This window comes from Dyella sp. PARNA 12/25, from assembly GCF_055702865.1.
In genome coordinates, this window is the sequence record NZ_JBVQCI010000002.1 from 169,690 (window position 1) to 221,451 (window position 51,762).

76 protein-coding genes and 1 tRNA gene (1 of these 77 only partly in view) are annotated in these 51,762 nt (G+C 61.3%); 26 read left to right on the forward strand and 51 right to left on the reverse strand.

The window, feature by feature from the left end; genetic code table 11:
• The 3 genes from metX to AC0GUR_RS05360 form a co-directional block, all read left to right on the forward strand.
• Positions 1–667: the 3' portion of a homoserine O-acetyltransferase MetX gene (metX, locus tag AC0GUR_RS05350; protein ID WP_472876860.1), read on the forward strand. The gene continues 389 nt to the left of window position 1, outside the view; 667 of the gene's 1,056 nt are visible here — the last part of the coding sequence; the start codon falls outside the window, past its left edge; the stop codon is at positions 665–667.
• A gap of 65 nt (positions 668–732) precedes the next feature.
• Positions 733–1,311, forward strand: a complete 579-nt coding sequence (locus AC0GUR_RS05355) for a cysteine dioxygenase family protein (RefSeq protein WP_472876439.1) — start codon at positions 733–735, stop codon at positions 1,309–1,311.
• Between the two features lie 25 nt (positions 1,312–1,336).
• A tRNA-Leu gene (locus AC0GUR_RS05360) sits at positions 1,337–1,422 on the forward strand.
• 68 nt (positions 1,423–1,490) lie between these two features.
• Here the strand turns inward: AC0GUR_RS05360 and AC0GUR_RS05365 are convergent.
• The 47 genes from AC0GUR_RS05365 to AC0GUR_RS05595 form a co-directional block, all read right to left on the reverse strand.
• Positions 1,491–1,778 (reverse strand): hypothetical protein, encoded by a 288-nt coding sequence (locus AC0GUR_RS05365; RefSeq protein WP_472876440.1) that lies wholly within the window; start codon positions 1,776–1,778, stop codon positions 1,491–1,493.
• Between the two features lie 25 nt (positions 1,779–1,803).
• The gene (locus AC0GUR_RS05370) at positions 1,804–2,277 is read right to left on the reverse strand and encodes a hypothetical protein (RefSeq protein ID WP_472876441.1); all 474 of its coding nucleotides are present in this window, start codon (positions 2,275–2,277) and stop codon (positions 1,804–1,806) included.
• Positions 2,274–3,281, reverse strand: coding sequence for a hypothetical protein (locus AC0GUR_RS05375; protein WP_472876442.1), 1,008 nt, complete (start codon positions 3,279–3,281; stop codon positions 2,274–2,276). The genes AC0GUR_RS05370 and AC0GUR_RS05375 overlap by 4 nt, the downstream gene beginning before the upstream one ends.
• 7 nt (positions 3,282–3,288) lie before the next feature.
• The gene (locus tag AC0GUR_RS05380) at positions 3,289–3,972 is read right to left on the reverse strand and encodes a hypothetical protein (protein WP_472876443.1); all 684 of its coding nucleotides are present in this window, start codon (positions 3,970–3,972) and stop codon (positions 3,289–3,291) included.
• Positions 3,972–4,265, reverse strand: a complete 294-nt coding sequence (locus AC0GUR_RS05385) for a hypothetical protein (RefSeq protein ID WP_472876444.1) — start codon at positions 4,263–4,265, stop codon at positions 3,972–3,974. The genes AC0GUR_RS05380 and AC0GUR_RS05385 overlap by 1 nt, the downstream gene beginning before the upstream one ends.
• Entirely contained in the window at positions 4,265–7,537 is a 3,273-nt protein-coding gene (locus AC0GUR_RS05390; RefSeq protein WP_472876445.1) for a TipJ family phage tail tip protein, read from the reverse strand. Before AC0GUR_RS05390 ends, AC0GUR_RS05385 begins: the two co-directional genes overlap by 1 nt.
• On the reverse strand, positions 7,537–8,310 hold the full coding sequence (locus tag AC0GUR_RS05395) for a tail assembly protein (protein ID WP_472876446.1): 774 nt from the start codon (positions 8,308–8,310) through the stop codon (positions 7,537–7,539). The genes AC0GUR_RS05390 and AC0GUR_RS05395 overlap by 1 nt, the downstream gene beginning before the upstream one ends.
• Positions 8,274–8,510, reverse strand: a complete 237-nt coding sequence (locus AC0GUR_RS05400) for a hypothetical protein (protein WP_472876447.1) — start codon at positions 8,508–8,510, stop codon at positions 8,274–8,276. The genes AC0GUR_RS05395 and AC0GUR_RS05400 overlap by 37 nt, the downstream gene beginning before the upstream one ends.
• Before the next feature lie 53 nt (positions 8,511–8,563).
• Positions 8,564–9,286, reverse strand: coding sequence for a C40 family peptidase (locus AC0GUR_RS05405; protein ID WP_472876448.1), 723 nt, complete (start codon positions 9,284–9,286; stop codon positions 8,564–8,566).
• Positions 9,283–9,975 (reverse strand): phage minor tail protein L, encoded by a 693-nt coding sequence (locus AC0GUR_RS05410; protein WP_472876449.1) that lies wholly within the window; start codon positions 9,973–9,975, stop codon positions 9,283–9,285. The genes AC0GUR_RS05405 and AC0GUR_RS05410 overlap by 4 nt, the downstream gene beginning before the upstream one ends.
• Complete coding sequence (locus tag AC0GUR_RS05415; protein WP_472876450.1) at positions 9,972–10,304, reverse strand: phage tail protein; 333 nt, start codon at positions 10,302–10,304, stop codon at positions 9,972–9,974. The genes AC0GUR_RS05410 and AC0GUR_RS05415 overlap by 4 nt, the downstream gene beginning before the upstream one ends.
• Positions 10,297–12,960 carry a phage tail tape measure protein gene (locus tag AC0GUR_RS05420; protein WP_472876451.1) on the reverse strand — a complete coding sequence of 888 codons (2,664 nt, stop codon included), beginning with the start codon at positions 12,958–12,960 and terminating at the stop codon, positions 10,297–10,299. The genes AC0GUR_RS05415 and AC0GUR_RS05420 overlap by 8 nt, the downstream gene beginning before the upstream one ends.
• Complete coding sequence (locus AC0GUR_RS05425; protein WP_472876452.1) at positions 12,957–13,349, reverse strand: DUF1799 domain-containing protein; 393 nt, start codon at positions 13,347–13,349, stop codon at positions 12,957–12,959. The genes AC0GUR_RS05420 and AC0GUR_RS05425 overlap by 4 nt, the downstream gene beginning before the upstream one ends.
• A complete protein-coding gene (locus AC0GUR_RS05430) occupies positions 13,268–13,579 on the reverse strand; it encodes a phage tail assembly chaperone (RefSeq protein ID WP_472876453.1) in 312 nt (103 codons plus the stop codon). Before AC0GUR_RS05430 ends, AC0GUR_RS05425 begins: the two co-directional genes overlap by 82 nt.
• Before the next feature lie 69 nt (positions 13,580–13,648).
• The gene (locus tag AC0GUR_RS05435) at positions 13,649–14,293 is read right to left on the reverse strand and encodes a phage tail protein (protein WP_472876454.1); all 645 of its coding nucleotides are present in this window, start codon (positions 14,291–14,293) and stop codon (positions 13,649–13,651) included.
• A gap of 33 nt (positions 14,294–14,326) precedes the next feature.
• Entirely contained in the window at positions 14,327–14,743 is a 417-nt protein-coding gene (locus AC0GUR_RS05440) for a phage tail terminator-like protein (RefSeq protein WP_472876455.1), read from the reverse strand.
• Positions 14,740–15,189: a hypothetical protein gene (locus tag AC0GUR_RS05445; RefSeq protein WP_472876456.1), complete on the reverse strand. Its 450-nt coding sequence runs from the start codon at positions 15,187–15,189 to the stop codon at positions 14,740–14,742. Before AC0GUR_RS05445 ends, AC0GUR_RS05440 begins: the two co-directional genes overlap by 4 nt.
• Positions 15,182–15,538: a hypothetical protein gene (locus AC0GUR_RS05450; RefSeq protein WP_472876457.1), complete on the reverse strand. Its 357-nt coding sequence runs from the start codon at positions 15,536–15,538 to the stop codon at positions 15,182–15,184. The genes AC0GUR_RS05445 and AC0GUR_RS05450 overlap by 8 nt, the downstream gene beginning before the upstream one ends.
• On the reverse strand, positions 15,535–15,714 hold the full coding sequence (locus tag AC0GUR_RS05455) for a hypothetical protein (RefSeq protein WP_472876458.1): 180 nt from the start codon (positions 15,712–15,714) through the stop codon (positions 15,535–15,537). Before AC0GUR_RS05455 ends, AC0GUR_RS05450 begins: the two co-directional genes overlap by 4 nt.
• Positions 15,711–16,298: a DnaT-like ssDNA-binding protein gene (locus tag AC0GUR_RS05460; RefSeq protein WP_472876459.1), complete on the reverse strand. Its 588-nt coding sequence runs from the start codon at positions 16,296–16,298 to the stop codon at positions 15,711–15,713. Before AC0GUR_RS05460 ends, AC0GUR_RS05455 begins: the two co-directional genes overlap by 4 nt.
• Positions 16,295–16,492, reverse strand: coding sequence for a hypothetical protein (locus tag AC0GUR_RS05465; protein WP_472876460.1), 198 nt, complete (start codon positions 16,490–16,492; stop codon positions 16,295–16,297). Before AC0GUR_RS05465 ends, AC0GUR_RS05460 begins: the two co-directional genes overlap by 4 nt.
• Before the next feature lie 50 nt (positions 16,493–16,542).
• Positions 16,543–17,511: a major capsid protein gene (locus AC0GUR_RS05470; protein ID WP_472876461.1), complete on the reverse strand. Its 969-nt coding sequence runs from the start codon at positions 17,509–17,511 to the stop codon at positions 16,543–16,545.
• 16 nt (positions 17,512–17,527) lie between these two features.
• Positions 17,528–18,124 (reverse strand): hypothetical protein, encoded by a 597-nt coding sequence (locus tag AC0GUR_RS05475; RefSeq protein WP_472876462.1) that lies wholly within the window; start codon positions 18,122–18,124, stop codon positions 17,528–17,530.
• Between the two features lie 327 nt (positions 18,125–18,451).
• A complete protein-coding gene (locus AC0GUR_RS05480) occupies positions 18,452–18,661 on the reverse strand; it encodes a hypothetical protein (protein ID WP_472876463.1) in 210 nt (69 codons plus the stop codon).
• Between the two features lie 32 nt (positions 18,662–18,693).
• Positions 18,694–19,788 carry a phage minor head protein gene (locus tag AC0GUR_RS05485; RefSeq protein ID WP_472876464.1) on the reverse strand — a complete coding sequence of 365 codons (1,095 nt, stop codon included), beginning with the start codon at positions 19,786–19,788 and terminating at the stop codon, positions 18,694–18,696.
• Positions 19,775–21,178 (reverse strand): DUF4055 domain-containing protein, encoded by a 1,404-nt coding sequence (locus AC0GUR_RS05490; RefSeq protein WP_472876465.1) that lies wholly within the window; start codon positions 21,176–21,178, stop codon positions 19,775–19,777. Before AC0GUR_RS05490 ends, AC0GUR_RS05485 begins: the two co-directional genes overlap by 14 nt.
• A 2-nt stretch (positions 21,179–21,180) precedes the next feature.
• Positions 21,181–22,506, reverse strand: coding sequence for a terminase large subunit domain-containing protein (locus tag AC0GUR_RS05495; protein ID WP_472876466.1), 1,326 nt, complete (start codon positions 22,504–22,506; stop codon positions 21,181–21,183).
• Positions 22,503–22,802 (reverse strand): hypothetical protein, encoded by a 300-nt coding sequence (locus tag AC0GUR_RS05500; RefSeq protein WP_472876467.1) that lies wholly within the window; start codon positions 22,800–22,802, stop codon positions 22,503–22,505. The genes AC0GUR_RS05495 and AC0GUR_RS05500 overlap by 4 nt, the downstream gene beginning before the upstream one ends.
• Before the next feature lie 3 nt (positions 22,803–22,805).
• Complete coding sequence (locus tag AC0GUR_RS05505) at positions 22,806–23,270, reverse strand: hypothetical protein (protein WP_472876468.1); 465 nt, start codon at positions 23,268–23,270, stop codon at positions 22,806–22,808.
• Positions 23,267–23,500, reverse strand: coding sequence for a hypothetical protein (locus AC0GUR_RS05510; RefSeq protein ID WP_472876469.1), 234 nt, complete (start codon positions 23,498–23,500; stop codon positions 23,267–23,269). The genes AC0GUR_RS05505 and AC0GUR_RS05510 overlap by 4 nt, the downstream gene beginning before the upstream one ends.
• A gap of 15 nt (positions 23,501–23,515) precedes the next feature.
• Positions 23,516–23,965 carry a lysozyme gene (locus AC0GUR_RS05515; RefSeq protein WP_472876470.1) on the reverse strand — a complete coding sequence of 150 codons (450 nt, stop codon included), beginning with the start codon at positions 23,963–23,965 and terminating at the stop codon, positions 23,516–23,518.
• Complete coding sequence (locus AC0GUR_RS05520; protein ID WP_472876471.1) at positions 23,962–24,141, reverse strand: hypothetical protein; 180 nt, start codon at positions 24,139–24,141, stop codon at positions 23,962–23,964. Before AC0GUR_RS05520 ends, AC0GUR_RS05515 begins: the two co-directional genes overlap by 4 nt.
• Positions 24,141–24,395 carry a hypothetical protein gene (locus AC0GUR_RS05525; RefSeq protein WP_472876472.1) on the reverse strand — a complete coding sequence of 85 codons (255 nt, stop codon included), beginning with the start codon at positions 24,393–24,395 and terminating at the stop codon, positions 24,141–24,143. The genes AC0GUR_RS05520 and AC0GUR_RS05525 overlap by 1 nt, the downstream gene beginning before the upstream one ends.
• Positions 24,392–25,234, reverse strand: coding sequence for a hypothetical protein (locus tag AC0GUR_RS05530; RefSeq protein WP_472876473.1), 843 nt, complete (start codon positions 25,232–25,234; stop codon positions 24,392–24,394). The genes AC0GUR_RS05525 and AC0GUR_RS05530 overlap by 4 nt, the downstream gene beginning before the upstream one ends.
• Positions 25,231–25,452, reverse strand: a complete 222-nt coding sequence (locus AC0GUR_RS05535; RefSeq protein WP_472876474.1) for a hypothetical protein — start codon at positions 25,450–25,452, stop codon at positions 25,231–25,233. The genes AC0GUR_RS05530 and AC0GUR_RS05535 overlap by 4 nt, the downstream gene beginning before the upstream one ends.
• A gap of 10 nt (positions 25,453–25,462) precedes the next feature.
• Complete coding sequence (locus AC0GUR_RS05540; RefSeq protein WP_472876475.1) at positions 25,463–25,624, reverse strand: hypothetical protein; 162 nt, start codon at positions 25,622–25,624, stop codon at positions 25,463–25,465.
• A gap of 253 nt (positions 25,625–25,877) precedes the next feature.
• Positions 25,878–26,060, reverse strand: a complete 183-nt coding sequence (locus tag AC0GUR_RS05545; RefSeq protein ID WP_472876476.1) for a hypothetical protein — start codon at positions 26,058–26,060, stop codon at positions 25,878–25,880.
• A 103-nt stretch (positions 26,061–26,163) separates the two neighbouring features.
• On the reverse strand, positions 26,164–26,643 hold the full coding sequence (locus AC0GUR_RS05550; protein WP_472876477.1) for a hypothetical protein: 480 nt from the start codon (positions 26,641–26,643) through the stop codon (positions 26,164–26,166).
• A complete protein-coding gene (locus AC0GUR_RS05555) occupies positions 26,640–26,810 on the reverse strand; it encodes a hypothetical protein (RefSeq protein ID WP_472876478.1) in 171 nt (56 codons plus the stop codon). The genes AC0GUR_RS05550 and AC0GUR_RS05555 overlap by 4 nt, the downstream gene beginning before the upstream one ends.
• Complete coding sequence (locus AC0GUR_RS05560; RefSeq protein WP_472876479.1) at positions 26,810–27,214, reverse strand: VRR-NUC domain-containing protein; 405 nt, start codon at positions 27,212–27,214, stop codon at positions 26,810–26,812. Before AC0GUR_RS05560 ends, AC0GUR_RS05555 begins: the two co-directional genes overlap by 1 nt.
• Positions 27,215–27,426: 212 nt before the next feature.
• Positions 27,427–29,652, reverse strand: a complete 2,226-nt coding sequence (locus tag AC0GUR_RS05565) for an AAA family ATPase (protein ID WP_472876480.1) — start codon at positions 29,650–29,652, stop codon at positions 27,427–27,429.
• Positions 29,649–30,896, reverse strand: a complete 1,248-nt coding sequence (locus tag AC0GUR_RS05570; RefSeq protein ID WP_472876481.1) for a DNA cytosine methyltransferase — start codon at positions 30,894–30,896, stop codon at positions 29,649–29,651. The genes AC0GUR_RS05565 and AC0GUR_RS05570 overlap by 4 nt, the downstream gene beginning before the upstream one ends.
• On the reverse strand, positions 30,896–31,096 hold the full coding sequence (locus AC0GUR_RS05575; RefSeq protein WP_472876482.1) for a hypothetical protein: 201 nt from the start codon (positions 31,094–31,096) through the stop codon (positions 30,896–30,898). The genes AC0GUR_RS05570 and AC0GUR_RS05575 overlap by 1 nt, the downstream gene beginning before the upstream one ends.
• A gap of 2 nt (positions 31,097–31,098) precedes the next feature.
• Entirely contained in the window at positions 31,099–31,371 is a 273-nt protein-coding gene (locus AC0GUR_RS05580) for a hypothetical protein (RefSeq protein ID WP_472876483.1), read from the reverse strand.
• On the reverse strand, positions 31,368–31,511 hold the full coding sequence (locus tag AC0GUR_RS05585) for a hypothetical protein (protein WP_472876484.1): 144 nt from the start codon (positions 31,509–31,511) through the stop codon (positions 31,368–31,370). The genes AC0GUR_RS05580 and AC0GUR_RS05585 overlap by 4 nt, the downstream gene beginning before the upstream one ends.
• On the reverse strand, positions 31,508–31,738 hold the full coding sequence (locus AC0GUR_RS05590) for a hypothetical protein (RefSeq protein ID WP_472876485.1): 231 nt from the start codon (positions 31,736–31,738) through the stop codon (positions 31,508–31,510). Before AC0GUR_RS05590 ends, AC0GUR_RS05585 begins: the two co-directional genes overlap by 4 nt.
• Positions 31,738–32,193, reverse strand: coding sequence for a phage regulatory CII family protein (locus AC0GUR_RS05595; protein ID WP_472876486.1), 456 nt, complete (start codon positions 32,191–32,193; stop codon positions 31,738–31,740). The genes AC0GUR_RS05590 and AC0GUR_RS05595 overlap by 1 nt, the downstream gene beginning before the upstream one ends.
• A 125-nt stretch (positions 32,194–32,318) precedes the next feature.
• Between AC0GUR_RS05595 and AC0GUR_RS05600 the strand changes: the two genes are divergently transcribed.
• The 20 genes from AC0GUR_RS05600 to AC0GUR_RS05695 all read left to right on the forward strand — a co-directional run bounded on the left by AC0GUR_RS05600 (position 32,319) and on the right by AC0GUR_RS05695 (position 43,710).
• Positions 32,319–32,867 (forward strand): hypothetical protein, encoded by a 549-nt coding sequence (locus AC0GUR_RS05600; RefSeq protein WP_472876487.1) that lies wholly within the window; start codon positions 32,319–32,321, stop codon positions 32,865–32,867.
• Positions 32,854–33,420 (forward strand): hypothetical protein, encoded by a 567-nt coding sequence (locus AC0GUR_RS05605; protein WP_472876488.1) that lies wholly within the window; start codon positions 32,854–32,856, stop codon positions 33,418–33,420. Before AC0GUR_RS05600 ends, AC0GUR_RS05605 begins: the two co-directional genes overlap by 14 nt.
• A gap of 162 nt (positions 33,421–33,582) precedes the next feature.
• Positions 33,583–34,059: a hypothetical protein gene (locus AC0GUR_RS05610; protein ID WP_472876489.1), complete on the forward strand. Its 477-nt coding sequence runs from the start codon at positions 33,583–33,585 to the stop codon at positions 34,057–34,059.
• Positions 34,060–34,202: 143 nt separating this feature from the next.
• On the forward strand, positions 34,203–34,511 hold the full coding sequence (locus tag AC0GUR_RS05615; RefSeq protein WP_472876490.1) for a hypothetical protein: 309 nt from the start codon (positions 34,203–34,205) through the stop codon (positions 34,509–34,511).
• Entirely contained in the window at positions 34,508–34,753 is a 246-nt protein-coding gene (locus AC0GUR_RS05620) for a hypothetical protein (protein WP_472876491.1), read from the forward strand. Before AC0GUR_RS05615 ends, AC0GUR_RS05620 begins: the two co-directional genes overlap by 4 nt.
• The gene (locus AC0GUR_RS05625) at positions 34,750–34,992 is read left to right on the forward strand and encodes a hypothetical protein (protein WP_472876492.1); all 243 of its coding nucleotides are present in this window, start codon (positions 34,750–34,752) and stop codon (positions 34,990–34,992) included. Before AC0GUR_RS05620 ends, AC0GUR_RS05625 begins: the two co-directional genes overlap by 4 nt.
• Positions 34,989–35,198 (forward strand): hypothetical protein, encoded by a 210-nt coding sequence (locus AC0GUR_RS05630; protein ID WP_472876493.1) that lies wholly within the window; start codon positions 34,989–34,991, stop codon positions 35,196–35,198. The genes AC0GUR_RS05625 and AC0GUR_RS05630 overlap by 4 nt, the downstream gene beginning before the upstream one ends.
• Complete coding sequence (locus tag AC0GUR_RS05635; protein ID WP_472876494.1) at positions 35,198–35,341, forward strand: hypothetical protein; 144 nt, start codon at positions 35,198–35,200, stop codon at positions 35,339–35,341. Before AC0GUR_RS05630 ends, AC0GUR_RS05635 begins: the two co-directional genes overlap by 1 nt.
• Before the next feature lie 111 nt (positions 35,342–35,452).
• Positions 35,453–35,629, forward strand: coding sequence for a hypothetical protein (locus AC0GUR_RS05640; RefSeq protein ID WP_472876495.1), 177 nt, complete (start codon positions 35,453–35,455; stop codon positions 35,627–35,629).
• Positions 35,626–36,033 (forward strand): DUF7173 family protein, encoded by a 408-nt coding sequence (locus tag AC0GUR_RS05645; RefSeq protein WP_472876496.1) that lies wholly within the window; start codon positions 35,626–35,628, stop codon positions 36,031–36,033. Before AC0GUR_RS05640 ends, AC0GUR_RS05645 begins: the two co-directional genes overlap by 4 nt.
• Positions 36,033–36,506: a hypothetical protein gene (locus AC0GUR_RS05650; protein WP_472876497.1), complete on the forward strand. Its 474-nt coding sequence runs from the start codon at positions 36,033–36,035 to the stop codon at positions 36,504–36,506. The genes AC0GUR_RS05645 and AC0GUR_RS05650 overlap by 1 nt, the downstream gene beginning before the upstream one ends.
• Positions 36,507–36,522: 16 nt before the next feature.
• Positions 36,523–37,299 (forward strand): ATP-binding protein, encoded by a 777-nt coding sequence (locus AC0GUR_RS05655; protein WP_472876498.1) that lies wholly within the window; start codon positions 36,523–36,525, stop codon positions 37,297–37,299.
• A gap of 139 nt (positions 37,300–37,438) precedes the next feature.
• Positions 37,439–37,948 (forward strand): DUF669 domain-containing protein, encoded by a 510-nt coding sequence (locus AC0GUR_RS05660; protein ID WP_472876499.1) that lies wholly within the window; start codon positions 37,439–37,441, stop codon positions 37,946–37,948.
• Positions 37,949–38,319: 371 nt separating this feature from the next.
• Positions 38,320–39,270, forward strand: coding sequence for a hypothetical protein (locus AC0GUR_RS05665; RefSeq protein ID WP_472876500.1), 951 nt, complete (start codon positions 38,320–38,322; stop codon positions 39,268–39,270).
• Complete coding sequence (locus AC0GUR_RS05670) at positions 39,267–39,539, forward strand: hypothetical protein (RefSeq protein ID WP_472876501.1); 273 nt, start codon at positions 39,267–39,269, stop codon at positions 39,537–39,539. The genes AC0GUR_RS05665 and AC0GUR_RS05670 overlap by 4 nt, the downstream gene beginning before the upstream one ends.
• The gene (locus AC0GUR_RS05675) at positions 39,536–39,844 is read left to right on the forward strand and encodes a hypothetical protein (protein ID WP_472876502.1); all 309 of its coding nucleotides are present in this window, start codon (positions 39,536–39,538) and stop codon (positions 39,842–39,844) included. Before AC0GUR_RS05670 ends, AC0GUR_RS05675 begins: the two co-directional genes overlap by 4 nt.
• Positions 39,844–41,604, forward strand: coding sequence for a DEAD/DEAH box helicase (locus tag AC0GUR_RS05680; RefSeq protein WP_472876861.1), 1,761 nt, complete (start codon positions 39,844–39,846; stop codon positions 41,602–41,604). The genes AC0GUR_RS05675 and AC0GUR_RS05680 overlap by 1 nt, the downstream gene beginning before the upstream one ends.
• A 229-nt stretch (positions 41,605–41,833) precedes the next feature.
• Positions 41,834–42,484, forward strand: coding sequence for a Lar family restriction alleviation protein (locus tag AC0GUR_RS05685; RefSeq protein ID WP_472876503.1), 651 nt, complete (start codon positions 41,834–41,836; stop codon positions 42,482–42,484).
• Positions 42,477–42,686, forward strand: a complete 210-nt coding sequence (locus AC0GUR_RS05690) for a DUF4224 domain-containing protein (RefSeq protein WP_472876504.1) — start codon at positions 42,477–42,479, stop codon at positions 42,684–42,686. The genes AC0GUR_RS05685 and AC0GUR_RS05690 overlap by 8 nt, the downstream gene beginning before the upstream one ends.
• Before the next feature lies 1 nt (position 42,687).
• Complete coding sequence (locus AC0GUR_RS05695) at positions 42,688–43,710, forward strand: tyrosine-type recombinase/integrase (RefSeq protein WP_472876505.1); 1,023 nt, start codon at positions 42,688–42,690, stop codon at positions 43,708–43,710.
• A gap of 400 nt (positions 43,711–44,110) precedes the next feature.
• Here AC0GUR_RS05695 and AC0GUR_RS05700 read toward each other — a convergent pair whose 3' ends face one another.
• Together AC0GUR_RS05700 and AC0GUR_RS05705 are read right to left on the reverse strand one after the other, a co-directional pair.
• Positions 44,111–44,680 carry a dihydrofolate reductase family protein gene (locus AC0GUR_RS05700; protein WP_472876506.1) on the reverse strand — a complete coding sequence of 190 codons (570 nt, stop codon included), beginning with the start codon at positions 44,678–44,680 and terminating at the stop codon, positions 44,111–44,113.
• Between the two features lie 489 nt (positions 44,681–45,169).
• Positions 45,170–45,529 carry a Rap1a/Tai family immunity protein gene (locus AC0GUR_RS05705; protein ID WP_472876507.1) on the reverse strand — a complete coding sequence of 120 codons (360 nt, stop codon included), beginning with the start codon at positions 45,527–45,529 and terminating at the stop codon, positions 45,170–45,172.
• A gap of 716 nt (positions 45,530–46,245) precedes the next feature.
• Between AC0GUR_RS05705 and AC0GUR_RS05710 the strand changes: the two genes are divergently transcribed.
• Both AC0GUR_RS05710 and AC0GUR_RS05715 read left to right on the forward strand, forming a co-directional pair.
• Positions 46,246–46,377, forward strand: a complete 132-nt coding sequence (locus AC0GUR_RS05710; RefSeq protein ID WP_472876508.1) for a DDE-type integrase/transposase/recombinase — start codon at positions 46,246–46,248, stop codon at positions 46,375–46,377.
• A 72-nt stretch (positions 46,378–46,449) separates the two neighbouring features.
• Positions 46,450–48,375 (forward strand): eCIS core domain-containing protein, encoded by a 1,926-nt coding sequence (locus AC0GUR_RS05715; RefSeq protein ID WP_472876509.1) that lies wholly within the window; start codon positions 46,450–46,452, stop codon positions 48,373–48,375.
• 206 nt (positions 48,376–48,581) lie between these two features.
• Here the strand turns inward: AC0GUR_RS05715 and AC0GUR_RS05720 are convergent, their stop codons facing one another.
• Together AC0GUR_RS05720 and AC0GUR_RS05725 are read right to left on the reverse strand one after the other, a co-directional pair.
• Entirely contained in the window at positions 48,582–49,430 is an 849-nt protein-coding gene (locus AC0GUR_RS05720; protein WP_472876510.1) for a hypothetical protein, read from the reverse strand.
• Positions 49,431–49,696: 266 nt separating this feature from the next.
• A complete protein-coding gene (locus AC0GUR_RS05725; RefSeq protein ID WP_472876511.1) occupies positions 49,697–50,035 on the reverse strand; it encodes a hypothetical protein in 339 nt (112 codons plus the stop codon).
• A 1,153-nt stretch (positions 50,036–51,188) separates the two neighbouring features.
• Between AC0GUR_RS05725 and AC0GUR_RS05730 the strand changes: the two genes are divergently transcribed.
• A complete protein-coding gene (locus AC0GUR_RS05730) occupies positions 51,189–51,542 on the forward strand; it encodes an SLOG family protein (RefSeq protein WP_472876512.1) in 354 nt (117 codons plus the stop codon).
• Positions 51,543–51,762 lie beyond the last annotated feature (220 nt).

A 51,762-nucleotide genomic window follows, 5' to 3' on the forward strand; every position in this document is an offset into this window, starting at 1 on the left:
GATGGGCGGCATGAGTGCGCTGGCCTACATGCTGTTGCACCCGGGCAGCGTGCGCGCGCACATCAGCGTGGATACGGCACCACAGGCGCAGCCCTTCGCCATTGCCATCCGCTCGCTGCAGCGCGAGGCCATCCGCCTTGATCCACGCTGGAACCAAGGCCATTACGACGAGACCAGCTATCCCGAAGACGGCATGAGCATCGCGCGCAAGCTCGGCGTGATCACTTACCGCTCGGCGATGGAATGGAACGGCCGCTTCGCACGCATCCGCCTGGACGCCGAGAATCGCGACGACAATCCGTTCGGCTTCGAATTCGAAGTGGAGTCCTACCTTCAGGGCCACGCGCAACGTTTCGTGCGCACCTTCGACCCCAACAGCTACCTGTACCTCTCGCGTGCCAGCGACTGGTTCGATATCGCCGAATATGGCGACGGCAGCATCGCGGAAGGCCTCAAGCGCATCCGCATCGAAGAGGCCATGGTGATCGGTGTCAGCACCGACATCCTGTTCCCGCTGGAACAGCAGGAACAGATCGCCGAAGGGCTGCGCGCCGCGGGCGCCGAGGTGGAATTTGTGGCGCTGAACTCGCCGCAGGGCCACGACGCCTTTTTGGTCGACATCCCCAACTACAGCCGTGCCATTGGCGGCTTCCTCTCCCGACTCTGAACGACCGTCTGCGAGCCCCGGCCAGCGCTGTTAAGATGGCCCGGCTGCCGCAATCCGAGAACGCCATGCTCACCCTCGACTTCCCCGGTTCCCGCACGCTGATCGATGCCATCGACGCTGCCGTCTCCCAGGACTGCACCCGCGCGGTCACCGACAGCCTCCGCAACAGCCTCTGCAGCCTCATCCGCAACAAAGAAGTGAAGCTGCCGGACTGCGTATTCGAAACCGCTGAAGGCCGCTACGCGCGCCGCGAGCTGTACCACAGCGAAGAACACGGCTACTGCGTGGTCGCCATGACCTGGGGCCCCGGCCAGGGCACCCCCATCCACGACCACTGCGGCATGTGGTGCGTAGAAGGTGTATGGAGCGGCGCGTTGGAAGTCGTGCAATACGAGCGCCTGGCGGACGAAGACGGCCACTACCGCTTCCAGCCCGTGGGCTCCATCCAGGCCGGCCCCGGTTCCGCCGGCAGCCTGATCCCGCCCCACGAGTACCACACCATCCGCAACCCCAGCGACGACGCCGTCGCGGTGAGCCTGCACATCTACTCCGGCCAGATGACGCACTGCGCCGTCTTCCAACCCGTGGGCCACAACCAGTACCAGCGCGCCGACCGTCAATTGGGGCTCGACCCGGTGCACTGAACCCGGCATAATGGCCCGCTGCAGTGCCGGTGTGGCGGAATGGTAGACGCGGTGGACTCAAAATCCACTGGCAGCGATGTCGTGTAGGTTCGAGTCCTATCACCGGTACCAGTGACTTAGGCCCCTTTAAGGGGCCTTTTTCTTTTCCGCAATTATGCGATTTTTCCGCAATTGATGACTCACGCCATCCGCTTCACCGCCTCAGCAGCCGGCACCGTTCGCCAGTGAAAGTGCGCCCACCGCTCCACCTGCTGCATCGCCCTTTCACGGGTCTTGTAGGGGGTCGAGTAAATCGGGATGACCTTTATGTCGCGCCCTTTTGGCGTCAGATTCACTTTCCAGGTGCCGTCGAGGCGCATGTTCACCGAGGCGAAGCATACGGACCCGGGGAGCGTGGCAAGCCAATGATCGAGCGGCTGCCCGCTCATCGTCGCCTGCTCCCATTTGACTTGCGGCACGTCGGACATGCCGCAAGCCTACGCTGGCGGCGTCTCAGGTCGTCGGATCGACAATCTGCCCTTTTGGGTGAACGACCCACCCGAAGTCCATAGGCTGTGGGGCCATGGCCTTCACTTCCTCCCATGACGGGATCGGATTAGGGACCGCGCCGTTGAATCCAGCCTGCCATCCTGCCGCCCACACCCATAGCGCGTCACGCCAGGCCACTAAGGCGTCGGCATCACCCTTGAACTGTGCTACGCCTGAGGTGGCATAGCTTGCGCACGAGATGGACGAGTCGTAGTCATTGGATCGCGCCACGTCCTCGATCCACTGGGTGAAGTTTCCCATGAACACGGATCGGTAGTCATTGAATGTAGGCGGAGGAACCGGAAGAGGTCTATTACCGTTTGCTACCCAGTCGAGATACTCGCGCCAATCCGCATTGGCCATGTCCTCAGGAATCAGCAGGTCATCGCTGCTACGAATCACACCAGCGCCAAAGCTCGTCAATCGGTACTTCGTCATAGTTCGGCGCTCAGGGTGAGGTTGAACGTGCAGTCAGTGTTACCTACTGCGAGGGCAGAAAGGAAAGTGAAGCCGTTGGACGGGCTTGTGACGTTGAACGACGACCCTGCGTTCACGTTCGTGCTAGACGTAATGGCAAATGTCGAGCTTGGAGCCGATCGCATTGCTGGCCACGTAACAGGAACAGCGAACCCGCCTGAAGCGCCCATGTACACAATCTGGCGCATGCCGGTGAACGACTGGTAGTAGCGCAGGCAGAGCTGGCTCTCGAGTGCCATTAGGCGCTGCTCGAAAGGCGTAGCCACCGGTCCGATTTCAAGCTTGATACCGCCACGCGCGCCATATCCGTCGAACGTCGTCGACGCAGTCGTGCTTAGCAGCACGTACAGGTCTCCGGTGAGCGTTGCCGGAACGTCCAGCGTTACCGACTGAATGCCTACGCCGGCCGGGATCATGCTCACGGCGGCCGTCGCGGTCGTGGCATTCGGCTGTAGCTTCACCGTGATCGGCCCTGACGGATTACGAACCGACACGGTAACCTTAGCGTTAGCGAGGTTTGGTGCCTCGATGACCTGGTAGATGGTCCCATTTAGAGAAATCGAGCCCGAAGGCATCAGGATTGATGCGGATGCTGCACCCGTACGCCAGCGGTCGTAGCCGTAGGTATTCGCCGCGAGCGCGCCGCCAGCAAAGGCGCGGTTGTTTACACGCCCGTCGCCGTTGATGAGTAAGTTAGCGCCTACCAGGCGCGACAGCGCGCTATTCGCACTCACTTGCGCAGCATCGGCAGTGACCTTTGCCAAGTCCGCCGTTGACTGAGCTGTTGTAGCGTTGGCTTTGGCTGTGTTCGCAGTGGTCTGTGCGCCTTCTGCGGCCGTGGCGTTTGCACTTGTGGAAGCATATAGCTCAGTGTCGTTCGCTTCGAGCTTTTCAAGAGCTGCGCGCCGATTATCGCCACCCGAACCATCTGGCGCTGTTCCGTAGTTGATCGTTTGTCTTGCCATAAGACCCTCAGAAGTTTGTAACGTCGACGATGAAGCCGGCGCCGTAAAGGCTGTAATAAGGCGGCATAGTTGTCCCATAACGCGTCATTTGGAACTCGTCGGTGACGCGTGTGATAACGTTTCCGTTCACAGCAAAACAAGCGCGAAATGAATAGGTCCACCAGTCCTGTGTGCCAGGGATACCCGATTGCTGGACGTTCTTTGAGTACGCCATGGGTGCCGTTTGCATGACGGCATAGGATCGACCAGCGGGGAGTGTGATGCTGGCATTTTGGACCGTCGGGTCAGCATTGGCACCGATGGCGCCGGCTATCTTCATGTAGCGATGGCCGGCAGAGAACACCAGCTGCCCAGCCTCGTCGAACACCTGGAAACCACCAGAGTCCACCAGCGTGCTAGGAAGGGCGAAAATGAAGTAATTGAACGACGTACCGACGCCGCCGTGCACCATGACATCTACAACCGCTGCACCGCTTGAGTAAGATCGTACCGTCGCCCATGCGCCGTTTGACGATTGCACGGCCACCACTGGATAGCCATTCAGACCGTTTAGGTTGATGCTCTTGTAAGAGAACGTGTCTATCGCTGTTTCGGTGTTCGCCGTGCCCTTTCCAGCTAACACCAGGTTTTTGTACTTGCCATCAATAACGAGGCTTCCATTACCGTTCCGCACCTCAATGCCGGCAGCCATCAGTACACCCCAACAACAAGCATGCAATCTACCTGGCCGAACCCGAAGATGGTGTTTGGCGCGTAGGTGAGCAGGTTGTTCCCATCGACAGAGATTGCAGGCACGTAAGCCGATCCGATCGATGCAGCCTGACCGATGGGCGTCGTGTACCACCACGCATCACCCTCAGGGAGCTGCACGCTACCGCTCGCACCGACCGAAACGTAGATCACTGAGACAAGGCGTGTCAGGCGATCGGTGAGGTCAAATATCAGCTGTCCGCTTGCATCCCACACTTGGAGGCCGGCCGGCATTACCAGGTGCCCCAGCGAACGCGCAACGTGCCATTAGCGTCATAGGTACGCCCGCCGTTGCCATCGATCTCCGTCCTTCCTGACGAGTTCGATCCGCGAATCTGTAGGCCGTTTACCTTGTCGAGCTTCCAAATCGGATTGCCGGTGCTATCGACGGCCGTCGACTGAATCACGTTGCCGATCATCGCGTTATTGATCCAGCCATTGCCGATGAAAGCCTGGTTGATGAAGGTCTGCCCACCCTGTATCACGAAAGGCGTGGTGACATTGCCGTTGGCTACGTTGATCAGAGCGAAGCGGTCAGCCTGGATGAGGCACTGGCTCTGCACGATGCCGCTTGCGTTGTCGATGCCAAGGGCGATACCGGCTGCGTACTTCAGCCCCGTGCCAGGATCCACCTGCACCTTCCACGTCATCGCGGCAGAGACTTTCCCATCCAGCGAGGCCGATGTCGTGATGGCCGATTGAGCAAGCGCCTGCGCGTCTCCAGCAGTCGCCTGCACCGTCGTGATCTGGCTGGCTAGCGCCGTATCGCCATCAATGCGCGCCTGCGTCTCTGTCTGAACCAGTGCGCTAAGGCCGTCTGCCTTAGCGGCAACCGTGTCGACCCGGCGTGCCAGGGTAAGGTCGCCCGACTGCTGGGCATAGAGCAGCGTCCACGTGCCGGCGTAGTTGGTGGTATCGCCGGCAAAGGACGTCACGTCGCCGGCCATATCGGGCTCGATGGGCTCTAGCGTCTTGATCAGGTCTTGAGCGAGTTGCGTGCGGCTGATTTCTCCGGCGAGGTAATCGAGGATCGGCGTTGCATCAGAGCTGGACTGTCCATTCACGCCAGCGCCAGTTGGATAGAACGGGCCGATATTGCCGGTCTTGTCGACCAGTCGAGCCCAGAAGAAGAACGAAACGCCAGCGGCCAGGCCATCAATCTCAAGCGTGCGCTGCGGATAGGCCAGGTCGCAGATCTTCACTGCATCGGCCAAGTTCGGCGTCGGCGAGCGCCAGATCTCGGTTCGCTGGGTATCTTCGGCGCCCTGCGGAAAGTTCCACTCCACGTGGATGCCGAATACCTTGGACGCCGTCGTCAGCGAAGTGACAGACGGCGGCGCGCCTGTTTTGCCATTGATGGGCGTCACGTCCGAATAGGTCGGAAGCGAGACAACGCCGCCATAGTTCATCGCTCTGACGCGGGCAACATAGTCGCCCGTATAGATCCCCTGCACGTCGGCTGATAGGCCTGATACGCGGCCGGCGGATACCCACTCCCCGTCGTTTCGGCGCCACTCCACCTGGTACTGCGCGGCGCCATCGGCCGCCGGCCATGCGATTGTGAGGACGTTGGTTGCGATGCCCTGCACCACCACCACATTGCCTGATAGCGCGACGGACGCCGGGCCCTTCTGAATTGAATCTGGCAGCGAGCTGATCGGTGGAATCTGGATGATCGAGCCGTTATCAATGGCGTCGAACTTGCTGGCGTTATGCTGCACCGCCGTGATGGTGAAGCTGAGGTCAGTGCTCGACTTATCCTCGGTGACGGACAGCACGCGGAAGGTCTGCGTCGCCAACGTGGAGGACTCCACCGCCCAAACCGACTCGGCCTCAGGGGCAACGCTGAAGCCAGGCGATGCCACGGTAATCGTTCTCTCTGAAATAGCGGTGACCGTCTGCGTTTCGGCAGTGCCAGTGGGCAATACAACCGTCAGCTTGTCGCCAACGGCCACGGCATCAGGTGCCTTGTCGACTGTCACGGCTACCTTCGTGGCGCGCGAAATGCGTCCACCCTGGCGCTTACCTGCGCGGGCCGGATCTTGTACCTGGATCACCTGGCCAGGCGCCGCCAGGACGCCATCAAGGCCAACGCTGAAGGTTACTGTGTCCGTCTCTAGGCGAGAGGTCAGCAACACCCATTGGCCCGCCCGCTGCGCCTGCGCCTGCGATGTGCAGCCAAACGCCGTGATGTCCGAGCGCTGGATACCGTATCGAGCCAGACCGGCGTCGTCCTGCACATACTCGACCTTCGGACGGTAGAAGTCGCTCGGGTCGTTCCACGTGACGAGTGCCGTGGTGAAGCGGGTCTTACGTGCACTCGCCGAATAGACGAACTTTCCACCAATGACGTTTGCAGCGGTGTAGAGGTAAGCCGCATCTGACGGCATGTCAGCCGAAACGGTGATTGCCCCGCCCGTCCAGAAGCTGATGCCACGAAAGATGCTTGCGAGGTCGCTCAGCAGCTTGTAAGCATCTGATGCAGTCTGCAGGTAAATGTTGCAGGTGAATCGCGGCTCCTGCCCGCCCTTTCCGTCCGACACAAGCTGATCGCAATACTGCGCAATGCGGTACAGCTCCCACTTGTTCAGCTGCGCCGCGGTGATGAGGTGACCGAGGCCATAGCGCGGATGGGTGGCAATGTCGTAGTAGACCCACGCCGGGTTATCCGTCCATGCCGGCTTGAACGTGCCATCCCATACGCCAGCGTAGGCGCGCGTCAGAGGGTTGTAGTTGCTTGGCACCTGCACGATGCGGAGCCACATGTCATAGGCGCGCGACGGGATATTGGAGAACTGGGACGCATCGCCGCTGATGGCCACAAGCGCGCTGTTCGGATAGCGCAGCTTAGCGTCGATCACTTCGGTGTAGCTGTCGATCGTGGTGGTGTCGGCGATGGCCTGGCTGTTCGCGTTGGCCGTCAGGCGAGTGACGCGAACGTTCCAACCCAGGGCGGCCGGCGGCAGATCAATGCGATGCGAACGCTGATACTTGCTCGTTGTCTTGCCGGTGATGGCACCGCTATAGGCCACCGCGAAGGCGCCGCCATCGGTCTGCACTTCGATCTTGTAGGCAACCGAGTAACCGCCAATATCGCCGTTTGACGTATTGGCCTTGGAGAGGCCTGGCACGCCGATGGTGATACGCAGCGCAGACAGCTGCGTATTGGAAAGCGAACGAACCCACGGAGTCGATTGCTTCAGCTCAATGCCAACACTGATTTCGTTCTCGACAGCCGGGTAACCTGGAATATGGTCCTGGTCCTGCGTGCCGGTGCGCGTCTCGACGTGCACACCTTGGAAATTCAGCGAGCCGTCGTTATTCGCAAGCGGAGTCTCCGCTAGGTAGACCGACTGCAGCCCGTTCACCAATCCGCCAATCTCACCCTCGGAAATGAGGTCAAGAATGCGGAACGAGGCGATGGAACGCAGACTATCGGGCGACTCGACTGGCGTGCGCTGCTTATCGCCGCCCTTTGCGCCCTCAATGATGGACAGCGTCGTCATCACGCCTCCATCTGGTAATAGTTGGTTTTGCCGCTGCCGCCAGCGGTGCCTGGACCGACGCCAGCCGTTGCCGGAGCATAGTCACCGGCGTCGATTCCGGCAGAAATGACAGCCGAACCGACGATCATGCGGCCGTAACCGACTGGCACGGGGTTGCCCTGCGCCTGCGTGTTGACCGCGCCGTTGAATACGTAAGAGGGCTGGTTGTCTGGACGGTCGCTGTTCTTCAATCCCTTTGGATGCGGCGACAGCATCTGCACGACGCCGCCGATCATCATGGCGATGCCGATTTTCATCAGGCCGCCGCCAACCGCACCGGCTGAGCCGCCGGTGAAGTACGTAATAACGGCGCCAACCACAAACAGCACAGCACCCATGATGAATGTACCGGCACCTCCCGATTTCGATCCAATCACCACGGGAGCAATGCGGATGTCAGCGTCACCAACGGGATTCTGCAGTTCTTCTGCGGACATGCTCCGCTTTCCTGCAAAGACCTTGAACGCCATGCCGTGGTCCTTCGCCTGCAGGAGGAACGCTCCGAAGCCAGCGAACTGGCTATGCAGGGCCTGCACCGCCTCAGCCACGGAGTTGCTTTCGAGCACAAACTGATGGACGCGGCCGAACTTGCTGCCTAGCTTTCCGTACAGCCGAACAGTGCGAAGGTGTGGCATGAGAACTCCGGGCAATAAAAAAGCCCGCACAAGGCGGGCTTCGTAGGTCTTTGGATGCGGCCTTATGCCGCTGGCGCGTAGCCCTTTGATCGCATGCAACCGGGCAGCATTCGCTCAAGCTCGGCTTTGGCGCGCTTGGAGTCCATGCCCGGTGGTAGCTTCATTTCGTACAGGCACTGCTCCTTGTCGCGCTCGAACTGCGCGGCTGAGGTGTCGGGCCGGGTCCACTTCTGCTCGGCGGCACATGCAGACATAGCGACAACGGAAAACAACGCAAACGCAATCATGCGCATGTTCATAGTGAGTCCCTTCAGTGATTGGTTCGTGCTTTGTACACGTTATTCAATCGTTTTCAATTGCTGTGAGCAATTGATTTCATGCGAAGAATGTGCCGCATGTTTTCAAGCCAATAGCCACCGAACACATCGCGACTGGATAGGCGTCCGTGCATGTGGTGAAGCATCAAGCCGTCGCCGAGATAGATGCCAGCATGGTTTGGCACCAGATTCTTGCTGCGAATCTGCATCAGAATCAGATCACCGCGCTGGATGTCGGCCAGCTCCACGCGCTCGAACCCGGCTTCAGCAAGTGCCTTAAGGTCGTATAGGTCGCTCTCGCCGTCATCCCACCAGTTATCGACACGCTGCGGACTCGGAAGTACCACGCCAAGCTCGCGCATGTACCAGTCACGACAAAGCGACCAGCAGTCGAGCACGCCATGGTGGAACATCCTGCCAACGAGCGGCGCCTGGTATCCGCTCGGCTCGATGCGTTCGCGCTGAGCGATGGCGCCATCCATCACAGAAAGGATGATCCACGGCAGCTCCGATGCCTCACATGACACCTTGTCGCCCTCGCTAGGGCTAGCCGATGCGTCAGGATGGCTGTGCACTACCGCGACGATCTCGCCGGCTTCCTCGGCCTCTGCGTAGTCCTCTGGCGCCAAGACGAAGTGCTCACTGGGCGTCGCCGCGGTGTTCCTGCACGGCCAGTACCGCTCCCTGCCCTTCACGATGACCATCAGCCCGCAGGACTCTCGCGGGTACTCGGCGAGCGCGTGTTCTTCAGGCGTCATGCGCGCAGTAGTCCAGCGGCCGGATAGCCGCCATAGGGGAGCGGATTGTTTGCACCAAAGCGAAGGCGACACGACGACAGACGACCGCCGCAGACATCCTTGGCCGGGTCACTCGTCGGCGTATCGTCAGCCTTGGCCGCCGCTGGCCCGGTATATCCGCAATAGGGCCCGCGGTAGCCGCCACGCTGCAGCCAGGTGCAGCTGTTGGCGACGATCGATCGGCCTGGCAGCTGTTGCTGTCCGAAGTCGAGCGCTGACGACAGCTCAAACTGGACGACATCGCACGTCTCCGTCGCTTTCCGCTCAATGAACCACTTGTCCGGCGGAAACTCCTGACTTGGGTCGGCCTCTGGCTGACCGTCTAGGTATTTGCCAAACGTGCGCCGGCGGATCAGTAGCGACCCGACAAGGTCCTGGTACACCAGACACAGCGCAGTGATGGAGCCATCCACGTTGCCAACGGCAAGCAATGGCATTGGCGGCTTATCCGGCGTCAGCTGAAAGCCTTCCGCCTGGATCGGCCAAGGCTTGTACTCAACCCCTTGCCAGAAGATCGGGCCCACCTGCGCGTAACCGTGAAAGCTCAATATGTCTCCGGTGCCACCACCGGTGATCGAGCGTGCATCGAGCTGGAATAGCTCTACCTCTGCGCCTGGCTCTAGCTTCTGTACGTCTGCGTAAATAGTCACGGCGCGAATGCCTGCTCAAACGTTGCGGCCAGTGAGTAGGCATCGCCACCCTCGGGTGTCAGCGCCCACTGCTTGCATCGGTACAGCCCCTGCACGTCGCGCGGCGGCGTCCATAGGAACGACCGACCGGACTGGGCGCGAAGAAAATTGCGCGCTGCAATCACATCGACCGATGCCCCTGTGACGGTGATCGGCCAGCTGTTCGACAGGTTATTGATGCCGTCCTGCGCTACCTGTTCGTATCCATCACCAAACTTGGCGCTACGGACGCGCGCTGTCTCGGTTCCAGTCGGTCGCGACTGGATTGGCCATGTGAAGGTATTAGGCATGCTGCATGCGCCAAAGTGGACCACCAGGGCGCATGGCACTAGCAATGCCTTCCTGCACCTTGGAGTCGATCATCTTTCCAAGCTGACGCGCTGAGTCGGCGTCGCTGCCCCGAGTGTCAGATTGCGAGTTTCCGGTGTTGTCAACATTGACGTTGACATTAACGTTGATACCGCCGCCGGATCCGCCGCCAGCCTTTACGCCAAGCTTCCCGTCTGGTCCGCGGGACAGAGGCAGAATGGCTTCAGGGCCGGCTTCGCCCATGACTCCCGCACCCTTAGCAAACGCGAACACAGTAGGCTTGTCAACGACTGAGCCAGAGAACGACGACAGCGATGTGCTGCCATCGACCACGCCACCAGTGGCATACACCTTCGACACGAAGCCCTGGCTGTTGTAATCGACGCCGCCGCTTCCACCGGTGCCGCCGTATCCACCAGAAAAAGCGCCAATGACAGCCTGCAATGCCTTGGATGTGGCAATGCGCATCTCCATCTTTGCCAAGTCAGAAAGGATCGAAGCGGCCAAGCTCTTGAAGTTCATCTTGCCGGTCGTAGCAAAGTTGGCCAGAGCGTCGGCCATGCCGTCAAAGGCATTGGTGAATAGATTGCGCGTCTGGCCAGCGACATTGCCAGCGCTGTCCAATATGTCGGCGTATGCGCTTTTTGCGCCGTTCTTCCAATCGCGCTCGGCCTCCAGCAGATCAGCATTGCCATCGGTCACCAACTGCTTGCGCTTGCTCTCGAATTCAGTGATTAAGCGCAGCCGACCACGGTACTCGTCATCGTCCATGCCATAGGCTTTGTTGGCACGGTCCCGTTCGAGCTGAAGGCGCTGGCTGTCGGCCTCTTTCTCGATCTGGAGCAGCTGACGCTGGAGCGCTAGCTCCTGGTGCCCCATGCTGACCGCGGCAATCTGCAGGTCGATGGCCTGCTGGTCGGTCTTGAGCTTGTCCTCCATCGCCTGCCGGTAGTTGGCGACGGCGGTGGTGTTGCGTGCCCACTGGTCGAGCTGTTGCTTGTCTAGTTCGATTTCTTTGCGGATGGCATCCTGCAGGTTCTTCCGTGCCAGCACCTGCGCGTCGATGGAGTCATCCGGCCCGGCCAGCTTCTTCATAGCCGAGTTGTAGGCCTCGCGTGCTTGGCGTACTTGCTCCTGGAACTCTCCCTCTATCTTGGCGCGCTCGGTCGGATCGACGACGCCATATAGCGCCGCAAGGCGATCCTGTGCCGCCTTCTTCAGCGAGTCATCTAGCTTTGTCTGCGGCGATGTGAACTTGGCTAGGCGCTGCTGCGCCGCAATGCCCTGCGCGTTGAGCTGGTCCTCGACTGACTTGTTTACGCCGGCCAGACCTTGGTCGAACTGCTGTTTGCGAAGGTCGGCAAGCTGCGCGCGCAACGCCACAATGCGCGGATTGTTCTCGCTCGCGCCGGACGCGTTTCCTTGGACAAGATTGCCCTGGCGGTCAACCTTCGGGCCCGGGTTAAGGAGCGCCTTGATCTGCCCCTCTACCTCGCGCACCTTGTCGGCGATCGACTCAGGCTTACCCACCTGCTTGACCGTGTCCCACGCGTCGTTCCACGCGTCGCGCACCCAGTGCGCCGAGCGCACGATCCAGCCGGCGTTGTCCTCCACCTCTTTGGCGCGCTTCGCCATCTCGTCGCCAAGCGCCTGGTTTGCAAGGCGTGCGGCGTCCGATACGCGCCCTTCTTCCTCCAGTGCGGAAATGCGCGCGTACTGCGCGTTGGTGAGGATGTGGTACTGATCGTTTAGCTTGGAGATCGTCTCGGAGGGCTTCTCGCCAAGCTCGATCAGCTTGGCAACGGTCTTGTCGATGCTCTCGCCTGTGACCGTGGACATGTTCACGGCTTCTTGAGCGAGGCCGCTGATACCGGCGCCGGCGACCTTGCCGGATGCCGCGAATTCTTCAATGGCCTTGCGTGCATCGCCCCACTTGCCAGTGGCGGAGCCCACCTGCGATGCCATCTTGTCGAGGCCAGCCGTGCTCACGCCGGCCGCATCACCCGTGGCGATCAGCGACGTGCGGAGCTTCTCCGTCTCCTGGTGGCCCTTGATGGCTCCAGCGGTGAACAGCGCGAGCGGCGCAATGATGGCGGCAACGGCTGCGCCGACACCACTGAATGCCACGCCGAGCAAGCCAGACTGGCCCGCCAGCGTCGCGAACGACTGCTGGAAGCGGCCCCAGTTGCCGGTCGCCATGTCCTTGGCCAGTAGGCCAAGTTCGCGTCGTGCGTTGGCGTTGTTTAGGCTGAAGTGGTGGACGGCCTCGGTGGCGCCAAGGATCTTGTTGCGGTTTTGATCGATGACATCATTGAAGCGCGCGAAGTCCTCGTCACCAAGCAGGCCGGACTTTTTGAACTGCGCAAGCTTAGCCTGCTGCCTGTCCAGTCGATCGAGCGCTGGAATGGTCCTGTCGACCTGGCCGAGGAACTTCTCCAGCTCCGCGCGCTGACCCTTGATGGCATCGGTGCGCTGCTGAACTGCGGCAGAGCCACTTCCTTGCGAGAACGACTTGTTTAGGTTCTCGGATGACTTGGCGGCCTTGTCACCACTGGCAGCAAGCTTGTCGAGGTTGTCGGACGCCTGCTGGACACCATCGGTCGTTACCTTGATGCCAAGGCTGGCAATGTCCGTCACTTCGACTCTCCCATCACCGTCATCGCCTCACCCTCCATCACACGCAGACACTCGAAGGTGTCCGACCATTGAGCGCGCGCAACGCCCACCAGTCGCAAGACGGCGGGCAGCGCGTTGTAGTCCAATCCGGTGGCACCCATGGCGCCAGTTCGCCACTGCGTTGCCATGGCGATAAACACGTTGCAGGCCGGCAGATTGTCCGGCCATACCTCTACGGCCGCGTCGTCGAAGTCATCGAGCGAGAGGCCGAACGCGGCTAGTTCCGCTTCGTCAGGCCCCTTCTCGTACAGCGCACGCGCGACCGCTTTCAGTTTTTTGCGCGGGCTCCGCGCAGCTCGTCGAGGTAGACACTGAACACGGCCATGCCGGCGCCGACGTAGTTGTCGCAAAGGCGCTTGATGTTCTCGGTGTTCAGTTCGTCGTCGAGATCCCAGCCAGTGATACAGGACTCGATCACCTGCGCGTCGGTCTTGTCACCGACCGATTCCACCCACACTTTCACGGCCGCGCGGTCGCGGTGCTTGAAGGTGAACTCCACGGGTGCCGGCTCGCCGCCAGGCACAGGGATATTCACCACTGCTTTGAAGGTCGGGTCAGGGGTCAGCTTTAGCTTCGTCATTTTCTTGTCCTTGGCGAAAAAAGAAGGCCCCGGAGCTACCGGGGCCTGTGTTCATCGTTGAACGATCGATTACGACGCGTAGCGAACCGGCTCGGCCTTGTTCGAGAACGTCACCTGCACGGCCATGATCTGGTTGACCGTGAGCGTCGGCGACGGCGACAAGCTGACGTACGAGTTGTACATCAGCTTCGCGCCGTTCGGCAGGCTGATCTGGATGGCGCGCGGCAGGCGGTCATCGTTGGCCGCCTTGGCGAGCTGATAGCCCGGCAGGTTCGGATCGTCGGCCACTTCCATCGTCAGGACGCTGGGCGTCTTGAAGGTCGGGATGTTCTTCTGCGCGTCCGCTTCGAGCAGCTGGTAGGTCAGGAACTGCTGGTCACCGCCGCTCGAGGTGGAGGTCAGGATCTGCGACAGCTGGGTGAAGCCGGTGACCTTGCGAACCGAGCCCACGCCGCCGCCAGCCGGGTAGATGCTGGTGTTGGTCGTGTCGTAGCCTTCGGCCGTGAACTGCGTGGCCGTGGCGGTCTTCACGCGCACGATCTTGTCGGTGAGGCGTGACCAGCCAGAGGTGATCTCGACGTAGTCTCCCACGGCGAACGTGTTGGCGGTGGTGAATACGGCTTCGGAGGCGTTGGAGACAGCGGTGACGGGCGCGGAGACGCCATAGCCGTTGGCGATGCCTACCAGCGCGCCGTTGGGGAGCGAAATTGCCATGTTGGTTCCTTGGGGTTGTGCGCTGGTGCGCGTTTAGACCGTGTCGGCCCGATAACCGAAGCTGACCGGCACGATGAAATTGGTGGCGTCCTGCGCGCCTTGCGCGGCAGTGACAGGGGTGATGATTTGCAGCGTTAGGCCCGGCACATAGAGCCGGTCATTCAGCGGGAACAGCACGGCCAGTTCGTCGGCAATGCCTTCGTCGCCACCGGCGCCGTTGTTGATCTGGCCCACGACGCTGATCTGGTACACGCCGCGGTACGTGCGCGCCTGGCCGGACAGGTCGGGCCCAGTGGTGTTTGCCGGCATCAGGAAGGCGCGCAGATACGGTGCGTTGGACGGCGGGGTGAACGGCACGTTCTCCCAGGCGACGGCAATAGCCGGCAAACGTGCGGCGGCCCATGCCGCCAGTCGTGTTTCGATCGCGCGCCGGCAAAGCTTGTTGCTCACTGTTGAAGCTCCGCTGCGGCTTTGTCGACGAATTGCTGAAACTCTTGGACCGACACGCGGACCATGCCCTGTGGCGCTTGCACGCCGCTGTGGCCGTATTCAATGGGAATGGCGTACGGCAATGAGTTGGTGATGCAGATGTCTTTCATGCCATCGGACTGCGCGATGACGCTTGTGCCGCGTCCGATGGTTTCGGTGCCGCCCTTGTCGATGGCGTCCGTGGTCGTGGCGTCCGGCTCGACCAGTGAAACGGTCCAGTTCGCGCGCAGTCGGCCACCGACATAACCAGCCGGCGGTTTCGACTTCCACAGGTCGGGGTTGCCGACAGGCGTGCGCAAGACGGTCGCCGTCAGCAAGTCGATCGACACCTTGCGCACGACAGTCTTGGCTTGCTCCGGTGCTTTCTTGGCGAAGGCCTGGAGCGACAGCGCGAAGGATTCATCCACGCAGCTGTGCCTCGAATAGGACAGGCACGCCAGCTGGCGCCAGCGGCTTGACGCTGATCACTTGGTATTCCTTGCCCTGCCACAGCAGGCGGTCGCCCTGCTTAGGCTCGACGGACGGCGCCATATAGGCCTGCTGGTCGCCCTGCAGGATCAGCGTGCCGTCGATGTACTTCTGCGGATACGCGAACACGGTGGCCGTTGACGGCAGGCTGTCGTATGTCGGCTGCATCGTGCCGGTGGCCGGGTCGTAGGCCGTGCCTGACTCTCGCTTTAGCGTGCATGCGGCGCCGAAGCGCTTGAGTAGTCGTGTGGCCGTTGCTGCGGTGTTGGCGTAGTTGAAGGCGGTCATTCGACTTCCGCTTCGCCTTCAAACTCGATTTCGTCGACGATCATCGATAGGTGCAGACGATTGACCTCGCCCACTCCGCACTCGACCTTGAAACCTGTCAGTTTCTCGACGCGCTTGCCGTCGACGTAGACCTCGCCACGACCGTGGCCAGTCATCACGATGCGGACCTTGCTCATCCGCGCACCACTGCCGCCGAGCCCGTGCCACCCGCCGTCAACAGCGAGGACAACAATCCATCAACAAACTGGTAGCGCGGCGTCTGTCGACCGCCAGGCAGATAGTCGGTCGTGATGGGCCCAACGGTTTCACGCGTCACCTGCGGACCTATGTCAGCCATCAAGTCGCCCACTGATGCGCGCACGGCCAGCTCAGCATTGGCGCGCGCAACTGCCGCCGGCACAACGTCCGATGGCAGATGCGTCACAACCGGCTCGGTCAGGCCGGACACGCCAGCGTAGTAACCAAACACGGGGCCAATGACCGTTGCACTGGCATCGCCGCGCGGTGCGTTGGCATCAGGCACGTTTGCACGCGGCCAATCCAGTGCCTGCCCGAGGACGGCGCGGTTTCCGAGCCAGCGCGAAACGTAGAACGCGCCCATGTAGTCGCACGCATTGCGCAGCGCGGCCTCTTTGGCCGATACGTCGAGCGCAGCCCACGCGGTGTTACCGCGCCCGGCGAAATAGGTATCAGCGTCAGCGACGCTGATATAGGACTCTGCATCCGGCTTGCCGGTGCCATCCTCAACGATCAGGCTCACGCCTGCGGCGCCTCGGCGGTCTTGGCAGCCTTCTTCTTGCCAGTCACCTTCTCGATGACGGACTCGGCCACTTCCACTTCCTCGGCGGTCTTGGCGGCATCCGCCCAGGACCGCTTCAGCAGGTCATGCAGTGCGGGCTGTGCGCCGTCAGGCTCTGCCTTCAGCGCAGTCGTCTGATTTTCGATATCGCTCATGTTTAACCTCGCAAAAGACGAGGCGGCCGGAGCCGCCCCGCCTCAGTGGCTTACTTGGTCTTGAGGAACGCCAGCGGGATCTGCTTGCGCTTGAACACGCGGTTCCAGTTCGCAGCGAGCGCCAGGTCAGTGTTCGCCGGGTTCTTGTTCGCACCGACGTAGCTGAAGCCGAACGGATGGATGATGAACTGCTGACGGCTGTACAGCTGTTCCTCGCCCTCACCGTTGCCGGATGCCGGCACGCGCCAAGCTTCGGCCGGGGTCTTGGCCTGGCCGAGGCCAAGGCGGAAGGCACCCGACTGGAACAACACGCTGGTGTAGATCGGATTGGCACCCGAGGTATCCACCGGCATGCCGTCATCCACCACGACGCGATAGCCGAGGTAGGTGGGGAAATGCACGTTGGCGTCGCCGTTGCGCAGGTACTGGATGAGGTTTTGCTTCTGCAGGGCCGTGTACTTCACCGAGTGCATTACGATGGAGTCCAGCCTGCTCGCTGCGTCACCCATGGTGGACTTAGCGTCCAAGATGGCGTTGCCGGTGATGTCGGCAGTCGAGCCGTCGAACAGCATGTCACCGCCGTTCTGCGCCACGTTGGCCGCCAAGATGCCGTTCACTTCGGCGATGGTGGCCGCCTGCCAGCGATAGGCCCAGTAGGAGGCGACGCGCGAGCGGATAACGCTGATCGGGTCCGGGCTGGCGAACGCAGCGGTCAGGTCCATGCTGGACCAGGACTTGTTGCGCGCAAGCTTGACGGCGACCTGCTGGCCACCCGTGGTTTTGTCGGTGGTGGACATCACAGCCGGGTCATCGCTCGAGATGTTCTCGGCGTTGTTCACCAGGTCGTTCATGTGGCGGACGTGGAAGGTCTGGCCTTCGCCCATCGCCAGCTGGCCCAGCACGGGGTCATGGGAAACGATGCCCGACTGGAAGAACGCCACCAGTTCGGGCGATTCCAGCAGGAAGTTGGGAGTCCACTGTTCGGGGACGATGATGTCAGTGAGGCGAGTCGTGCTCATGGTGTCCTCTTGGTGATCAGGTGCCGGCCTGCTTCATACGCATGGCCTGCTCGGTCAGGGTTTCGGCCTTGCCGCCGCCGGAATGTCCGCCAGCGCCGCCGCCGCTTGAGTGCTGAGCCGTGACGAAGAACTTGCCTTCGTCGCTACCGGCCCACTCCTTGATGAAATCGCCAAGGCCCTTGTCGCCAGCCTTCACCGTGCGCGTGCCGCTGTCGTCGGCCGCCACCTGCAGCTGCCCGGCAAGCATCGCCTTGGCTGCCTTGATGTGGACCGGCTGCGTCACGCCAGCCTTGGTCAATGCGTCGCTCAGCGCGGCATCGGTCAGGGTGCGGTTGTAGCTTGCGTCGATGTCGGCTGCCGCTTTCGTGGCAGCCTCCAGGTCTTTGGACAGCTTGCCGTTGGCCTTGGTGGCTTCCGCCAGCTGCTGCTTGAACTGGTCGCGTTCGGCCTCGGCCTTTTCGAGGTCGGCGGGGTCGATCGCGGCATCTTTGCGCAGCTTCTTCACCTCACCCAGCAGTTCGTCGCGCTTGGCGATCAGCGGTGCGGTGGCCTTCTCAACGGCATCGGCAATGGCCGCCTTCGCCTCGGGCGAAGTCAGGTCGATTTCACTCACAGGGTTATGTCCTCTGGACGGGTTGCTGGGCGCTGCCCAATAAAAAAGCCCCGCTCGGCGGGGCTTGGTGTGTAGCTAGCTAGAGAGGCGACCGTCCCCTCCGGGATTTCTCCAGCCCATCGCGTAGGGCTGCCATTTGGTTGCAGTGGCCGGTGCTGATCTCCGGCTTAGTGGCGATAGGCGTGTTGGTGAGGACGCCTCGTTTTAACCCGTACCCCGTCGGCTAACCATACTCATCTCGCCGACTACACCCGCCCCGTATCGCTACACCGGGATTGGTCTCGCTCACCTGATTAGCGCATCAGCCTGCGCATTCACTGCAATTCGTTACTCAACCACCACCCGCTGCCCTTGCAACAGACATACGACGCAAAGCTTGTTGCGCGTCTTGCCCATGTTGGCGGTGATCGTTTCGTGCCCGCCGCAGCGATGACACTGCGACAGCACGGTGATCTTGGTTTTGCGTACTCGCGCTCGCACCTGCTCAGCAGGTGAATCGGGTGGCTTAGTACCATCGATTACACGAAATCGTCCCATCGTGATGAATGGTCGCAGGTGGAAAAACGTTGTCAAGCGCTCGTCTTGGCGGCCAGTTGGTCCAGGCTCAACCATCGCCCCTTGTCATCGTAGAAGCGATCAAAGCTCAGTCGACCGGCACGATACAGCTTGGCCCGCACCGGCCCCATAATCTCGTCCTGGCGTTCCGCGCCCTGCTTGGCGAACCACTCCGCATAGGTCTGATCGGCCGGAACCTGGCCATCCATCGAAGCGCGCGTGGCCGGCGACATCTCGTCCACCGAAATGCCAAGCTCTTTCCAGCTCTTGAGCACCGGCACGGATACGCTGCGGCAATTGAAGTGCAGCCGGCCCGGGCCATCACCCCATGGAATGCTGTGCCCGATGGGCTTGTGCGTGTCGCAGGTGTACTGCAGGCCGTCGCGGATCCGGCACTGCGGGCTCGTCTTGCTGTCCAGCGTGCTCACCCACTCCGTGGCTTTCACCAGGTCGAGGTTGGCATCCGTCACCGCCTGCCTTGCGGTCTGCGCCGTGTGTGATAGCGCCGTCTGCACGACGGCCGCAAGCTCGCGGCGCGGGCGCTCTAGCACACCATCGGCATAGCGCAAGGCGCGCGTTCCACGAATTGCCTTGATGATGTCTGCCGTGGTCTGCCCTTCGACGAAGCCAGCGCGCACAGCGTTGCGGATCTGCGTCAGGCGCGACGCTTCAAGATTGGCGGCCCAGTCTTTCAGCAGCCGTCCCTGAAACGGTCGCGATAGCGCCGTAGCGTAAACCTGCTCTGCGCTGACGGCAGCCACTGGAAAGCGAATCAACACCTGCGCCGGTATGGATCCGCGCAAGCTGGCCGCCTGCGCCGACGATTCAACGCCGGCAAGCCCTCGCATATCGGGCTGCAAGTCAGCCATCACCGCGTCGTAGGCCTGCTGGTTGAGTGCGCGAACCGAGGTCAACAACGCTTCAAGGCGCTCGACCGTGAAGCTGGTCGCCTCCATCTGCATCAGCGCTTCGGACAGCTGCGCCATGAGGCGCGCGTCCGTGCGGCTGAGCACGGCAATCATCCGCTGCACGACGCCGTTACTGAAACGGCGCAGGTCGTGCTCGTGGTTGATTGCCCAGTCTTGCAGCTGGACGTTAGCCGATGGCACCGGTCGTCTCCGCGCCAGCGCCCAGGGTAGGCGGCGTTGTCAGCATGGCTGGACCTTCGGACTCGGCCGCCGCCACCTCGACAGCGGGGTCGATATCGTCGCTCAGTACGCCGCGGCGCTGCAGCTCGGTCACAGCCGTTTCCTTGCTGATCAGGCCGGCAAGGTTCAGATCCTTGATCAGCGCGGCGCTCGCCTCGCTAAGCGTCCCAGTGCCGTAGTCGGCGTATAGCTTTACCGTGCCAGGCTTGTCTGAATGCAGGAACTGCGCGGTGTACCAGAGCGCCTGGTCGAGCGAATCCTCGTAGTTCTCGGCCATGCGCTGCAGGTCGCTCTTGTTCGCCTCGGCGTCGGTCTGCGTTTCGGTGGCCGTGCGCTGGCCTGGCTTCTTGACCAGAAGCTCAGCACCCGACTGGATCATCTGCTGTTCCAGCGCATCGAGGCTTTCGGCGCCGGCCTTGATCGCCGCCCCCGTGTGCTCGACGTACTTCAGGTCGGCATTCGCCGGCAGCTTTGCCACCGCGCCAGCGCCAACCACGAGCTTCGTCTGGTCGTCCGCGCCGATCATGGCAAGAATGGGAACGCGCACAACGTGCAGGATTGTGTCCTGGTCGCTCTGGCTCTGCCAATGCTTCACGTTTAGGAAAGCCAGATCCTCCAGTGGAGGCATACCGATCATGAAGGCCTTGCGCCGGCCGTAGATCGGAACGAAGGGAATGTCTCCCAGCGTAGTTGTGCCGTGCTCGGCAATGTCCCACTTGCCTGCACCGATTTCGCGCCAAATTTCCCAGCCACCCGGTACGAGCACGCGCACCTGCGGTTTCCAGATGACAGAGAACGGGCCTTCGTTTTCGGCGTAGGTTTCCAGGATGCGCAATTGGATAAGCTTCATGCGCCCGTTCACGAGCTGCGCCTGCCAGCCGATGATCTGGTCGTGTTTTACGCGAATCCAGTATGGGCGCAGGCCGGCGGCCTCCGTCTGCTGCTCTGTCATGCCGGCATTGTCGGCACGAGGGAAATCGACAAGGATGCCGCACAGGCCGAAGCGCATGGCCTCCTCGAACATCTCGGCGGCGAAGCTATGCAAGCTCACGCCCTGCAGGTCGATGTCGTCCTCAATCTTCTCGATCTTTGGATCTGGATCGACCAAATCAAGCGGCTTGGCAAACGGCTTGCCAGACATGACAGCCACCGTGCGGCTGAACGCCGGAAATAGTGTGGCCGTGGACAAGCGGGCCTTGTAGGCGTCCTCTTTCTCAGCTGGCCACTGCGGAAGCAACGCCTTGCCGGCAAGTCGCATGCCCGGCGTTCCGCCGGACAGTGCATCAAGCACAGCCCAGCTTCGGCGCAACTGCGCAATTTCGTTACACGGTTCGTGGACGGCAAGGGCCATGCTTAAATCCTGAGTGGCTCGATGGTGGCGATTCGCTTGATGACCGGCCACTCAACGTCGACGCAATAGCCGATGGCGGTCGTGATGTGCTGGTACTGGTTCGACTGATCCTCTTGGAACGACGAACCGTCTTTGAGCTGGACTGTGCTCAAGCCCTTGTGGCACCACTTGGCAGTGGTCGGATTCACGAACAGGCTTGTGTCACCGGATGCTGTAAGGATCTTGGCGCGCACGGCGTTCTGGCGGTCCTTGATGGCAGGCGCGGCCAAGCGAACCTTGCGCGTGAATGCCCAGCCGTTCTCGCGCAGCACACCCTCAATGTCGGTGTAATCCGATGCGTGGCCATGCTTCTCGCCAGCTCTGCCGGCGGGATCGCCATAGATCAGGACGTGCTTGTTTTGGTGGTCCTTGAATTTCTCGACGAACTCAGTGGCCGACTGCTTCGACACCGCGCTGGTCAGCACGATCTCATCCAGCAGGTGCAGCTCTTTGCCTTCGTTTCGCTTGACGCCAATGGCAGAAGAGAGCGGCGTGTAGTTCTGGTCGTGCATCCACAGCAGCTGCTCGTGAGGCTCGATCGATCCACTGGTGTTGTTGTGCTTGCCGAAATCCTCGTAGATACGACCGCTTGCCGTCTCGAACGAAGCTTCAAACTCCTGCTTGAACTGCTTCAGCGACATGGCGCGCTTCATGGCGTCCATCACGTCAGGCGGCAAGATCTCGGCCGACTTCCAATGGAATACCTTGAAGTTCGGGTCTGCGCCTGTCTCGGCCTGCATGCACAGGTCGTAGTAATGGTTCAGGCCGTCCGGCACACCGAGCAGCCAGCACCACGCGCGGTAGTCCGGCTCCATCGGGTTGACGGTGTTTAGCGCAGGGAGGATGTTTGCCTCCCAGGCGTCCGACTTCACGTCGGCAAACTCGTCGATGCCGCCGCCCTTCCAGGGGATGCCCTCGATGCGCTCGGGCTTGTCCAGGCCGATGACGTGAATCTCGCTGCCGTTTGGCAGATAGATGATCAGGTCCGACTCGGACGGCTTGCGCGGGTGCGTACACGACAGCGTGAAGGCCTTCAGGTCATCCCAAAAGATCTTCTTGGCTTGGTTGTACGTTGGAGCGGCGGCGAAATACTGGCCAACCACGGCGGTTGCCTGCTTGACCAGGAACCGCTTGAACCGCTCGGTCTTGCCACTGCGACGCCCGGCCGGCACCAGGGGGAAGCGGATGCCCTCATGTACGGCGCGCACCAGCGCGAGCTGCACCGGGTGATCCTTCAGCGCATACCAGCGTGCCAGTTGTCGATCGAGCAGAAGATTTCCGGTTGTCACGATGGGAGCTTGGCGATCAGGTCCGACAGAATCTTCGTCATGTCTGGCTTATCGCCACCGTCCTCGGCAACCTTAGGCTTCCCATAAACACGGTCGAGCACGTCCCTGGCGGCTGTCACGCGAGCCATGTGCGGCGCGCTCTTATCCTTCATCACTTCTTCAAGAGTTTGCTTTGCCAGGGGAACAAGAGGCGCAGCGATCTGCGCGTTCGTCTCACCGTTGGGGCCAACAGCCTTGGATCGTCCGCCGGGGTTGCCTGACTTCCCCTTCTCGAACGTCGTTTTACTTCGAGCCATAACTTACTTCCGCTCAGCAGCCAGCTTGTCTAGGGCTGCATCCCTTTCTGCTTGGAGTTCGGCAACGGACTGAACAATTCGTCCTGCACTTTCTTCACGTAGTCGATCCGCGGTGCCGTCGCTTCCGGTGCTGGAGGTAGGCGCGGGCACACTGGCGGCGCTTGGACAACGCCACGTGTCGCGCAACCGGATAGAACCATCACGAAGGCCAGCGACAGTGCTGGCAGAAAGTGCCTGCGCATAGCGCATGTCTCCCTGGAACTTGGTGTCGATGGCCGCGAATGCGTCGGCCTGTGTGTGTTCGGTAGTGCGGGCTGACTGCACCGCTTCGGTCGTCTGCTCGGCGGTGGCTTTGGCGATGGCCGCCTTATCCGCGTCGCATGCTAGTCCGCGCACGTGGTGGCCGGCGATGAATGAAGCCACGAGCAGGATCACGGCGGCGAAGAACTTCAGCTCGATGCGGGTCATTCGTCGTCCGCCTCGTAGTCGAGGAACGAGTCGAGCGCAGCGCGAAGTACACGCACCTGTGCCACAGTCAGCAGCGCGTCCACTTCCTCACGCTCGCCACCCATACCATCGTTCTTGTTCTTTGCTGAGTTGATGCGCAGCCAGCATTGGCCTTGTCCGCTCGACCCATCGACACGAACATTCTCGCCATAGTTTGCGGTAAATGCGCCAAACAGCTTGCCTCGACTCATTCCATTGCTCCTTGGTTACGATTCACACAATGCACGCTCAGCGGCGCGGCGCCTCACCAGTCCCTCTAACCGGCGGCCACCAGCGTTCACCCAGCGCGACAGCTCAGCGCATGCACCCGGCCAGTCGCCAGCGATCGCCTTGCGTTGCAAGGTCGATCCGCACACGATCGCCGGCCCGATGTTGTAGGCCGCGTCCGTCAGCGCAGCCTCTTGGCCGAGCGTCATTGGCGCGGCAATGCAGCGATGCACGGCTGCGTTTGCTTCGGCCATGTCGTTCTTCAGGAACGCCTGGCACTCGTCAGCAGTGTGACGGCGATGCTCGACATTACCTGTGTGCCCGTAGCACACAGTCAGCACGCCACCTACATCGCGGTAGGGCTGCTCGCGGTAGCCCTCGAAGCCCATGGCCATCGATGCGGCCATGGCTACCGCGGCGATGGCTCCAACAATGGCGCGCGGGTTCATTCGACCGGCTCCGTCTTGCGCTGCTTCATTTTGAGGATGGCCTTGTCGACGATCAGCCACGCGAACCACACGCACGTGAAGAACGCAGCGGCCTTGTCCCACGGAAAGCCAGAAAGGATGCTGCCAAGGTACGTCACGCCATAACCTATGCTGACTTTCTCAATTGCCTCGCGCATCAGCTGCCGCCCTTGATTGCCGACAGCTTGCCGGCGGGTTTGTTGATCGCCTCGACGCTCACCCATTTGAGAGTGTCCCGTTTCAGCACATAGAGCTGGCCATCGCGAAACTGCGAGGCCAGGGAGTCGGTGAGTTCATACAAATCAGGGCCGTCAGCGACGTGACACTCGCCGTCGCCAAGTACGAATGGCTCGGCATCGCGGCCTTCTTCCTCTGGCTCGGGCGCGCCGTCGCCAACGAAGCCGATGGTCACGCCGCCTTCCTTGCCACCGTGAAACGTTGCTCTGCATTGCGATACTTTCTGCGCATGTACACGTCTAAGCTCACGCCCTCGTACTTGCGGCACAGGTAATCGAGCGTCAGCGGCATCTCGCAGAACTCGCCAGCGCGAACCTCGTTGAGCACGACCACTCCACGCCAGTGGTTGTTAGCCATGCCCTTGTATCCCTCGTCATGCAGGTAGCACGAGCCGGCGACGATGCCCTTCTTGATCTTGCCGGTGGTGTATTGCTTTGTTCCGACCTCGTAGCCCTGCACATGCCCCTGCACGAACGAGTCGCCTACATGGTTTAGCTTGTTCTGCGGTGTTCCGCCGATCGCTCGCCCCGTGTTCACCGCCGCGAAAAAGTGTGCGTACGTAACGCCGTCGATAACCTTCTGACCAGGGGAGCCGCAGTAGTACGGAACGGGCTGCCATCCAAGGCGCTCGCGGTTAAGCAGGTGATACCCAAGCGTGCCAGCCAGTCGCGGGTCGCTGTTGATCGCGCGGATCAGGCGGTTCTCGTGGTTTCCCTCCAGCATGGTCATCTTTCGCGGACGCTTCAGGCTCGCGCGGCCCATGCTCTTGGTCAGCAATTCGAGCGCGTCGTTTCCGGCCTGGATATCATCCTCTACGCGGGCGCCTTCCATCGACATGGAGCCGGGCGCGTCGTAGCGCGACAGCGACGGAAAGTCCCAGTGGTCGCCAAGGTGGATCACTTCGTCCGGCTGGTAGTCGCGAATGGCTTGGCCGATCCATGCGAGATGGTCGGTTGGTACGCCCTTCTTTACCTGCGTGTCTGGAATGAAGAAGTGCCGACGCGGAGCACTCATGCGCCGGTCGCGTCCCGGTCGCGGGTGAAGCTGTCGAGCTGCGGCGCCACATGCGAGTCAGCCGCAAGCAACTCATCCACCAGCAAGCCCGCGTGGTACAGGTAGTGCTTGAGCGTTCGGAGCTTGGACTCGCGGTCGCTGATCTCAGCCGGCGCCCGATAGGCATGCTCAGGCTTCGCATCGACCTTGCGGCCGAACGGCGGGAAGTGTGCGTGCATTGGATTAGCCTCAGGATTGCATTCGCAGCCAGCGCACGCTGACCGGGCCGAGATACAAGCACCACACTGGAACCATCACGCCGCTCGGCAATGAATCAAAGACTGGTCGCGTGAACTTCCAGCCAAAGCCTCGCCAGCCGCACTCGCCGACGGTGATGTGCAGGTAACGCATGCAGTTGCCTCAATAGGTCCGGCGCCCGCGATGCGGGGCTTCTGACGCCAAGGGCGCAGGCCGGCTCAGGAAGTTGGGAGCGAGTTTCCGCAGCGCGTCCGCTACGGCTGGCCTCGCGTCTGCATCGGGCTAGGCGTGCCGGCTATCTTGAGCCCGCAATTTGCGCATCACCGAAGCCCCAAACGAAAACGCCCAGCTAAGAAGCCGGGCGCAGTTGTTCGATGATGGGAGTTTCGCGCAGGCGGAAACGATGTCAAGCGGTGGGTTTGCGAGGATCCAGGAGGTAGCTATCAATGTTCATGTGCTTAAGCCGAAGCATGGATTCACCACGCAGTCGCTCGTTCTCAGCGGCAAGTTCGTTTATCACGAAAATAAGCTTCTCTCTGTCCATGTCCGAGATCCTCTCGCCAGCGTAATACATCACCGTATCCATCATGCCTCCCTCCTATTCCGCCGCATTGCTCGCCACGTGCCGACATGCCCAGCGATCACTCCGGCGGCAAAGCAACCGATACCAAACGCGATGATCATTGTCTCGCTCATGCCGCCGCCCTCCTATTCCTACGCGCCGCCAACGATAGCGCATCCTCGGCCAACTGCTCGAGCACGTGCGCCCCAGCCGCCACCAGGTCGCGCCAGTCGTCGCCGTCCACCCCATCAGGTGCCGGAGCCAGACCGCGCCCCATGACAACGCCGTAGGCAGCCAGTGCGACGTGTGCGATGTAGCCATTGTTCCTGCGCACCAGCACCGAGCGATCACCGGCAAGCGCCTTGCCGAGCGCCGCGCACACCTGCCGCCGGTGGCCAGGCAAGCCCGTGGCCATGTCCATGGCGATGTCGGGGCCAACGTCCTGCGGATTGCGCCGGCCGAAGCTCAGCGCCGCGGCCACCATGTGATCGGCCGGGATCGAGCGCAGATGTGATGTACCAGCGCCGGTCGGCTCTCGCCAGGTGCTATGACCAGCCAGGGCGAACACGCGCTCGCGGAAGGTGGGCTTGTCGGTGGTGAAGGTGGTCATGCGGCGTCCTCTGCTTCGTCTGTGTCTTTCTCGATTTCTTCCAGCCACATGGCGTGGTACTGCTTCATGCCATCGCGATAGCCGCGGAGATACGCCTCGTGGCAGGTGTACATGTGCGATGCAATAGCGACCGCCAAGAGCATCGCCAAGCCAAGCAATACAGCCATCACGCAGCCTCCCTCAGTTCGTGGCAGCCATCGGCCGCCAGGTAGTCGCGGATGACCGCGATCGCTTGTTCGTGGCCGTTGCAGACGACGGAACAATGGCCAAACTCGGTGAGAGCAGCGCGCCATGTCTTCTGTTCGGTCGACAGGCGTCCGCCATCGGCGCGTTTCATCTCGACAGCCAGGCCGACATAGCCGCCACGCGGAAGCGGCAGGATCAGGTCGGGCACGCCGGGCTTGACGCCCATGCGCTTGAGCTTCGCGGCCGTCAGCTTGCCGCGCTTCTCGCCGTTCGCCGGGTGGAACAGGAACGCCAGCTCGGGCCATTGCTCCATCGCTCCGGTTGCCCAGCGCATCACCAGCTCCTGCTCGAAGTCCTCGGGGACTACAGAGACGGCCCGGCTCACAGGCCGACCCTCACAGCAGGGTGAGCACTGACTCCACGACTCCACTCCACGCTCCCTAAAGGGAGAGGACCACCGTGGAGTAGTCGAGCGGGGGCAAGTACGGGGTAATGCGCGCCTGACAGCGCCGCATTTACCCCCAGCACATGCCCCAACGGATTTCGTAGAGTCATCGTGGAGTCCATCGTGGAGTTAAGTGATTGATGCATTGACATTTAATTGCGACTCCACGGTGCGCCATTTGAAGCCGTGGAGTTGTTCGTGGAGTCGTCGCCTTCCCATGGCTTCGGCGCATCTGCTGACGGGCGATACACGTCGGTGAAGCCGCGCGTACGCGGCACCTGTTCCGTCGACCGGGATAGCTCGCCCAACTCCACGGCCATAGCGAGGTAAGGCTTTGCCCAGGTCGGGCTGCGTCCGCACTTGGCGCTGATCTTGGCGGCCGTAGGCTGCTCGCCAGCCTCGGCCATGGCGGTGGCGGCATCGACGACAAGGCGCATGTGGGCGTTGCCCTGCTCTGCCTTCTTGTCGGCCCTGACGGCCTCACGGGCACCGCTGAGCATCTTGCGCATGCTCAGCCACGACTTGCCGGCGACTTCACGGGGCAACTGCACTGCGTGGAGTCGTGGACCATGGTGTTCGGTATCCGCCCAACGGAAGAACAGCGGCGCCGGGTCGGCCGACTTGGACGACGACAGGCACACCAGCGCCGTCACGCGCTCGGTTTCGCCCGGAGCAACCATGCGGCGCAACAGCGTACGCGCGTCGCCATCAGGGAACGGGTTCACGTCGCTGCCAAGGCTGACCGCCAGGTGCGTCTGGCGGGCGTTGTTCACCAGCGCCGTGCCGCCGCGGATCGCCTTCTCGTGCAGTTCGAGGTTAGCCAGCGACTCCCCGGCATCCTGGTTTGTGTGATGCGTCAGCACCACGGCCACACCGGTAGCCTTGGCGATGTGCTTGAGCGTGACCACCAGGAAGCGCAGGCCCGGGTTGTCCTCCTCGGCTTCGGATATGGTCGACGCCGTCTCGAACACCACCATGCCCAGCGGGCACTCGCCCTCTTTCATGGCGTTGATCTTGGCAATGAGTGGCTCTACGACAGCGCCGCGCGCCATGCGCTTGCCGTCGGCCTTCACCACCTCTCGGAACGCCGCCAGGGCGCCGCTGTGGAGCTCAGGCACGATGATGTTCTTGCGCATGCGCTCGGCATCGTCGGGCGTCATGTAAATGCGCTGGGCTTCCACCTTGCGCGAATACTGCGCGCGGTCGTCCTCGGCACTGAAGATCAGCACCGAGCGAACCTCGGCGGGCGACATGTCCGACAACGGCTGGCCAAGCGCGTAGTGCTTGCAGATGGCGACAACGGCGGACGTCTTACCCTCGCGGCCCGGGGCGGCAATGATCGACACCTCGCCTTCCGGGAAAAGACCGCGGCGACCGTCTGCAGACATGAAGGCGTGAGGGTGTGGCGTCGCCGAAGCTTGAAGCTCGTCGAGCGTGAACGGAACGCAGGCCTCGTCGAGCGCATCAAGGAGTGACGAGCTTTGCACAGGGTCGTTCGCCGCAGCCTGCTGCATGGCCGCTGATCCGCTCAGCGGATTGAGCCAACCGCGCCGCTGAGCCTCGGCAAAGATCGCCTGATACCCAGTGCGATCTGCGGTGAAGCTATCCCACACGCGCGAGGCGTCGGCCGGGTCGAACTTGTCCGACTGCTGCGACCATTCGAGCCACAGCGCGCGGCCAGGCTCGCCCAGCTTCTTCAGGCGCTGTCCGTTGGCCACCCAAAGGTCGCGGTCGTCGGCGCGCATGGCTGACAGCGCACTGCGCAGCTCAGCGATCGTGCGCTGGTCGATGAACTCGGATACCTCGGCGCTGACCGGCGCCGGGCGTACGCCATGACGCGGCGACAGAACGCGGACCACGAAGTCGGCAATGTCGGTCGGATCGCCCAGGCCGGCGCCCTCACCTGTGACGGTGAAGTAGCGGCCCGCGCTGTACGCCTCGATGCCGGTTCCATTGGATCCAAGGGCGGCGAACTCGCGGCCGTAGCCGATGGCGTGCAGTCCATTGCCGCTCGGGCTCGTCTCGGTGTAGCCAGGCAAATCATCGGCCAGCAGTCGCAGCTCGGGGCGTGCGGCCAGGTCGTCAAGGTCGACACCCTGCCAATGGTTGCCGGTTCCGTCCGGGCCCAGTGCGAAGCCAAGGCCGGCGTAGCGACCGCTGGCTAGCGCTGCGCAGGCTTCATCGAAGCTTGAGAGCTGCGACAGATCGGCTTCGCTGTCCAGCATTCCGTTGCGCTGGCGGCCGTTGGCGTACACCGGCACTTTGCGCGGCTTCTTGCCGGGCTGCGGAATGGACAGCCAGACGAGCCAGCGACGCGCGGCCAGCATGGTGGACGGAACGTCGGCGAATTGCTCGCGGAGGTGTTCGGCGGCGGTCATGCGGCGAGCGCTTCCGGTTGGGTGATCAGGCTGCGTGCTTCCATGTAAGACGCAATGAAGTGCGCAGCAGCCTCCGGCACGATCGCGTTGCCCTGTCCATGCAACTCCGCGCGCCGATAAGCCTTGGCCTCTTTCAGGCTTCGCGCATCAAGGCCTGCCACCTCTGCCAACTCTCGTAGCCGGGGGCTGAGCTTGCCCATTCCAAGGGGTAGCCCATGAGCCAGCGGGAATGTGCCGGGTTCAACTGGCCGCCACTTACCATCTGTGCATGCGATCCAGTCAGCATCTGCCCAGTGGCCGTTAACCGGGCCGGGCCATTGATCGTGAGGCATGCCATCGCTGCCAAGTCGGGGCCATGACCACGCATTGCTTCGCGAATGGCTCCCTCTGTCGAGCGCACGCCCTTGTCGGCAAGCGATGCCGTTGGAGTCGGCCAACCGGCCATCTTCGCCACATGCGGCAACGCCACCGATACTTTGCGGCCGTCCGGCATCTTGCCGGCTGCACTCATTCCCACGCACGACTGCGATCCCTTGGCGTTGCCCACAGTCGGAGTCGGCCAGCCTGCGAAGGTCGCCATCTGCGACAATGGAACTCCGGTGTCCTGCGGCCGTGGCGGCAAGCTGCCGCGACTGTGATCCTGCGCTGTCGGCGTTGCCCATCCTGCCAACCACGCCACGCGGCCCAACAAAGCATTCAGCGGCACGTTCGGCTGGAAGTGCCCATCCTTCCAATCGCGCGTCGTTGGCGTCGGCCACCCAGTAGTTTCGGTCGCGGATGTGCGGCGTGCCGATGCCCGCAGCCGGGAACGGGACACACCCGAAGGCGTAGTCCACGTTTTCCATGTCAGCGTGTACAAGGTCGATCCAAGGATCTGCGTCCTTGCTCGCAACCTGCTCTCCAAAGACAACTGCAGGGAGGCGCTGCGAGATGAGGTGGTAGAAGGCCGGCCAGAGATGCCGCTGATCGTCAAACCCAGCGCCTTTACCTGCCGATGAGAAAGGCTGACAAGGGCAGCTGCCAGTCCACACGGGTCGATCACTTGGCCATCCAGCAATCGCCAGGGCGAGGGGCCACCCGCCGATTCCGGCAAAGAAATGACATTGCACGTATCCGGCAAGGTCGCTGGGTCGGACATCTTCAATACTCCGGGTGTCGATATAGCCGGCCGGGATCAAGCCAGCGTCCATGAGGTTGCGCAGGCGTTGCACCGCGCTGGGCTCGATCTCGTTGTAGTAGTGCATTAGGCCGCCTGATTCCTGCGCAGATGCTCCTGTGCGCAGTCGACGCAAAAGCGCCAACACATGCCCTTCTGCACCACTACCTGCACTTCCTCGCAGCTCTCGCACATCGGGATGATGCGCGGGCGGTTTGAGTGCTTGGCGAGCGCGGCGTCGCGCTCGGCTTGCTCAAGGTCGGTGGCGAAATCGGCTTCGTCGCTCATGGTTATTCGCTCGCGGAGATGATGGCGAAAGCGCCGTAGCGCACCGATTGCAGCGACCGCTGGCCTTCGCTCTGACGGACCACGACCGCGTTGATGTCGTTGTAGTCGGCGCGCGACAGGCGTAGATGCAGCGGCGTTTTGTTGGCAGCTCGCATGTACTTGCACAGCTCGTCAAACTTCTTCAGCAGACCCTTATGGCGCTGACTGAGCTTGTAGTCGACGAGGTTGTAGCTGGTCTGCGCCGATCGCGGCGCTTGCTTCAGGACAGCATTCATTGGCTCTCTCCCGTGGTTTTGGCCACGTCGCGCGCATTGCGCTGCAGCCACAGATGGGCGCGGATTTCTTCCGCCATTTGCTCGCCTTCGGCGCCAAGCTCGAAAGGCAGTGCGTCGTGTTGGCCGTGGTCGATGGTCATTGCTCGGTCTCTCGCATGCGGAACTGAAGCGAGCTGCATCCGCGTTTGTTGTCGTCAACCCAGATGAAGTTGCCGACCTTGACGCCAGGCTCGAACAGTCCCTCAGCCTTCAGGTGGTCGCACATCTGGAGCCACAGTCGAAAATCTTCCAGCATGGCGCCGCGCTGCTCGGCCGGCACGTTCAGAAAGTCCGCCGGCTTCTCGATGACGTACTGCTTCTCGTCCATCACGCCACCGCCTTCAGCGGAACCGGCACCGAGCAGCGAATGCGCCCGACCAGCGAGATAAGCGCCGCCTGCACCTTGTTGGCCGCAGCGCTGATGTCGTCCGCTTCACGCTCGCTGATCTTGTCGTCGGCCAGCGCGTTCAAAATGGTGTGAGCGAGGTTTCCCTCGGATGCTTCCAGGGCAAGGACCATCTTCACCAGCGGGCAATTGGTCTGCTCCGCCTCCACCTTCGTCAGTGCGAAGCCGTGCTCCTGCGCCATCGCCTGGAGGATGTCGTAATTGCCAGTGACACCCATGATCGCGTCGGCTTCGCGCACCGTGAGGTGATGCGTCGACGTGTTCGGGTTCACCTTGGAGCGGAGCACCGCGGCTGACATGCCGATGCGCGGGCCGAGGGATTCACTACCGCCGGGGTAGTCGTGGACGGTGCGGTGGGCTGCATCAATGACGTTCACGGGTTCGTGCTCCGAACGAAGAATGTTGACTTGAGTGCGGTTACCTTGGCGACATGGACAACAGAGCCAAGGAAGGCACAGGGATGGAAAAGAGACATTTAGGCGGCGCTCCGAGTGAGAGAGCCATGGCACTGGCTGAGCGACTGCTCGGAAGGCTTAGATACGGCGGGACCGCGCCGGTAGTTGCAGCCGCGACACACGGGCTCAACCTCCAGCGGCTTGCTGTTGTCCCGGTGGTCGTAGCAAACGGCGCGCGATCCGCAATCAACGCACGCAACGATCTCCACGCGCAGATTGACGAGCTCGCCGCGCAGGATTGCTCGCTCAACGGCCGCATGGGCGCGATTGACAGCACCGTGCGACTTTGGCCGGCATTCACCGCAACGGCGTTGCGAATGATGGTTCTGCAGGTAGCTTCGGCCGCAGTCGACGCAAGGACGCGGGTTATATACGCGGCTCATTCAGGCCGCCTTGCTCAAGTGATTGCGGCAGTGAGCCATGTGCATTTCGAGCAACCGCTGCCCAAGCTCGAAACGGGGCTGGTTTGCCTTTCCGCGCTCAAGGTCAGCAATGGTCGAGATGCCGGCGCCGGATTCGTTGGCAATCTCCGCACGGGTGAGCCCGGCGGAACGGAGGTCAGCGATAAGGGAGGTCCAGTTCATGGACGGGATTGAAACGGAATCCCGTGAGCTTGTCAAACGGCAATCCGTGCCGGTTTTCCGTTTCAATACGTATATGGAGAGACTAGGCGATCGAGTTCGCTATTTACGCGAGGCTGCTACTGGCGCTGACGGCAAAACGCCGCTTAAGCGTCCTGAGCTGGCGCGTGCCATTGGCATGCCAGTAACGACCCTGCAGACCCTTGAGGACAAGTCGCAGCAAAGCTGCGGATTCACAGCCCGGCTGGCCAAATACTTCGGCGTGAGCGCCCTTTGGCTAGAGACAGGGGTCGGCCCGATGTATTCGACTAAAGTAGTAGACAGTAACGAGACAGCAAGTTCTTACGCCGTGAGACTAGATCCTGCAATGTTGGCCGAGGCAGAGCTACTGGTCGGTGCGGCGGAACATTTCAGGCAGAAGAAATTTCCCCTGGAGGAGCGGGCTCGGTGGCTCGCTCGCACTTACCAGCAGCTCATCATGGACGGCGGCAAGCTCACTGCTGAGCACCAGGCCGCGCTTTTCGATGATGCGAAGCAGGGGGTTGTACATGGAGAGTCAACGGGTTAGCGGTCTCGATGTGGTTGTCCTATTCGACCCGGCGCGCCGGGCCACACAGGTGCCACCGCTAACAGGGGATGAAATCCTCGCTCTGCGCCAGCTGCTGCGCAGGGCGAGCGCCATCATTGATACCTGCCCTATTGCCAAGCGGATTGTCGAGGAAGGAAACCTATGAAATGGATGTTTGTAGCAGCCGCGTGCGCTGCGTGTAGTGTCGTTTTTGCGCAGGCTTTGCCACCCATAGGTGAATCCCCTGCCCCACACTATGTTGACGTTACGGCGCCAAAGATCGAGGTCGCCAAGCCGACGCCAAAACCAGCGGTAGATGAGGTTGACATGGCGCCAGAGTGTCACTGCAAGGACCAGTGCGATGCGATGTGGGCTCACGCGATTGATGCCGTAGAAAAGGCATCTGGCATGCGGCTACACATTGCCAGCGAAACGCTCCTGGATACCTATGCGGCAAGCGGCTTCGGGCGACTGCATGGCCGCGTCGTCAAGCGCCCCAATGGAAACGGCGGCTATCAAGTGGTCGCATCGTTTGAGGAGTCGCGTAGCTACCCTGGCGGATCGCCCCTAACGGCATCCCGTCTGTTCAACCGGAGCGTAAAACAGGCTGGAACGGCCATTACCTGCCCTTCCGCATAAGCTGAAAACCGCATAACGGCGCGCCTCGCGAGGGGTGCGCCTATTTTTTTGAAAATAAATCACGGAATCCCGTTGACACGAGAACGGATTTCCGTTTATCGTTCTCCCACGCCGCCAACCAAGGCAGGCGATGGGAGGTCGATATGGCCGCTGGTGATCGGAACAAGAACGGGGTCCTGCGCAACCTGCAGGAAGCATCCGACGCACTCCGCGCCGCTGGCCAGGTCGAGATGGCGGATCGACTGATCCGCGATCGCTGGATTGTCTCCAGCCTGATCGTTGAGCTGACCAAGGCTCACGAGATTCTCCGCATCGCTCTCGCCTGCCTTCGTGATGGGTGGCGCATGGAGTTCATTGAACGCGTCACCGCTGCCGGACTCAACCACGGCAACAGCTTGACCCGCGTCAGTGCACGCCATGAAGCCCTTAACCGTGCGCGAGGTGAATTGTGAACTCGAATCTGCATCCCATCATGGCCCTGGCCGTCGCGCCCTTCGCGCCGCCGGCTGAAACGGTCGCCGTGACCGTCGAGTGCTTCGAGGTCGACGTAAACACCACGAACGATCCGTATTACGAGCAACTGGTGCCTGCACCGGCTGAGCTGGTGCAGAAGGCGGCGTCGGAGCTGATCGAAGCACACAGCGACGAACTGGAGCAGCGCGTGCGTGGGCTGATGCTGAAGGTGGCGGCATGAGTCTGCATAAGCCCATGGTGGATGTGTTGGCGGTGATGCAGCTGGCCATCGAGTGCTTGGAGCTTGATGAGCGCGATTTGGCAGAGCGCCAGATGATCGAAGCTCGCGAAGCCGTAGCCGAGTTGATCACCGCATCCAACGGCTACGTCAATGCTCGCTACAACGGTGTCCAAGACCACGACAGCCACGCATCCATTCGCTTTCGTGCAGCGCTTATGCGCATCGGAGCCACCCCATGACCGCCACCGTCTACGACCTGCGCAAGTTCGCCCTACGCCGCTCTGTACGCATGAGCGCCGACAAGGCAGGACCGGAGACGACCAAGCAAGTAGAGCGCATGGCTATGCGTGACTTTGCTTCCGGCCACTCCGCCGCCAAGGCACTTAGCAACGCGACGCGCTACCTGCGCAGCGTTCGGCAGGTTGAGCCAAAGGGGGCGGCGTGATGGAGACGAACGCCGTCGAGCATCTGCGCGCGCTGGTTGAGGCACTCGATAGTGCATTCATCAGCTCGTGGCAATCGACCGCTGCGTGGCAAAAGCAGCTTGACGCAGCACGCGATTTTCTCGCCAACGAGCCCACCCCATGAACCACGAAGCCTGGTCTATCGCCGCCCATTTCATCTGGCGCCTTGTCGCCATCGAATTTGCCTGCGCCTGCCTGCTTTGGCTGGCGCAATAACACACACCGGAGAACTGACGTGGTCACGAATCAGAAACAGGCAATCGCCATTCAAGAGCGCCGCGTTAAGGCCGGCAAGCGCGGCTATGCGAAGGCCGTTCGCCGCTTCGCAAATCGTAGCTCGGACACGAGTCACGCGTACAAGACCCTGCCCGTTAACTGGACTCGCCACGTCGCGCAGAAGGCCTCCGCATGAACCCCATCGACGAAGCCGCGCGCAACTTGGAAATCGCCAAGTTCGCCGAAGCGAAAGCCACCGCTGATCGCCTGCGCGCCGAAAACGAACTCATAGCTCTGCTGCCTGCCAAGACCGAGGGCAGCGTCACCATGAAGGGTGGCGACTACAAGGTGTCGATCACCTACGCGATGAATCGCACGGTGGATGGGCCGGCACTGGCGGCGATCAAGGACAACATCGCGCCCGGTCTGCTTGAACAGGCTGTCACCTACAAGCCCTCGCTTGTGCTGGCCGGGCTCAGGTATCTCCAGAGTAATGAGCCGGACGCCTACGCCGTGCTCGCCCAGGCGATTACCTCAAAACCCGCTAAGCCGAGCGTGAAGATCGAGCGCGTGGCGGAAGAAATGCGGGAGGCGGCGTGATGAAGATCGCTATAAATGCTTGCTTTGGCGGCTTCGGCCTATCCAATCGGGCGCTAAAGGCCTACTGCGATCGCAAGGGCATACCTTGCCACTTCTTTCGACAGGAGGGGTTTCGCAAGCCCTACGTCCGCATCACGGACGAGGAAGCCTTCAACGACACCAGCCTGCTCCGTGTAAGCGCGTTTCGCTGCGAAACCGTCGATGGCATCCCTTCACAGGATGGCTGGCACGAAATGACCATGGAGCAGCGCGTTGCAAGCAACAAGGCTTACGAGTCCGCATCCGTACCCCATGGACGTGACATTCCTCGCAATGACCTCGACCTGATCGCGGTCATTGAAAAGCTCGGAGAGTCGGCCAATGGGAGCTGCGCGTCCCTGCGGATCGTCGAAGTTCCTTATGGCATCAACTGGGAAATAGACGAGTACGACGGCAACGAGCACGTCGCCGAAATTCATCAAACCTGGTCCTAACCCGGAGCCCTAAGCCATGGCCATTCCTCTCTCCACACTCACCGCACCGAACGCACAGCGCCCCATCATCGCCACCTTGGTAGGCGAAGGCGGCATGGGCAAGACCTCGCTCGCTGCCAGCTTCCCGTCGCCGGTCATCATCCGTACTGAAGACGGCACCGCGTCACTCGCCGGCCGCAACGATGTCGCGCTGTTCCCGGTCGCGGGTTCCTCGCAGGACGTGTTCGACGCCATCGAATCACTGGCGACCGAAGATCACCCGTTTCAGACGCTGGTGATCGACTCGATCACCCAGCTCAACACGCTGATCGAGGCCGAAGTGGTCGCGTCCGACCCGAAGGCCAAGAGCATCAATCAGGCCATGGGTGGCTACGGTGCCGGTCACTCGGCCGTGTCGGATCGCCACCGCCGTCTGCGTGAATGGGCCGGCTCGCTGTCCGCGACCAAGGGCATGAACGTGGTGTTCATCGCTCACGCTGACAGCGAGACGTTGGAGCTGCCCGACGCTGACCCGTACACACGCTACACCATCCGCATGCACAAGAAGTCCGTGTCGCACTACAGCGACAACGTGGATCTCGTCGCCTTCATCAAGCTCAAGACCTTCACCACGGGCGACGCCGACAAAAAGCGCGCGCACTCGGACGGCAGCCGGATCATCACCTGCTACCCGACGCCCTCGCACATCAGTAAGAACCGCTTTGGCATCGAGCGCGACATTCCGTATGCCAAGGGTGACAACCCGTTCGCGCCGTATGTGCCGGGCGGTGTGGCGCTCGCGCAGGCGGCGTAACGACTACGGGGCGGCGCGCAAGCGCATGTCGTGGAGCAGAACCATCCGAGTGCATGACAGCTTTTGAGCCGCAAGGTTGAAACGACGCACTCGGCGCCCCTCCCATTGCACCACCAACCCGAACCAAGGAAACATGAACATGGCAAACCTACACAACATGTACGACGCGAACGCCGAAGCGCAGAAGTCGTTTGAGGCTATCCCGACAGGCGACCAGATGGCCGTCATCGTCGACAGCGACATGAAGTCGACCAAGGCTGGCGACGGAGAGTACCTGGAACTGGCCTACGAAGTGACGGAAGGCCCGTACAAGGGTCGCAAGCTCTGGCACCGCCTGAACCTTCGCAGCCCGAACCAGCAGGCGCAGGAAATCGCCAATCGTGAGTTCGCAAGCATCCGCGAAGCGACCGGCGTGCGCGATCCGAATGACTCGCAGGAACTGCACTACAAGCCGCATGTGATCCGTGTCGAGTTCATCAAGGCCGGCACCACCAAGAAGAACGGCTACACCTACGACCGCGACACGAACGAAATCAAGGCGTGGAAGAAGTCGGACGGTGCGGCTCATGTTGCGACGCAGACGCATCAGAACACGGCCGCTCCTGCCACCGCCGGCGACAACACGCCGCCGTGGAAGAAAGCCGCCTAAGCAATCTCAGGGTGAGTTGCGCACCAGAGCAAGGAAGCTCGCCTCCTTCGCCGCACTGGCCGGTGTAGACGCAATAGCCAGGTCTCTTTTTTGGAAGTGGCGGCGTGGAGCTAAGGCTAACGCTGGACTACGAAGCGCCATTGCGCGGTGAAAGACGCGCCCACTTCCACCTCTTTTCGAACCAGGAACCCATCATGGCCCTGCTATCCGAAAAACCTGAATCTCTAACCCGTAAAGCCATCCTTGCATGGTGGGAAAACAAGCCGCAGCGCCTGTCGCGCCGCCTTGGTGCGTCAATCATCGGCCAAGAGTGCGAGCGCCGCTTGTGGTACGGATTCCGATGGAGTGCGCCGGAGAAGTTCAACGGACGCATGTTGCGCCTGTTCAATCGCGGGCATCTCGAAGAGCCGCGCTTCATCGAAGAGCTGCGCGGCATTGGCTGCGACGTGCGCGACATCGACCCGGCGACCGGCGAACAGTTCGAGTTCACCGGCTGCGGTGGGCATCTGGTCGCGAAGATCGACGGTGTTGCGCTGGGCGTGCCCGAAGCGCCAAAGACGTGGCACAACTTGTCGTTCAAGACATCGAACGAGAAGGGATTCACCGAGCTTGCCGGCAAGCCCGAGGATCGCAAGAAGCACGAGCAAGACCCCGCGAACTTTCCCTATCCCGGCAAGGGTGTCGCGGTCGCGAAGCCTGAGCACGTCGCGCAAAACCAGCTTGAGATGCACCTCGCATCGCTGACACGCACGCTGTATCTGGCCGCCTGCAAGGACGATGACAGCCTGCACGTCGAGCGCATCGAAGCCGACCAGGAGCAAGGTAAGCGCCTGGAAGCGAAAGCTGAGCGAGTCATTTATGCGCAGGAGCCGCTTCCGGGCATCTCGACCGACGCCTCTTTCTACAAATGCAAAATGTGCCCCGCCGCCAAGGTCTGCCACACCAGCCAGTTGCCCCAAGTGTCGTGCCGCACCTGCCTGCACGCGACACCCGAGAAAGACGGTGACGGCCGCTGGTCCTGCGCTAAGTGGGGCGCGGATATTCCGCTGGATGCGCAGCGAAGCGCATGCGCCGAGCACCGCTACATCCCGATCCTGCTAAAGCGATGGGGTGAAGTTGCAGACGCGTCGCCTAGTGATAACTGGGTCGAATACAAGGCCGCTGACGGCTTCGTGTTCCGCAATGGTGCGTGCGGGCCGGGCAGTTTTGAGAGCACGGAGCTGGCGGCTTCCACGCCGGCACAGATCCGCGACTCGGTAACGAATGGTTTGCGCGACGCTTTTGCGGGGCGCTTGGTTGAGCCTTTGAAGGAGGCGGCGTGAGCACACAACAGAAAGTGGATGTACTGGCCGTTATGAAACTGGCCATCGAGTGCCTGGAGCTTGATGAGCGCGATTTGGCGGAGCGGCAGATGATTGAGGCTCACGAGGCCGTGAGCGAGTTGATAAAACGCCAGCGCGGGACCCGCGACATGCTCCGCGAAGCAGCAAAGCAGCTAAGACTCTCCGGTGACCATGGCCATGCGCGCATGTGTGACACGCATGCAAACGCAGCAGACGAAGCCCTTGCGCGCGTCGGCGGTGCCCCATGAACGAGCGCCCCTGCGGCCGTATCGGCCAACACACCATCAGCCATTGCGCGGACCGTGCCGCACGCATCATCTGCGACTACGACATCCCGCGCGCCGTGTGCCTCGCACCTGATGGCAAGGTGACGGTCGAAGCACCGGCCGATGCCATCGCAGACGAGATGGTCGGCGTGTACACCGGAAACATTGGCACCTTTCAGCTGTGGCGCATGATCTCTGACGACCTGCTGGCCGCCAAGACTGAGCGCGGGGTGGTTGGCGGGTCGAGCCATCGGCATCGCGTGCCGCCGGCGCGGAAGGCGGCGTGATGCAACTGCGCCACTATCAACAGACAGCATTGGACACGTGCTGGGACTTCCTCCGCAACCGCGAAGGCAACCCAGCGCTCGTGCTGCCCACTGGCGCCGGCAAGTCCCCGCTCATGGCCGCCATCGCCATGGAGGCCGTCAAGCAGTGGGGTGGCCGCGTGGGCATTCTTGCCCATGTACAGGAATTGGTATCTCAGAACGCAGCCAAGCTGCGGGCTCTGTGGCCGAATGCCCCCATGGGCATCTATGCCGCCGGCCTTCGCCGCCGCGATCGCTTCGACGCTGTGCTGTATATGCAGATCCAGAGCGTGGCGAAGATCGCGCACCAGCTCGGCCGCTTCGACATTCTGATCATCGACGAAGCTCAGCGCATCCCGCTCGACGGCGAAGGCAGCTATCGGAAGTTCATTGACGACTGCAAAAAGTTCAATCCGAACCTGCGCGTGATCGGCCTGACCGCCACGCCATACCGCCTCAAAGGCAAGGCCATCCCGATCTGCGGGCCGGACTACGTGCTAAACGAGATCGCCTACGAGGCCCGCATTCCGGACCTGATCGCAGACGGCTACCTGTCGCGACTGGTCACGCCGGGCGGCTTGGAGCTGGCCGACCTGTCAAAGGTGCATACCAAGGGCGGCGAGTACGACGAGGGCGAGCTTGCCGACGCCATGATGGCCAACGGGCTGGTGGAGCGAACCGTGGCCGAGTTGTGCACGCGCGCTTCCGTCCGCCGCGCATGGATCGTGTTTTGCGTGAATGTGAAGCATGCCGAGGCCGTGCGCGATGCGGTCAAAGCACGTGGCATCACTTGCGCCGTCGTCAGCGGAAAGACGCCTAAGGGTGAGCGCACCTCGCTGATCAATGCGTACAAAGAAGGCCGCATCCGCTGCATGGTCAACGTCAACGTGCTAAGCGAGGGCTTCGACGCCCCGCACATCGATTGCGTGGCCATGTTGCGCCCAACCAAGTCGCCCGGGTTGATGTATCAGCAAATCGGTCGCGGCTTCCGCATTGCCAACGGGAAGAGTGATTGCCTGGTGCTCGACTTCGCCGGCAACCTGCTGGAACACGGCCCAGTCGACCAGATCAGCGTGAGCCGTCCTCGCAAAGCTGGCCAGAAGGCGGAAGTAGAAAAGGGCCGTATGAAGGAGTGCCCGAAGTGTAAGTCGTTGCTCCCCTACGGCATGCGCAAGTGCGACGTGTGCGAGTTTGAGTTCACCAGCGGCGATCCGGCGCATAGCGACAGGCCGGTAGATGCCCCCGTGCTAAGCACCGAGCGCGAGAAGGTGCGCACTGTGCACACGGTGTCCAGCGTGAGCTACGCACGCCACGACAAGGCCGGCAAGACGCCAAGCTTGAAGGTGACCTACCAGTGCGGCCTGCGCCGCTTCAGCGAGTGGATATGCATCGAGCACGACGGCATGCCGCGCGCCAAGGCGCTGCGCTGGTGGCAGGCGCGCACGACCGACCAGTGCCCGCGCACGGTGGAAGAAGCCCTGCCGCTGGCGTGGAAGCTGCCAACGCCTGAATCAATTCTCGTCGACGAAACCGACAAATACCCCGACATCCTGGAGCACCGTTTCAATGAGTCTCACGCAACCGAACATCAACGAACGAGCGCGAATGATCCTGTCGGCTCAGCGGACGCTGGCAGCGCTCCAGGCGCTTCCCGACCTGACGCCGTGCCAGGAGTGCGAGGCGTTCCGGGATGGCTGGTGCGGGCGCTGGACGGCTCAGGTTCCCAGCGACGTGCAGCCTAAGGGGTGCGCGGATTGGTCGGAAACGATTCCTTTTTGAGGGGTTAGGCAATGGACGAGAAAACCGTAGATAGCATCCCAGACAGCGAACTTATTCGCCGTGCGCTCAGGAGCATGAAGCCAACTCGGCGCATGCCCATGTGGAGGCTGGTAATGGAGACCTTCGGTCTTGGGAGCACGTATGCGTGCCAGTTGTGCGTGCGCCATGGATTTGACCCGGAGGCTCCCTACCATGACTGAAAAGACGCTGCTGGCTTGCCCTTTTTGCGGCGCACCTTCGCTCATCTCCCATGAGAGTGACTACGACGGGTTTGGGCGCTTCCTCTTCGTGGAATGCAACAAGTGCCGCGCGCGCAGCGGTGGCCAGTTCGTATCCAATGGCAATGAGTGTCCGCAGACGTACCAAGAAGTGCGCGATACCTGGAACAACCGCGCCCAAGACGCAACCTGTAATGATCACTTACAAGTTGCCACCGCGCCGGATGGGGATGAGGCTGTGGCGAATGGCATCGCCATCCGAGACCGCATCGAGAAGATCCTTATCGACCACTGCCTGACCTACAGCCAGGACGAGGACGGCTGCCCGTACCGCCTGATCGATCTTCTCAGCGTGGACGCTCAGGACATCGGTCGAGGTAAAGAGGAAGCGCACCTGATCGCCGATGCCATTGCTGGCGAGCTGCCGGACCTCTACACCCGCAGCAACGCGCAGATGGGTGATGTAACAGCTATCGCAGCCGCTTACACCGCTGGATTCAAAGAAGCGTGCGAATGGCCAGAACCTGTCGTAGAGGACATTGATTCACCGGCATTTGCTTCCGCACAGCGCCAGTACGTAGAACGAGCCCTATCCGCCACGCGCGTGGAGGCTGGGAATGGCTGAGAATCTTTGCCTATCCCGCACCGAAATCGCTGAACTGACCCGTGCGCACACCCGCGCCCGCCAGCTCTCATTTCTCCGCAAGAACGGCATCCGCCACTACGTGGACGGCCACGGCTGGCCCGTGGTGACGCGCGCTTCGGTTGAAGGCATGCCGGAAAAGTCCAAGCCGAAGCCCGTGTGGCGCCCGGACAAGGCGGCCTGATATGGGACGTCGCCCAAGTACGCCGAACGCCATCCCCCGCCTACGCCTTCGCAAGCGCGGTGACACCACATACTACTTCTACGACCACGGCGGAAAGCCGCGAAAAGAGGAGTCGCTCGGCACCGACTATGGCCTAGCCATCAAGCGCTGGGCCGAGATCGAGCGCGACGGCGCGGAGAAGCCGCAAGAGGTCATCACGTTCAAATACGTCGCTGATCGCTACATGGGCATCATTGTGCCCACCAAAGCGGCCGCCAGTCAGCGCGACAACCACAAGGGCATGCGTCAGCTTCTCTCATTCTTCAACGAGCCTCCCGGGCCGCTGGACGCGATCACGCCCAACCTCGTGAAGAAGTTCCTGCGCTGGCGAGGCGCCAAGGCGAAGGTGCGCGCCAATCGCGAAAAAGCACTGCTCTCTCACCTGTGGAATTGGGCCCGCGAAGAAGGCTATACGGATCTGCCCAACCCGTGCGCTGGCATCAGGGGCTTCAAGGAGACGGGTCGCGACGTGTATATCGAGGATGACGTGTTCAAGGCCGTCTATGACCTTGGCGACCAGGCGCTGCGCGACGCCATGGACCTGGCCTATCTCACCGGCCAGCGCGTGGCTGATACGCGCACCATGGACCAGCGAGACATCCGTGAGGGCTTCCTGCACGTCAAGCAGGGGAAGACCAAGGCCAAGCGTCGCATCGAGATTGTGGGCGACCTTGCGGCGCTACTGGCTCGCATCGCGACACGAAAGACTGGCTACAAGGTCCACAGCACTCGGCTGATCGTCAGTGACCAAGGTCGGCCGTTGTCAGAATGGATGCTGCGCGACCGGTTCAACACCGCGCGCGACGATGCGGGGATACCGGCTGGCGAATTCCAGTTCCGCGATCTTCGCGCCAAGGCTGGCACTGACAAGACCGACGCCACGGACATTCGCCAGGCGCAACAGCAGCTCGGCCACACCACCGTCACGATGACCGAGCACTACGTGCGAAATCGACGCGGCGACAAGGTCACGCCGACCAAATAACTGTTCCGCAAATGTTCCTAGCGGTTTTGGTTTCAATGGCTTAGATGACCAAAACAACAGTCCATTGCGGAACGTAAAATCAGCTAAGAGCATGTTTTGTAAACTAGTTCTTGATAGGACTCAAAATCCACTGGCAGCGATGTCGTGTAGGTTCGAGTCCTATCACCGGTACCAGATACAAAAGAAAAAGCCCGCCTTATGGCGGGCTTTTTTTGTGCCTCGGCCGCGCCCAGCGGGTGTGAGAATTCAAGGCGCTTCGTTTCGCTACCAACTGAATGACGAACCAGGTGCGTAACTCCACCTGGCACATCCTGCCCAGTCACAGCGACATAGTCAGGACGCCCCAGACAAGAGGCCCGACCGGGACGGCGTAATGGCACCCCTCTTCGGGCGTCGCTGATCAGCCCAGCACGCGATAGGTCGACTGCACCAGGCCGGACGGAAAGTGATGGCTCGATTCGAGCGACAGACTCACGTCGCGTTGCAGGGCACCGAACAAGGGTCGGCCAGTCCCGATTAAAACCGGCACCGTGGTGACCACCAGGTCAGCGATCAATCCGTCACGCAGAAATGACTGAACCAGCTGGCCGCCATCGACATACACACGACGCACACCGGATGCCTCAAGTTGCGCCATCGCCTCCGCAGGCGTGGCATCAGAGAACCGCACCCTTCCCTTTAGATGCCCAGGTACCGGCTTGCCGGCCAATTGCCGCGACAGCACGAGTACGGGTCTGTCGTAAGCCCACTCGCCCATGGTGAGAACTTTTTCATAGCACCCCCGCCCCATCACGATCGCTTGCTTGTCGGCGATGAAGCTCGAGTAGCCATGATCTTCCGTCGGATCGTCTCGTTCAAGGAGCCAGCCGATGTCGCCATCGGTCCTTGCGATAAAACCATCGAGACTGGTTGCTATGAAGACGTGTCCTGTGATCATTCCTGCTCCATTTCTTTTGAAAGCGCGCTTCACCCATCGATCGGGCTCAACCTTGTACGAGCCGCCATGGTAAGCGCCAGGAAGACTATCGAGGGTCCAACGTTCACGCCAACCCTGGCATGCAACGAAATCCACTCAAAGAATCGGGGAGGAGGTGGTCAACAGCATTGAACTACCTCAGTCCGGAAAAACGGTACCAGGTTGACTAACGAGCGTATGTCCGCCAACAGAAGGCGCTGGGATCACCAAAGTTTTAGGTATGCATCGAGGCTATGCTCAATCGGCCCGCCAGACCCGCGCGGCACATCGACCTAAAAAGGACCACCCTTGTGATCTTAGGTAAGTCAACCTGGCACCGTTTTCTGCTCCAGCGGAAGCTTGAGGGCCGCATCCGGCGAGACTCGAGCAACGCGGAGGTACTGAAGCACCTGATCCACACGCAACCGGAAGCGCGGCGCGCGATCCGGTGACTTCAGGACACACCGGGAACATGGTGTGTCATCGGCAGGCTTTCATGGCCACTCAGGATTTCCGGCACGGGAATGCCGAGCTGAGTGCATCTTTGATAAGACTCGGCGGAGAGTAGTGCCACCTGTCCGGGTGATCAGCCAGATACTTCCTAACAATGGCCGTCAATTCAGCAGCCGAAACATTTTCAGAGGGGCAATACCCGTACCCAGACAAGGTGTCAGCAACGCCGACGACATAGCCAGAGGCGTAGCTTGAGTTGAGCTTCTCCTGGAGACCGAGGCTGGACCATTGATCGCTGTCACGCAGGTCAGTATGCAGGCGTGTCGTGTCCATGATTTGCCGCACATCGCCTTCCCCGGCCCTCGCAGAAGTGACAGCAAGTACCAAGGCCAGAAACAGAGTCATCTTCATAGCATCCCCTTTAGGAACTATCAGAAGCAGTGATAGACAATGTCGTTGGCTACAGCCGAGTTCATGCGGGCGTGTAGCGCTACGGAGTCTGCCCCCACGCATGATATTGCTGCAACAGCTTGGGAGAGGTCCGCTTCGGCCATCCATTTCTTGTGCCCGTAAGTACACTTACCAAAATGGGAGGGCGCGGCAGGCGCGAGGGCGACATTCTGACCGGATTCGATGGCCTCGGATCTTCCCAGATGGACGGGTAATGGGGACGGAGGTAGTTAATCCATGCCCGAACTCCGCCCCAAAAAAAAGCCCGCTCGCGGCGGGCTTTTTTCGGTTTTGCCATCTGCGCTCAGATGCAGCGCTGCACGGCCACCTTGAACTGATCCATGCCTACGATGCCGGTGCGTTCGTAGACTTTGGCTTCGGTGCCCAGTGGCTTGGCAACCATAAGCACGACCATGCCCTCGCTTACGTCCGGCAGTTAGACGCTATAGCTGTCTGACTTTTGCGCATCCACGACGTGGGCGTTGATTTCGGTCCAGCGCGTTTGAACGCATTGCGCAAAGTCTTTGGGGGACTTGGCGGATGCTGTCGCGAGGACCGGTTGATTCTTCGTCAGCGGCTCGTTAAAGGGGACGGAGGTAGTTAAGTTCGTTTAACCACCTCCGTCCCCTTTGATCTCCCGATATGCCCGCCAACACCGCCGGGTTGCGCCAGATCGATTGCGACGACAGTTTCATGCCGAACGACCCGACCAGTGCTGGGTGGGTGACGTCACCTTCATTAGCACACGTGCAGGATGGCTCTATCTCGCGGTCCTGATCGACCTGTGCTCGCGCAAGGTCGTCCGTTAAAGGGGACGGAGGTAGTTAAGTTCGTTTAACCACCTCCGTCCCCTTTGATCTCGGAAATCTGGAGGAACTGCCGTGTTTGCTCCGAAGGTTGACCCGATGAAAGCGCCCCTGCTGGTTTCGGCCCGCACCCCGTCAAAGCGCTCTTCCCTGCTGCCTGCACCCGCGCACTCGGTCATACCTCCATGCGCCGGCTTGGAAGCGTGGCGCGGAAGCAAGGATCGTGGTTTGCCGTATGCGGCCACCATGGGCTTCGACCTTGCAGAGATACCGATCCACTCGCCGGTCGCACCGGTGTGTTCCAGGAGCGCGGATATCCAGGCGAAACTCTCCATTAGCTCACCGGGTGACGCGGCGGAGCAGGAAGCCGATCAGATCGCCGATGAGGTCACGCGCATGCCGACACCCGGTGGTGCGCCTCCTGTTGGCGACTTCGCCCGCATCAACCACGCGCCAATCCAGCGCAATGCGACTGTTAGCTTTCCATCCCATGCCTCAATGAAGGAAGCAGATCACGTCGCCACCGAAACCGTGCGTCCAGCGGCATCCTTGCAGCGGTCCTCCATCTGCAGCACACCTGCGAGGACGGTGCGCTCTTCGGTCAATCGGGATACAACCACAGCAGTCGACGCAGCCCAGCGCGGCGGCACACCGATGCCCAAAGAACAGCTCTCCTATTTTCAGCCGCGCTTCGGCCACGACTTCAGCCAGGTCCGCATCCACACCGATAGCAGCGCCGCCGCCGGCGCACGTGCCATCCAGGCTCGTGCCTATACCGCAGGTCGTGACATCGTGTTCGGCGCGGGAGAGTACGCGCCGCACACCGCCGTCGGCCGCCATCTTCTTGCGCACGAGCTCACCCATGTCGTCCAGCAGCAGCGCGCTCCCGGACCGCCCAGCGTCCTCATGCGCGCACCCGACCCTACACCGACCTCGCTCGCCCAGTTCTCCGAAACCGAGCGGCAAAGTCTCAAGTTCGATACAGACGCCCTGAACAGTCCTCTGGTTCTGAATCAGTTCTTCGGGCTGAAGGGAACCGTCGTTGCCGCCACCAACCTCAACGCCGATATCGACATCGAAGTCCCGGCCATCGAAGCCCTCAAAGATGCCAAGGTCAAATCCGGTCTCTATAGCGGACTGCGCCAGGTCGCTCTGAGCGTCTTCGACCTCCTGCCTGGAAGCGACGGCAAAGCCCACTCCAAACGCCTGCATCTGGTTCACATCGAGAGCCTCGATCTCACCCGGTTCGGAGGCCCCAAGGGTAGCTTCCGATTCACATGTGTCGGCCGCGAAGCCGCCGGCAAGATCACAGCCAAGATCCTCGTCGAAGCCATCGGCTCCCCCGCCAAGGGAATGTCCGATCCCGGCGCGGTCAAGGACATAGAAAAGCGCAAAGTCGTGCCCTACCGGCTCAAGCGTGGCTCCTCCATTACCGACGACGCCCTCTGGGAAAGGATCGAGCGCTCACTCGGCACGGTCGACGAAGCGCTGATTATGCGCATCCGAGACGTTACCTTCGAGACCTCACCCAAGCAGTTCGGCCCCGACGGCGAAGCGGCCTCCTTCGACTTCAGCTTCAAGACATCCGACACCGGCCCGTGGAAGAAAAGCATCACCCTGTTCCAGAAGATCGTTACCGCCAAGGATGCCGATTTCGCCCGCCTCCTCGATCATGAATTAGGCCACGCCATCGACATCGCTCCGGCCGAGAAACCCGGTGGGCGGATCGCCAAGAAAGAGGCTCATAATCTCCCCAAATTCCTCGAAGCAGCGAAGAAAGACGGAGGCCGAGCCAAGGCCATCACCGACCAGGGCAAGACCAGCGACAAAGAGTTTTACGCCGAGAATCTCTCGCTCTTTATCCAGCAGCCGGAGACCTTCCAGGCGCTCCGCCCCAATCTCTACAACTACTTTGTCGCCTATGAATGGGAAGCTGTCCGCGATCCCAAGCTCAACGCCCCCAGCACCGTCTGGTCGACGGCTCCCAAAGCCAAGCCCTGAAAACGTCTTTCGGAGTGATCCCACATCTCGTCTTAGAGATGTGGGATCACTCCGAGAGACAGAGACTTGTGGGATCACAGAGATCAAAGGGGGCGGAGGTAGTTAAGCAACTTTAACTACCTCCGTCCCCTTTAGCTGAGAGAACCTCTGAAGAAATGGTGCGGAAGCAGTTGAACAAACTTAACTGCCTCCGCCCTTTTATCGCTCTACTTCACCTTGTCCACCAGCGCCTGCGCTTCGCGCACCAGCGCGGCGTAAACCGGCGTGCCCGGCAGATGCTTTGCGTAGCACTGATAGAAGTTGCGAGCTGCCGCATCTTCCAGGCCTTGCGCCTTATTGAACGTAGCTTCGTCCGCTGAGTGGGACGCGTGATACACCGCCCACACCGGTTCAGCCTTATCCATATCCTGTTTATACGACGCAGCACACTCGGGGATATCCGGCACCGCCACCGGCTCGTCGAAGATCACCACACGCTCACCGCGCATCACGGCGACCACCAGCCCATTCGGAGGATAAGGGGCGGTGACATCCTGCCCTGCAAAATACAGCAGCGCGCGCGCCCGACCCGACCCGTGCGGCGCACTGACGGGCAACTCGGCGTACCGGTAGTAGTGCGCGTCACTGGAAATGGCGAAGGTGTAGAAGTCCTCCGAAGTGAACGCCTCAGCCATATCATCGGCTGGTGATCGCGCAGGGTGCTTGAGGACTTCGGGATTGTCCGCCAGCCACCTCACCATCAACGGCACCGTCGACACGTACGCCTTCGACTTGCCGTTCAACGCATTCACCACGATGGCATCCAGCCTGCCGTAGCCCAGCTCCGGAAAGAGCGACTCGAGGTTGTACGTGCCGCTCGACGCGTACCCCTCTAATCGCACCGGCTCGATGACCGTCTTCAACATGCCCTGCAGCTGCAGCAGCACCTCGTTGTGCCGACGATCGATCGCTGGATTGGTTTCGGCTGTGGCCTTGAACTCGGCCACAGCCTTGTCACGCGCGGCGAGATACGCGGAGGCGTCCGCGCTGGATGCTTGCGCGGTGCTGACAGACAAAACGGCGAGCACTGCGAGTGCGAGATGAGTTGCGCACTTCCTTGTAATGCATGAGGAGAAAGGCACGCTGCATTCCTTTCAAAAGGATGAGGGTCGGAGTCCATTTCTTGAGACTCAGAAGAGGAGAAGCACGCTCCCCCCATTTTCTGGCGAAGTACCAGCATAGCCCCCCAAAGAAGAAGATGGAGGTAGTCAATCTTTGCCTGAACTCCGCCCAATAAAAAAGCCCGCTCGCGGCGGGCTTTTTTCGGTCTTGCCATCTGCACTCAGATGCAGCGCTGCACCGCCACCTTGAACTGATCCATGTCTACGAGCCCGGTGCGTTCGTAGACTTTGGCTTCGGTGCCGATGCCCAGTGGCTTGGCAACCATCAGCACGACCATGCCCTCGCTGACGTCCGGCAGATAGACGCTATAGCTGTCTGACTTTTGCGCATCCACGACGTGGGTGTTGATTTCGGTCCAGCGCGTTTGAACGCATTGCGCAAAGTCTTTGGGGGACTTGGCGGATGCCGTTGAGAGGACCGGTTGATTCTTCGTCAGCGGCTTGACGCCGCCACAGGCTGCAAGCATCGCAGCCGCTACCAAAACTACTACCCTACGCATCGTGCTCCCCCATTTTTGGCAGCTTCAATGTATCCCATGATTGCGCGGGTGCTTTCAAGCCAGTAGACGCCAAATGCATCACGGTTCGGGAGGTCGGCTTGCTTGGGAGCATGTGTGTGCGCATGGCAGGAGGCACTTGCCGGGTGGTGGCTCACCTACGTGCTGCCCACCGGGTATCGATTTGCATTGAACCGTGCGCTGCGACCAGGACGAGTCGGGCATGCCTCGCTGAGCCGCGAGAAGCCTCCGACGTTTATGTTGCGCCGGCACGGTTGGGACGCATCAAGTCACTGGATGCCAGCTTTCGCTGGCATGACGGGCTGAGCTTGCGCCAGGTCTGCGGGTGACGCCACGTGCTGGATCGCTGCTTGACCAGCCATGGGGCCGTTGAATGGCGATTCGCTGGCGTAACAGCCGCTTTGTCTGCCGCCCTGCGTCCATGCGCGTCGCTACGTCATCACTGACAACTACACCGGCTGCCATGCGTGCAAAAAGTATCGGCCATCGCTGACAGGCGATATCGCCGCTGTTTTGCTAACGTCGCGGTGTCACTCGCGGGGGCAGAGGTTGTGCTTGGGCGAGTGGCCATGACCCTCGTGTCATGAGGCGCGGGCCGAGAGTGTTCGAGCACTCCCGACCCGCTAACCAAAACCAACTTCAAAGGAGTTGATGATGGCTGTCCACGATCATACGACACGCGTCCGCCTGCCACCTGCCGATGGCAGAGGTGCTACGGCGCTCGCCGGCGGCTTGCCAGCCCACGGCCTGGCCCCCGTTCACCCTCCCATGCGTCACCCGATACCGCTGGCGTCCGCGGTAGCAACCACGTTGCCAACGCACCGTGACCGCTGGCGTCAGCGTCGGGCCACCGCGCGGGTACGGTGGGCCCAGCGGGCGGCGCAGCGGGCTTCCGGTGAGATGAAGGCCGGCTTTGAGGCAGCACGTTGCTGTCTTGAACACACGGCCCATGGGTCGCAACACCCACCCACCGTCGCCAGCTGACCGCGTTCGATGATCGCCCCCGTGGTGCATCGAAGCTAGGTTCGGTGCGCCATCCTTCGGCGTTCGTTGACCTTTAAATAGGGCATTCGCCTACACGATTCAGCGATCACGCCGAGTCGTCGCTTCACCGTGCCTGACAGGAAATTCAGCCGTGTCCAAGACCTATCCGATCGTGTTCGTCTGTGGCGCGAGCGACTACCACAACGCCCTCGTGATGGAGCGCGTGCTCGACACCCACGATATCGCGCTACTGATCATCGGCAACCGCTCAGGTGCCGACCGCCTGGCAAAACGCTGGGCCAAGCGAACCGGCACAAATGTCCAAATCGTGCCCGCTCTCCCGGAGTTTGGTGATGGCCCCGAGCGTTGGCGCGGGCTACTGGTTGCCTTGCTCCAATCGGATGTTGTGCTGGCCTTTGGTGGCGACGATATCTCCCGAAAGATGGTGGAATCAGCGCGCCGCTTCGACATCCACGTCGAGGTCATCGACGACACCGATGATTGACGCGCTTCACCAAGACGACGAGATTCAGCCGCATGCTGTTTTCTGACTTTGCAGGCTTTCGACTGACAACAGGCCTGCAGTGACGTGCAACGCAGCGACGCCCGCTTGATCAGGTTGCCGTGCAGAAGGTGACGTCGTCACAGTGCACCGTGTGAATTAGCGTGGCTCACAACACTCCGCAGAGCACAAAGCGCGTCATTCCGGCCGAGGTCGAAATGAC

What these genes read in the sequence shown, in the direction of transcription:
- AC0GUR_RS05510 (WP_472876469.1), bottom strand. Translation starts at nt 23,500, where the DNA reads ATGAGTCGAGGCAAGCTGTTTGGCGCATTTACCGCAAACTATGGCGAG.
- AC0GUR_RS05385 (WP_472876444.1), bottom strand. Translation starts at nt 4,265, where the DNA reads ATGCCGGCCGGCCTCCAAGTGTGGGATGCAAGCGGACAGCTGATATTT.
- AC0GUR_RS05540 (WP_472876475.1), bottom strand. Translation starts at nt 25,624, where the DNA reads ATGCGTTACCTGCACATCACCGTCGGCGAGTGCGGCTGGCGAGGCTTT.
- AC0GUR_RS05660 (WP_472876499.1), top strand. Translation starts at nt 37,439, where the DNA reads ATGGCAAACCTACACAACATGTACGACGCGAACGCCGAAGCGCAGAAG.
- AC0GUR_RS05555 (WP_472876478.1), bottom strand. Translation starts at nt 26,810, where the DNA reads ATGGCTGTATTGCTTGGCTTGGCGATGCTCTTGGCGGTCGCTATTGCA.
- AC0GUR_RS05665 (WP_472876500.1), top strand. Translation starts at nt 38,320, where the DNA reads ATGTTGCGCCTGTTCAATCGCGGGCATCTCGAAGAGCCGCGCTTCATC.
- AC0GUR_RS05545 (WP_472876476.1), bottom strand. Translation starts at nt 26,060, where the DNA reads ATGATGGATACGGTGATGTATTACGCTGGCGAGAGGATCTCGGACATG.
- AC0GUR_RS05500 (WP_472876467.1), bottom strand. Translation starts at nt 22,802, where the DNA reads ATGGCTCGAAGTAAAACGACGTTCGAGAAGGGGAAGTCAGGCAACCCC.
- AC0GUR_RS05575 (WP_472876482.1), bottom strand. Translation starts at nt 31,096, where the DNA reads ATGAGCGACGAAGCCGATTTCGCCACCGACCTTGAGCAAGCCGAGCGC.
- AC0GUR_RS05550 (WP_472876477.1), bottom strand. Translation starts at nt 26,643, where the DNA reads ATGACCACCTTCACCACCGACAAGCCCACCTTCCGCGAGCGCGTGTTC.
- AC0GUR_RS05430 (WP_472876453.1), bottom strand. Translation starts at nt 13,579, where the DNA reads ATGACGAAGCTAAAGCTGACCCCTGACCCGACCTTCAAAGCAGTGGTG.
- AC0GUR_RS05630 (WP_472876493.1), top strand. Translation starts at nt 34,989, where the DNA reads ATGACCGCCACCGTCTACGACCTGCGCAAGTTCGCCCTACGCCGCTCT.
- AC0GUR_RS05605 (WP_472876488.1), top strand. Translation starts at nt 32,854, where the DNA reads ATGGACGGGATTGAAACGGAATCCCGTGAGCTTGTCAAACGGCAATCC.
- AC0GUR_RS05370 (WP_472876441.1), bottom strand. Translation starts at nt 2,277, where the DNA reads ATGACGAAGTACCGATTGACGAGCTTTGGCGCTGGTGTGATTCGTAGC.
- AC0GUR_RS05695 (WP_472876505.1), top strand. Translation starts at nt 42,688, where the DNA reads ATGGGACGTCGCCCAAGTACGCCGAACGCCATCCCCCGCCTACGCCTT.
- AC0GUR_RS05680 (WP_472876861.1), top strand. Translation starts at nt 39,844, where the DNA reads ATGCAACTGCGCCACTATCAACAGACAGCATTGGACACGTGCTGGGAC.
- AC0GUR_RS05515 (WP_472876470.1), bottom strand. Translation starts at nt 23,965, where the DNA reads ATGAACCCGCGCGCCATTGTTGGAGCCATCGCCGCGGTAGCCATGGCC.
- AC0GUR_RS05390 (WP_472876445.1), bottom strand. Translation starts at nt 7,537, where the DNA reads ATGACGACGCTGTCCATCATTGAGGGCGCAAAGGGCGGCGATAAGCAG.
- AC0GUR_RS05520 (WP_472876471.1), bottom strand. Translation starts at nt 24,141, where the DNA reads ATGCGCGAGGCAATTGAGAAAGTCAGCATAGGTTATGGCGTGACGTAC.
- AC0GUR_RS05375 (WP_472876442.1), bottom strand. Translation starts at nt 3,281, where the DNA reads ATGGCAAGACAAACGATCAACTACGGAACAGCGCCAGATGGTTCGGGT.
- AC0GUR_RS05405 (WP_472876448.1), bottom strand. Translation starts at nt 9,286, where the DNA reads ATGACGCCTGAAGAACACGCGCTCGCCGAGTACCCGCGAGAGTCCTGC.
- AC0GUR_RS05645 (WP_472876496.1), top strand. Translation starts at nt 35,626, where the DNA reads ATGAACCCCATCGACGAAGCCGCGCGCAACTTGGAAATCGCCAAGTTC.
- AC0GUR_RS05705 (WP_472876507.1), bottom strand. Translation starts at nt 45,529, where the DNA reads ATGAAGATGACTCTGTTTCTGGCCTTGGTACTTGCTGTCACTTCTGCG.
- AC0GUR_RS05570 (WP_472876481.1), bottom strand. Translation starts at nt 30,896, where the DNA reads ATGCACTACTACAACGAGATCGAGCCCAGCGCGGTGCAACGCCTGCGC.
- AC0GUR_RS05450 (WP_472876457.1), bottom strand. Translation starts at nt 15,538, where the DNA reads ATGACCGCCTTCAACTACGCCAACACCGCAGCAACGGCCACACGACTA.
- AC0GUR_RS05675 (WP_472876502.1), top strand. Translation starts at nt 39,536, where the DNA reads ATGAACGAGCGCCCCTGCGGCCGTATCGGCCAACACACCATCAGCCAT.
- AC0GUR_RS05580 (WP_472876483.1), bottom strand. Translation starts at nt 31,371, where the DNA reads ATGAATGCTGTCCTGAAGCAAGCGCCGCGATCGGCGCAGACCAGCTAC.
- AC0GUR_RS05505 (WP_472876468.1), bottom strand. Translation starts at nt 23,270, where the DNA reads ATGACCCGCATCGAGCTGAAGTTCTTCGCCGCCGTGATCCTGCTCGTG.
- AC0GUR_RS05725 (WP_472876511.1), bottom strand. Translation starts at nt 50,035, where the DNA reads ATGCGTAGGGTAGTAGTTTTGGTAGCGGCTGCGATGCTTGCAGCCTGT.
- AC0GUR_RS05615 (WP_472876490.1), top strand. Translation starts at nt 34,203, where the DNA reads ATGGCCGCTGGTGATCGGAACAAGAACGGGGTCCTGCGCAACCTGCAG.
- AC0GUR_RS05585 (WP_472876484.1), bottom strand. Translation starts at nt 31,511, where the DNA reads ATGACCATCGACCACGGCCAACACGACGCACTGCCTTTCGAGCTTGGC.
- AC0GUR_RS05380 (WP_472876443.1), bottom strand. Translation starts at nt 3,972, where the DNA reads ATGGCTGCCGGCATTGAGGTGCGGAACGGTAATGGAAGCCTCGTTATT.
- AC0GUR_RS05365 (WP_472876440.1), bottom strand. Translation starts at nt 1,778, where the DNA reads ATGTCCGACGTGCCGCAAGTCAAATGGGAGCAGGCGACGATGAGCGGG.
- AC0GUR_RS05480 (WP_472876463.1), bottom strand. Translation starts at nt 18,661, where the DNA reads ATGGGACGATTTCGTGTAATCGATGGTACTAAGCCACCCGATTCACCT.
- AC0GUR_RS05565 (WP_472876480.1), bottom strand. Translation starts at nt 29,652, where the DNA reads ATGACCGCCGCCGAACACCTCCGCGAGCAATTCGCCGACGTTCCGTCC.
- AC0GUR_RS05465 (WP_472876460.1), bottom strand. Translation starts at nt 16,492, where the DNA reads ATGAGCGATATCGAAAATCAGACGACTGCGCTGAAGGCAGAGCCTGAC.
- AC0GUR_RS05635 (WP_472876494.1), top strand. Translation starts at nt 35,198, where the DNA reads ATGGAGACGAACGCCGTCGAGCATCTGCGCGCGCTGGTTGAGGCACTC.
- AC0GUR_RS05625 (WP_472876492.1), top strand. Translation starts at nt 34,750, where the DNA reads ATGAGTCTGCATAAGCCCATGGTGGATGTGTTGGCGGTGATGCAGCTG.
- AC0GUR_RS05400 (WP_472876447.1), bottom strand. Translation starts at nt 8,510, where the DNA reads ATGAACATGCGCATGATTGCGTTTGCGTTGTTTTCCGTTGTCGCTATG.
- AC0GUR_RS05685 (WP_472876503.1), top strand. Translation starts at nt 41,834, where the DNA reads ATGACTGAAAAGACGCTGCTGGCTTGCCCTTTTTGCGGCGCACCTTCG.
- AC0GUR_RS05610 (WP_472876489.1), top strand. Translation starts at nt 33,583, where the DNA reads ATGAAATGGATGTTTGTAGCAGCCGCGTGCGCTGCGTGTAGTGTCGTT.
- AC0GUR_RS05355 (WP_472876439.1), top strand. Translation starts at nt 733, where the DNA reads ATGCTCACCCTCGACTTCCCCGGTTCCCGCACGCTGATCGATGCCATC.
- AC0GUR_RS05650 (WP_472876497.1), top strand. Translation starts at nt 36,033, where the DNA reads ATGAAGATCGCTATAAATGCTTGCTTTGGCGGCTTCGGCCTATCCAAT.
- AC0GUR_RS05590 (WP_472876485.1), bottom strand. Translation starts at nt 31,738, where the DNA reads ATGGACGAGAAGCAGTACGTCATCGAGAAGCCGGCGGACTTTCTGAAC.
- AC0GUR_RS05415 (WP_472876450.1), bottom strand. Translation starts at nt 10,304, where the DNA reads ATGCCTAATACCTTCACATGGCCAATCCAGTCGCGACCGACTGGAACC.
- AC0GUR_RS05600 (WP_472876487.1), top strand. Translation starts at nt 32,319, where the DNA reads ATGGCACTGGCTGAGCGACTGCTCGGAAGGCTTAGATACGGCGGGACC.
- AC0GUR_RS05490 (WP_472876465.1), bottom strand. Translation starts at nt 21,178, where the DNA reads ATGGCCCTTGCCGTCCACGAACCGTGTAACGAAATTGCGCAGTTGCGC.
- AC0GUR_RS05435 (WP_472876454.1), bottom strand. Translation starts at nt 14,293, where the DNA reads ATGGCAATTTCGCTCCCCAACGGCGCGCTGGTAGGCATCGCCAACGGC.
- AC0GUR_RS05455 (WP_472876458.1), bottom strand. Translation starts at nt 15,714, where the DNA reads ATGAGCAAGGTCCGCATCGTGATGACTGGCCACGGTCGTGGCGAGGTC.
- AC0GUR_RS05530 (WP_472876473.1), bottom strand. Translation starts at nt 25,234, where the DNA reads ATGAGTGCTCCGCGTCGGCACTTCTTCATTCCAGACACGCAGGTAAAG.
- AC0GUR_RS05690 (WP_472876504.1), top strand. Translation starts at nt 42,477, where the DNA reads ATGGCTGAGAATCTTTGCCTATCCCGCACCGAAATCGCTGAACTGACC.
- AC0GUR_RS05535 (WP_472876474.1), bottom strand. Translation starts at nt 25,452, where the DNA reads ATGCACGCACACTTCCCGCCGTTCGGCCGCAAGGTCGATGCGAAGCCT.
- AC0GUR_RS05655 (WP_472876498.1), top strand. Translation starts at nt 36,523, where the DNA reads ATGGCCATTCCTCTCTCCACACTCACCGCACCGAACGCACAGCGCCCC.
- AC0GUR_RS05470 (WP_472876461.1), bottom strand. Translation starts at nt 17,511, where the DNA reads ATGAGCACGACTCGCCTCACTGACATCATCGTCCCCGAACAGTGGACT.